We start from the raw sequence: 57,671 nt of genomic DNA on the forward strand, positions 1-57,671 counted from the left end.
CAGCTTCACCACGAATCACAAGATGTCCTTTATAGGGTATTGCCTGTAGGATTCCGTCAATAGCCTTAGATAGATGGGTAATATTTGTTCCAATGTGACCATTACCACGTGTGACAACCTTTGTTAGTTTCCCATTATCGTATGTAACAACTAGTGTCAAACCATCTAACTTCCATGAGAGCCAAATAGGTCTATTCTCTGCCCATCTTGCAAGTTCTGCCACCTTCTTTGTCTTTGCAAGTGAGAGAGCAGGGAACTCATGTTCTTCTTTCTGACCAGTAAGATTATCAGCAGATACATTTTGTGTAGGGGAATCTGGTAAGATAATTCCCGTTTCCTCTTCTAACTTCTTTAATCGGTCAAAGGCTGCATCCCACTCATAGTTGGTCATGATTTCTTCTCTGCCATTATAATAAGCATCAGATGCAGCGTTGAGTTGTTCAACAAGGGATTGTATTTCGTCGTTCATTCGTGTTGAGTGTTTGAATATTGGCAAAGATACTACAATTTGATGAATCTGACATTCATTCGCTGAATTAATTTGAATAGTTTATGTTGCCAACTCACTTCTTTTGCTTACCTTTGCGCCAAAGAATAATCGAATCAATTTTATTTATGTCTACACTAACGATTTCTATTATCGTCGCCTTCGTCTTGGGGTATGCACTCATAGCGATGGAAAGTCTGACGAAAATCAACAAAGCTGCAGTTGCTTTGTTGATGTTTGTTTTCTGTTGGGTTCTTTATATGGTCGACCCTTCACCATTTGTGCAACTGATGCACCCAGAGTTTAAGGGTATGGGCGATCAGTTAGTTACATTTGCCAACAAGTTGATAACGGAGCATCTTGGAGACACGGCAACTACGCTCTTCTTCCTTATGGGAGCTATGACAATCGTTGAGATTGTTGATCAGAACGGCGGTTTCAACTGGGTAAAGAACGTGATGCGCTCTAAGTCAAAGCGTAGTCTATTATGGAAGATAGCCTTCATGACTTTCTTCCTTTCAGCTATCTTGGACAACTTGACAACAAGTATTGTGATGATTATGATTCTCCGCAAGCTCGTTCAAGACCATAAGGACCGTATGATTTATGCGTCATTGGTTATCATTGCCGCCAACTCGGGTGGTGCTTTCTCCCCAATCGGTGATGTGACAACCATCATGTTGTGGAATGCGGGAATGATAACAGCTGGTGGCGTGATAAGCGAGATTTTCATTCCATCTCTTATATCAATGATTATCCCTGCCTTTGTTCTTCAGTTCTTATTAAAGGGCAAGTTAGGTGGTGATATGTTAGAGACTGATCACTCTGGTGATACAGAACTATTAGAGTTCAATGGCTCACAACGCAAGATAATCTTTGCTATTGGTGTGGGTGGACTCTGCTTCGTACCAGTATTCCATTATTTCACAGACCTCCCTCCGTTCGTTGGAATCCTCCTTGTATTAGGTATTCTTTGGACGATTACAGAGATATTTTATCGCAATCTACATCGTGCTAAGGGCGATAGCGAAGACTTCTCAAAGCGTGTCACCAATCTGTTGAGCCGTATTGATATGTCAACAATCCTCTTCTTCCTTGGTATTTTGATGGCTGTTGCCTGTCTTGAAGAAGTGGGTATATTACACGAACTCGGTGGAGGATTAAACAGTTTCTTCCAAGGTAATCATTATGCAGTGACGGGTATCATAGGAGTATTATCGTCTATTGTTGACAACGTCCCACTTGTTGCAGGTAGTATGGGTATGTATCCTGTTCAGGCAACAGGCGACATGGCCGTTGATGGTATCTTCTGGCAGCTCTTGGCTTATTGTGCTGGAGTAGGTGGTTCTATCCTTATCATTGGTTCTGCAGCAGGTGTTGTCGTAATGGGATTGGAGAAGATAACCTTTGGTTGGTACATGAAGAAGATTTCGTGGATAGCTTTCTTGGGCTATATCTGTGGTATTCTCTCTTATTGGGTTATCCGTACGTTTATCTTCACAACTCCGTTGTAAGAGTTGTAAATTAGGAATAGGGAAAGACAACTCTCGCTCTAACCCTTTTTATCAAATAAGAATTGGAGGATGTGTTCAGCCTTAATTGAACACATCCTCCAATTCTTATATGCCATTCACTCGTTTCAAAGCAAGTAAATCAGTTCCTATAATCTTTTGTATTCCGTTCCTCTACTCTGTCTTCAAAACTTATGTCATTAAATAATATGTCTCTCTGTCCTTCTGTCTAAAAACTCTGTTACTAACGTCTTGTATTCATCTGTTACTCTGTCTTCAAAGCCCATGTTCTTCTGTCTCACACAAAAGCCTCACCCCGTTAGGCGCCCCCTCTCTGTAGGAGAGGGGCTGGCGGTGGGGCCGTACCACGGAAGCGAGAGAACCAAATTAATACACTAGTTTTGAAAGACATTAATTTCACAATTAATATAATCGAGTTGTCTTATTACAGAACGATTGATACCCTGAATCAATCTAAAAAATGCTCCCGTGGTAAAAGCCTCCTCAAGCCCCTTCGAAGGAGGGGATGTCCATAACCCTACTTACATACTTTCATCGTTTCAAACTGTATGCAATAAGGACATCCCCTCCTTTGGAGGGGCTTGGGGAGGCCTTCTTTCCTAACCTGCTACTGGTTCATTCTCTTCTTTATTCTCCTTTTCTTTCGGTTCGGGGGTGAGGCTTTTCTTTTTTCCTTTCTCTTCTCCCTTCCATTCTTCCCACTCAATATCCACATCTGACAAACCACGAGTGGAAATACGCCCTTTACCAGCACCACGATAACGGGTTTCAGGAATAAAGCGGACACGCACACCACGAATCAGGGTTGCGTTTACATCTTCTGGTTTGTCTACGCCATTCTTACTTGTTACTGCTGTAAAATAGAACGAGCCTACGCCATCAAGCTTCACCGAGCGACCCTGCGACATGTAATCGCCCATTACACCGCCCAGTGCTGTCAACACAGCGCGCACATCGGCAGGGCTAACCGTTGATTCAGCGGCTATACGTTTTGCAACCTGCTCGGTTGAAACTGGACTCATCACTAGAACGGACTTTGCATACCATTTTCCGTTCACATTCATTTTGGTTTTCTTGTAAAATCCCATAAGTAAAAGATTGTTAAGCAGAGGAGCGTAATTGTTAACATCGACGAAATGTACTTTCGTGGGGCACGGAAGTACAATCTGTGCCCCACGGGTCCGATACCCGTGCCCTACAAGTCCTACTTCCGTAGCCTTCAGAATTACGACTACTTTGGCACGGACTTTGTAATGCTCTGCTTCCTATTCCGCTCCTCAGCATGTTAATAATTATTGTTTATTAGTAGGCGGTCAAAGCTGACCGCCTGTAGTTTTATAGATTATCTGTACTCAAATAGATAAATGCTAATAATAGATAAAAGGACGAACCTTTTTTGAATCCCATTTGTCAGATTTCCAAATACTGACCTTGTTATTATCTAAGAACATAGCAACACCATAATATTGCGGGGCACCACTACTTGTGTCCTCATATTCACGTCCCGTCCAATACATACCTGTAGGTGCTGTTCCGCCGACAGAAGTAAAGAGCGAAGCTATTGAGGAAGATGAATAATCAAATTCGTCAGTCCATGACCGGAAGTAATATCCTAATATTTTTTTACCATAATGCTGCAAAAGTTGCCTCCAACTATAAACTGTAGGCAAAAACCAATGGTTAATATTTGTCCCAGTTACAGGGACACCAGGAGTGAAGTGAGCTGCTGCATAAAAAGCTGGGAAATTTGTCTAATTAGCCTTAACCTCACTTGTAGAAGGGGTCATAAATCCTTGATATGATATGGCATAATCCCCAGGATCACTATTAATAGAGGGTTCCGTTAACAAGGAATATACATCATCAGGATGTTCACTAGAGTTTTTTTCATCATTGTTATTAATAGCACCAATAAGAGAATTCCACTGATAAGTAGTTCCTGCATCAACATCTTTTAATGCCATTGCAAGATGCATGGGTCTATAAACCACTAATCCAATAGGAGTTTTTCCAGGATGCTTAGCAATAAGACCTGCCGTTCCATCGCTGAAAAGATAATAGGGCTTCGTAAATATCTTAAATTTAACAACATACGATCCGTTCATCTTCATAACCTTTGAAGTTGGGACTTTGATAGATTTACCAGTAAACTCTGTCTCCCAAATCTGCCCAGAATTAAAATTAAGAGTAAAATTAGAACTATTTGTTGATGGCAACATATACACTTCACCAGAAGCCCCGATACAACCGTTCACATTATTATAACCTTCTTGAGTTTTATTATATACACCAAGCGGTATCCCCGTTATTGTACCAGAACTATAAGATACATTTGTAGCAAAAGCATTCATCGTTACAGTTGTTGGCACACTACCAATATCAGAGGAAACGGAAGCTTTTACATCTTCTGACTGATATATTTCTAATGCTGGTATGTAATATTGAAATCTAACTTTACATCCTGCATGTTTCATTACGAAAGGAATCTTCTGCTTCTTTCCACTGACAACAACATTCTCGGCTCTACCTATTCTTGCCGTCTCTGCATCTGCAATAGCTACAGTCAAATCATTTCCATTGCGTGTGACCTTATCATTATAGCAAACAAAGGTGTAAGTACCTGGTGTCAACTGGATATTCTCTGGTTTTCCTGAAGCGGGAGTGAAAATACTTCCAGACACAGAACCTTCCAATACTCCTTTCAAATTACCACTCATGTCATAAGCCAACATCGTATAATGACCATTACTAATAGCACGTGTTTTGGGTGATTTCGTTACAGCTGTATCAGGTTCAACTGTTACTTCCGCTGTCAGTCCATCTCCTAAACTTACAGTGTCTTTAACTGTCTCCTTTAGGCTACGTGTACTAGCATTATCAACTTCTGGCTGAAAGTCTGCATCTGTTAATGAGAACTCTATTTGGGACAAATCAACTTTATTTGTCCTCTCTTCAAGAACATCGTTGTTACATGAGATAGCCGTTATTGAGCAGACTGCTACTAACAGGTTAAATATAGTTTTACTTCTTTTTTTTATTGTCTTCTAATTTAAATGATTAAATGTCCAATTCTCCTCCATCAATCTCCTCCTCGGCATCCCACCAATCTTTACTAGAATTGGGCGCATCAAGCGTAACTGATGTACAGATAAATGTTTCTGTCTCCATTTCATGGACGACACACTCGGGGCGTTCATAATCTTTCTTTTCTTGCTTTTTTCTCATTGCTTTAATTGATTAAAATATTTGTTATTTCGTGCTTAACTTTTCTATATTTCGGTTTAGGTACGGACACAAAAAAAGAACAAAGGAAACTCCTAGAAGTCCTTTGTTTACAGGGTTTACGGCACGCTTCGCGCGCGCGTACGCGAGAAGAAAAAATGTGTTATTTACGTCTGCTCTACTAGAGAGAGTATACAAATATTTGGAACTACCAAATAATTTGCTATCTTTTTCTCGTTCTGAGATGTTAAAGAATCCAAAGCAATAGCACGTGCATTTACACCTTTATTACATAAGGCGCAAACGTTAGCTTGATTGAAATTCGTTGTTTGTAACATCATTATTAATAAGTTAATTCTCACTCAACGGGCGCAAAGGTAATAAGATAAAATGGAATGGGCAAGGAAAAGAAGAAAAAAAGCCTCACCCCCGCCCCCCTCTCCGACTGGAGAGGGGGGTAAATAGTACTGTTTGCAGGGGATGAGAAAAGGATTTGCTAAGAAAGTGTAGGGTCGTTTAATTAGCAAATTTAATCTTGTGTGCGTCATATCCTACAAGGATAGGACCTTGAATCAGCTTACCTTCAGGGCTATAATAGAACACTCTGCTGGGTTCTGAATACTTAGGAGTGTCAATAACGTAGATGTAGCCTTTACTGTCTACGCTAACCTGTGACGGTGAGATGAGCCTTTCTAAGTCTAATTCTTTCTGCTCTTTTGTGGCAATGTCATAAGTAAAAGCCTTGTTTACCACAAAACGTTTAAGTGTGTAGTCGTATTGGGTAGAGAAGCAGATCAATCTGTTCTTGGTCTTATCATAACCAAAGATGTTGGCTTTGCATAGCGTTGTGACTTGGTCAGTCTTGGCATCTATGACTTGCACAGCAGCATCCTCCCCATGGAATGAAGAGGCGAAGTAAACCTTATCATCAACAGAATAGCTTTGGTCGTAAGGATTCAAAGCAACTTGAAGTTCCTTTATCTTCTTAAAGGTATTGAGGTCGACTACTGATACTGACTTTCCTGTTCCATCATAGTTATAGTCACTCATATTGACATAAAGCTTGCCATTAGCCACAGAGAGAGCCTCTGGATGTGAGCCAACGATAACTGAATCGATAATGGTTTTCTTATAGTCATTGGGGTTTACTTTATATACCTTACCCGTATAAGCAGAGAAATAGACGTACTTACCATCTGTAGCCAAGAATCTTGGTTGTGTGTTATGGAGTTTCACTCTGTGCTCTAATTTCCCTAAACGGTTAAGAATTTCAAGCTTTGACGAACTTGTACTTGTAACGATAATCTTGTTACCAACGATGATAAGGTCTTGTGCATCGCCAATCCCTGTACCATTCTGTGCCTGATATGCGTCATAATAAAGGAATGGAGCATTGGGACGATTCCCCGTATTATAGTCAAGCAGACCTACGGTGCCGTCATTCTTCATGTAATTACCAGCACAAGGAATGTAGGTGTTAGTACTTGACAGGCTTGGCTGGACACCATCATCATAGCCATTGTCATCACTACAAGCAGTGAATGTGAGCGCAGACATGAGGATAATGCCTAACGCAAGTAGATTCTTTTTCATTGTCTTCATTGTTTTGTTTATAATTGGTTTTACTTAATCGTTCTTTACTCAAAGCTCCCAGCTTACAGACAGTCGCCAGTTGGTGCCTGGCATTGGATAGAAGCGAACAACCTCATAATTCTTGTTGCCAAGATTGCGGACATCAAACTGTACTCGTAATTGCTGCTTATTGATGTTGAACTCCCGAGAGAGTGTTATGCTATGGTCGGTAAAGGCTGACATACGGTTATGTGGAATGTCATATCCTAAGGTATATCGTTCTCCCATAAGGAGGACATTGTATCCGAAATCTAGCCAAGGGGAGTGTATCAATATGTTTGCAGAGCCTGAATGGTGAGGTGTATAAGCTATTTGGTCTCCATAGGACAGCTCCGAAGGATCAGTCCTATCGGTTGCACTTAGGTAACTATAGCTGCCAGTCGCACTTACGGACCAATTATTACCCCATCTCTTCTCAATGTTTGCTGATACATCCAGCCCTAATTGGCGAACCTTCCCAGCGTTCATCATCTGCCAATAGAACATCTTTGGTACCGCAATAATCTTATCGGTGACATTGCCGAAATACCCATCAGCGGTCAAGGAAAGCTGGAGTGTACGATTAAAGATGTGCGAGTAAGTGGCACCAAGGTTCCACTGGCGTGACTTCTCTGGGTTCAGATGGCGGTTGCCGATACCTGTATAATAAAGTTCATTGAGTGTTGGAGTACGGAAGATGTCCTTATATCCAAAGCGGAGGCGGAAGTCTTGCAGACAATGCCACTGCATACTGAAGGCAGGCGATAGTCTGTGGAATCCGTCTGAAGCGTTCCCTTGCTTTACACGTTCGTAGATATTCGTTGCAAGGAGAGATGCATTGACACTGAAAGAGCCTGTCTGATAGTTAGCTGCTAAGGCTGTCCACAGTGAGTTGCGAGTAGGGTTAGCAGCTTTCGGAAGCGTCGTGGACAGATGATTATGCGCATAATCTTGTGCAAAGGAAAGGTTTAATCCCTGCAATGGATTTGTCCACAGCGTCGCTGTTAGGTAAGTCTCGTTCTGTCGGTAGGTATCTTCTTTATATCCACTGGCAGGTATATCAGAGTAGCGCGACCAAGCATAATTCCATTTAGCAGCCGCTTTCATCTTGATGCGATTGCTAAATCGGTTCTCATAGAGCATTTGCGCAAAGACATTCTTATCTTTCAGACGCTCTGCCGAATAAGTATTGTCATAGATGACAGCCCCTGGCAATCCTCTATTTGACGTGAAGCCGTAAGCCTTCCACTGCAATGTCTGCTTGTCCGTGAGTTGATAGTTCATATTCAGTTCACCTCGCCACGTCTGTATGTCACTATTGTTTCTACGCTCATGGATGGTTTTGATACCATTCTTTAGCGTGAACCAATAAACGCCGTCAGCCCTTTCGTAGCTTGTGTATGCGCCAATCCCCAAACGTGAGAACTGTTGATGATAGAGTAGGGAAGGCGCAAAGAGACCATAGCTACCCGTGTGCAGCGTCGTTGTGAGGTGAGGCTTGCGGTCGGATACGCCTTGTAACGTACTGATATTGATGAGTCCTGCCGAGGCATATGCTTTTGCACTCTGATAGATATTGTCCTCTTGCCCGATTTGCAAACTGACAAGTGAGACGTTGTCAAGCGTGAAGCGGGAGAGGTCTACCTGTCCACTCTGGCAGTCGCCCACCTGTACTCCGTCATACGTGACGCCCGTGTGTCCAGCCCCTAAGCCTCGAATATTGACAGTCTTCATACCGCCAACACCGCCATAGTCCTTCACCTGTACACCAGCAAACCGTTTCAGCGCATCGCCCATGTCGTGTATGCCGAGATGCTCCATATCCGTGTGTGACAGAGTCTGTATCGGTGTACTTGCCAATACATTCCCAGGAATGCGGAAGCCTTTGACCACCACCTCATCTATCGTCTGTGTGGAATCATTGGTTACGGTTTGTGCTGTCATACTCAAAGGGCATAACAACAGAAAGAAAGAAGCCAGTTGCCTCATCTTCTTATTATGTATCATAAAGGTTCTATGCAGTGCCCTTCCTCGAGAGATGCAATGACTTGCAATGGCAGGTCTTCTGACTTGTTATCCAAAAGAAGGTAAACGCCTTCCCAATCATTCGTTATCAGTGGCTTATGTTTACCTGTGACAGACAACTTACAGCTGCGGGACAGTAGCGGAATCTCACCGCTTTCCCTTTTTAATCATGTAATGTTAATGAACCTATTGCGCGTGCAAAGATACTATAAAGGGTAGAGATAGGCAAATAAATAATGTGATTTCATGGTGATAGTCTTTCTTCTTCTTCTTTGATAAGTCGTTCTATTTCTGGCTTTAGAGCAGGAATGTCAGTTTCTATCGTGTCCCATACCTGTTGTGGTTTTATGGTGTAATAACCATGTACTAGGACATGACGCATATTCTCAATAACATCCCATTCTATCTCTGGATGTTGTGCTCTAAACTCTTTTGTAAGCATATACACAGCTTCCCCAATGATTTCAACATGCTTAACGAAACCAAAGAATACGATGGGGTCATCCTTAATATCTTCGAAGTGATATCTATCTTTATAGGTTAGAAGCGTGTTGATAGCATTTAGGATATGCTCAAGTCGTCCCTTATCTTTTATCTTTTCTCTCATAAATAAGAATCTTATCTTGATTAGCCGATTTGCTGGCAAAAGGTTGTAGACATCCTTCTTCCACTAAATCTATATCCTTTCCCGTCAGTTCTTTTAGTTGGAGCATAATTCGTGAGATCGTGAATAGTGTGATACGAGCGTGCTGATCGTATCTAACCATCAAATCTAAGTCGCTTTGTGCATGTTCCTCTCCACGCGAAGATGAGCCGAATAACCATGCACGCTCTATGGGCTGACTGGTTAGAAAGCCTTGTATCTTATGGATAAGCGGTTGTATATTGGAGCTAATCATCACCTTCTTATATTATAGTATCTATATTCCTTCTGCTGCAAAGATAGTCTTATTCCTTTAAAATAACAAGCCTTTATGCTGTTTTTAACGTGCCTTGATAGATTAGATAGCCCTTATAATCTGAGTAAATGATAGTTGTTCTGATCTTTATGTATGGGTAGTTAGAAAGAGTGATAACAGGCTCGCCCAGTCTTTCTCACCTGTTTGCGAATCGTTTTCCACCTGTTCCAGCATTCTTTATCACCCGTTCCCCATTCCTTTCTCACGTGTTGCGCATCATTGACACACGCATATAAAGTTAGTCTCACCATGATGAGACACAAGTTTCATCATGAAGAGACACTGGTTTCATCACGATGAGACACTCGTTTCATCATGATGAGACTAATAAAAGATACGGAAGTCAAAGATGCAAGACGCATGAGAAAGGAATGGGGAACGGGTGAGAAAGAATTCGGAAACCTATTAGATAAAGAGCGCAAATAGGGTTCTGAACACATAGTTTCAAGGTTTGAAACAAAAGGAACGCTTATGAGTTATGTTTCTGTAGATGTCGCATTGGGTGTCCGCCCCATGTGTTCTCACCTACAAATGTGAAGCCTATGCGTTTGTAGAGGCGCTCGGCTTGCGGGTTGCCAGTGTCTACTAATAGTCCTGTCGGTAGGCTCATGCGTTCGCCCTTCTCGATAGTAGCACGGAGAAGTTTTGTGGCAATGCCTTGACCTCTGTAGCTGTTGCTGATGCAGAGAGAGTCGATATAAAGTTCACCAGCTGCTGTTTCGTCTTCCATGTTGGAATAGTCTCTACCGAAAGCCTGCTTAGCCCCGTCTATAAATGCTTGGCGTAATTCGTGGAGCTTAGCTCCATCATAGCTTACACATACGCCCGCTATATCGTTGTTCTCCGTCATAGCTACCAGTGTGTTACGATAGGAATATTGCGAATCCTCACGTTCAACTAACTTAGTCATCAACTGGTGGAACTCATCTAACGTATGTTCTGGTCCTGCAAACCACAGGCAGCACTCGTGGTTCATAGCCTCCATAATCATTCGTGCTATCACTGCCGCCTGTTCTTTTCGTGCTTCTGTAATCTTAATCATGGTACAAAGGTACGGAGAGAATATGGTATTTCATGGTTCTACTTGTATTATTCTTCGGCATTTATCATCGTTTCTCATAGTCCTTCCTAACGTGTATAAACGCAATTACCCTCTCTAATCATGTGATTGGAGAGGGTAATATGTTTATCTTTTGCCTTGTTTTATAGTGCTGTGAATGCAGCTGTGAAGCCGAAGATAATACCAGGTGTATTGGCAATAGCCAATGGCCAATCGCGTTTGTCCTTGAATAGTCCGTATGCAACCCACAAGGTGCAGTTGATACCTGCCATGAATGGCTGAATGAAGGTGCCCTTGTGTCCTGCGAGGTTATTCTCTATTTGTGGAAAATAGAAGATGTACATTAAGATAGATGTTACCATACCTACCCATCCCATGGAAGTGAAGAACTTTTCTTTTGTCATAATCGTAAGTCTATAAAAGTGTTGACACTGCGTCTTGTGCGCCTGCGTTGTTAGTAGCAAAGACTGACATTACCATTAGCATTGCCAAGCCCGTTGTGATTAATCTCTTTGACTTCATTATCCTAATAATATAATTGTTATTGGTGGCAAAGGTAATGCTTTTTAATTAAAACATATCTAAAGGCGCGATAGAAAAGACATTTTTTAATATTGATAGATAGTACAATAGCTTATTATAAGGTTGCAAGTTTACAATGATTTTAGTATGTTTGCAACCGATAATGTACTTTGCTTATGCGTACTACCTTTTATATACATAACATCAGGAGATTTATAGCGATCCTCGCCGTGACGATGATCATTCATATAGTGTTGCTGTTCTTTCAAGCCTGTAACGAAGGAAGTAACTTCCATTTGGATGTTGATAAACAAGCTTTCATAGTGGATAATGGTGGTGTATGTGGGTTAGGACTGTATGTAGAAGGTGATAGCGTAGAGGATAATTTCATTGTTATTGATAAACAATCTCATGTGGGCTGGGCTCGTGGAGAGGCTTCTATACTTTATATAAACCATCTTCCATCTAGTTGTAGGATAGTCCGAGATGATGATACTCTCAGAATGCAACGGCTTCCTTTGCGCCCCAATACTACTTATTATATCAGGCGTAGTGGTGGTTGTCGGCAATCGCGTCCAATATGTATAAGTGTTGATAAGAATGGAAAAGTGTATGAGCCTGCGGTTCCAGTCTTTCAATAGCGAGAAGTTATGCACCTACATAATCCATTTCATTACGCTTAATAATGAGAGGATAGCGTTCTGGGTGCTTTAAGCTATCTATCTCAAGATCTACGTTCAAGTCCGGCCACTCAATCGCATTTCGACCAGACATCTTTACATTTAATACGTTATTGATACTGGCATCGCGCATCCATGGAATACGATTATAAGATAAGAAATAATCGTTGCCACAAACAGACAGCATAATACCTTGTGCGTTAATCATTAATACGCTTACCGATGTGTCGATGGAATGATTCCTTGAAGTCGTTTCCATATTGCTCAACTATTTTTCGTATATTACTCAGTTCATGTTGCGAAAAGCCATAATTGTTGGCTAATTCAATCTTGGGTTCAAGCCAATACTTTGCTTCATTGTCTCCATTAATAACGTGTATGTGCATTCGTTCTTCTTCATTGGAGAAGATTTTAAATGTGTATCCTTTCTCACGTTTAAATACTGGACTCATAAAACAAACTTTATTATTCTGCGTCAAAGGTAGTGAAAAATCCTCGTATCGCCAAATCACGTATATTAATTAAACCTCTTCTGTATTGCATCCATGAATGGGGTCAATTCTCGGTTATGCACGCGACCATAGCGATCAATCATTTGTAAGGAATAAGCAATGTAGAGACGGTGTTTGGCACGCGACATAGCTACATAGAACTTGCGAGCATCTTCTTCGTCTTGCTTTTTATTCTTGTTGAAGGCGTTGGGATAACGTCCGTCGGCAGCATCAAAGACAATAACGTTGTCAAACTCCAGTCCTTTTGCCTTATGCACTGTCGTTACATAAACACGCTCACGGATACTCTTACTATTGCAGAAGTCGGCTTCTTTCAGTGTGTTGATATCCATAATATATTGGGAGAGTTGCTGAACAAGCGCATTTTCTATTGTGTTGTCCGTCAGCATATCTATGCGCAGATAACGCAAAACGTAATCTAACCGAGGAATCTCATTGATTAATCCATCTGTATACAAGGCGTTGTAAGCAGACGATAGTTCCTGAACGAGGGCAGGTTCTTCGTTCGTAGCTAATACATAAAGATGTTGGACACCATTCAGATAAAGTTCTCCATAGTTGTTACGAAGGGCATTTATGAATGGTTTTACCTTTGGATGTTGGAGAAAAGACTGTTGTTGTGGTTGCTTCTCACGTGCCTTTTTGGCACAAAGACGGACGAGGCTCACCGTTGCTCCTACATCATCAATAGCCTGATGACTATTCTTTCCTGTCAGTTGAAACGTCTCTAAGAGCGATTCTAACTTATAAGAATGAAGGCTCGGAGCCAATAGTCGTATCAGTTTTAGCGAGTCGAAGCATGGGTTCTTGTGGGCTTTGAGTGTGTCGTTGCAATATCTTTGCAAACAATTGTCAATGATATTGTAATCGTAATTGGCATTATGTCCGAGGATAGGACGTGTTCCAATGTAGGCAAGAAAGCGTTGCAAAGCTTCTTGAGGAGTGATAAGTTCCTCTGCAGAGAGCTTCTCATGATAGATAGCATACATAGGATTATCTTTGTCGCCAAGCTTTGGTAAGATAGGCTTGTCAGTCTTTATATAAAGGTCGAGCGGCTCTCCAACTATTTCCCCACCTTTAATCTTCATGGCTGCAATCTCTATAATATCATCAGCAAATACGTCTAAGCCCGTTGTTTCAGTATCGAATACAACGATTTCTTCTTCATCGTAAGCTTTAAGAAACTCTGCTGTGTAGCAAGTGTCAGGATAAAGAAGGAAGTCGGAAGGCGAAAGTGCGAGTTGCTTCAGTTTCCAATTGAAGCGTCGTGCCAAAGCATGTGAAGGAAAAGCACGCACACCTTTCATTATACGTGTCCATGCAATAGAGTTATGTTCGTTGGCAAGAACACTGAGATGAGATAGTAAGAGCTTAATATCGGGCGTATCAAAGAGGTCGCGCCCAGAAACCTTGAAGTGTGTCAGCCCTACTTTGTCCATTGTCTCGCTAATATGATCTGCATCTGAATTAGAACTGACTATCACTGCCGTTCGTTCTTCTTTGTTTTGGTCATAAAGGTTACGAGCTATATCTGTAACCTCTTGTCGTTCCGAGTCAATCGTACTACTATGGATAATTCGTAAATCTTCAGGCTTAGCTTTCACATCATTGTCAAAGGCAGGAAGCAACTCACGATCTATCTTCAGTTGTTTTTCTGCGTAATCGTTAAAGACATCAAGCAGGTACTTTGGTGAACGATGGTTCCGTTGCAGATGATGAATATTACCCTTACACCGCATCTTGAGTAGTGTAAGGGTCTCCACTTTGGCACCCATAAAAGAGAATATTGCTTGTTGTTCGTCTCCCAGATACATTACCATAGGATTATCTTTGACAGTGAGCAGGTCAATAATTGCGAGCTGCATACCATTGAGGTCCTGCACTTCATCTACCTGAATCCACTTATAACGCTTACATGTATCATCGGTACTGTAAATGTCGTAAGTCTTTAGTAACAAGTCTTCGAAGTCGAGCAGATGGTTCTCTTCTTTGTATTGAGCATAACATCCAGCATAATACATCTTCCAAAGCAACACACGAATCCTATCGGCAGTCTTTGCATCAAGTCCTAGCACATTGGCTTCGTCCATGTATTGCTGTGCATGATGATAGATGTCAATCACAGCTTGTTCGTTATATTCTCTCTTCTGCGACTTGCATATCTGCTTGATAGCCTCTCTGTCATCATCCGTGAAACTCTCTGGGTGGAGGTAATACTTCCACGGATGCTGGTGTTCCATCTGATAGATGAAGTGCTGGAAGAAGATAATCGTCTGATAACCTTTGTATCGATTGAAGTCTCTTGTTACTCCTTCCTCATCTTCGTTACGATAGTCTGCAATGATACTCACGGCTTCCTCATCGTCAATAATAGCTGAGTCTGCTGGAATCTTGTCTTGCTCGAAAAGGAACTTAGAGCAGAACCGATGCACATTACCCACCATCAGCTCTGTGCTATCGCCTCCAACAACCTTCTGAATACGATTCGTCATCTCTCTTGCAGCACGATTTGTGAACGTAAGACAGAGCATATCCTCGTATCTCACACCCTTTTCCCTCGCATATCTTATCCTCTCTGCCAGTATATGTGTCTTACCACAGCCCGGTGATGCCAGCACAAGATGGTATCCATGACTTGCCTCTACTACGGGTATTTGATACTTATCTAATAATGCAAACGAATTGTTGGGTTCCATAGGTTCTTATCTTTATGGGCGTCAGAAGCCTTTGCAAAAGTAAGAAAAAGATTGGAAATAACTTACGATCGGCTTAAGGAATAAAAGTAAAGTGGTATCTTTGCAAGCAGATTTAAGGATTAAACTATGCAAGACTTTGCAGCAATTGATTTCGAAACAGCGAACTTTGAACGGAGTAGTGTCTGTTCCGTGGGCGTTGTGATTGTTAGAGGTGGTGAAATAGTGGATAGTTTCTATTCTCTCATACAGCCCGAACCGAATTACTATCATTGGCGTTGTACACAGGTTCATGGTCTTACGCGTGCAGATACGGATGAAGCACCAGTGTTTAGTGAGGTATGGAAGCAGGTGGAGCCATTGATTGAAGGCTTACCTTTGGTGGCACATAACGCCCCATTCGACAAAGGATGCCTGCGAGCATGCCTTATGACTTATCAAATGGATTACCTCGACTATGAGTTCTTCGATACGTTGAAAGCGGCACGACGTATTCTTCCTCATCTCCCTAATCACCAACTACAGACCGTTGCGGCTGCATGTGGTTACAATTTAACCAATCATCATCATGCCCTTGCCGATGCGGAGGCGTGCGCTTGGATAGCCAAGGAGATATTGTAAGATTCTGCCCGTCACTCGTTGAAACTAATACCTTACAAAAGCGAAAAACACACATAGCCCATCTTATAGGATAAGCAGAGAAAACGAAATGTATACGTATTGCATTTCATTTTCCTTGCTTTTCTTTTGTTTTTCTACGGACTTTGTATTACTTTTGTACGCATCAAATTGTATTATCTAAGCGTGATAATTAATTATCTAAGTGTGATAATACTTTATCTAAGTCTGATAATTAATTATCACGCTTAGATAATACAAAAATATACGCATTGCGCAAAGACGTAATACGTACAGAAATATAACGCGAACAGTATAAATTTAAAACGGAAACCGTATATGAGTGTAAAGTACAAGCTATTAAAGTATCATGGGCACTTCTCTACTCGTTCAGAATATAGGGCAGTTACCATTGAGAATCAAGTTGTAGGAATTGACCGCATAGGTCGGAGTATTCAAGGGGCAACGTCACTTACGCATGCCGATGTCATTGCCGCTATTGCTGCATTGAGGGATGAAATTTCCTCTCAACTGATGTCGGGAAATGTCGTTCATTTGCCGGGATTAGGTTACTTCAGTCTTGCTGTGAAGGGGGAGCTGCATCAAGATCCGCGTTCTGGACATTTTCGTTTGCAGAAGCCAGAGGTTCGGACGGTTAAGTTTCGCCCTGATACGGAAATGATGGAGACGTTCATTCATGCCGAGTTTGAGAATGTTACTTATCGGGATGGCGTTTCCTCTATCCCAACCTATAAGGAGATTGATAAAGCTATCGCAAGGTTGGGGACTGATAGACCTTTCTTCTCTGTCGACGATTTGCGCCTTAGCCTTAATCTTTCGCCGGCAAATGCTTATCGTATTGCGGCACGATTGGAGGAAGAGGGAAAGATTAAGAACATCGGGAAAGGGAGAAATAAGCTATATGTCTTGGGGGAACATGATGGCAAATAGGCTGAAATAAAAAAAGAGGATGTGCTGACACATCCTCTTTATATCCGTTTTATCATATTCTGATAGGTTGCAGCTTATGCGCCTTCGAACTCTCTTAGGAAGCGAGTATCGTTTTCCGAGAAGAGGCGGAGGTCGCTAACACGGTACTTAAGGTTAGCGATACGCTCAACGCCCATACCGAAGGCATAACCTGTATAGACATTAGAATCAATGCCACAAGCCTCGAGGTCGTGTGGATCAACCATGCCACAACCAAGAATCTCTACCCATCCGGTGTGCTTACAGAAGCCACAGCCCTCACCACCACAGATGTTACAGCTGATATCCATCTCTGCGCTTGGCTCAGTGAATGGGAAGTAACTTGGACGAAGACGAATCTTAGTATCTGCACCAAACATCTCACGAGCAAAGGTGAGAAGCACCTGCTTTAGGTCGGTAAAGCTAACGTTCTTATCAACGTAAAGACCCTCTACCTGATGAAAGAAACAGTGTGCACGTGCAGAGATAGCCTCATTACGATATACACGACCCGGGCAAAGCACACGGATTGGAGGTTCATGTGTAGACATGTAATGTGCCTCGTCGTTGGATGTATGGCTACGGAGAAGTACGTTCTTCGTAACATCCATTGTATTGCTACGCTCAACGAAGAAAGTATCTTGCATGTCACGTGCAGGGTGATCAGCAGCAAAGTTAAGCATAGTAAAGACGTGCTGGTCGTCATCTATCTCTGGTCCTTGATAGAGCGTGAAGCCCATTCGAGCAAAGATATCAATGATTTCATTCTTTACAAGTGTCAACGGATGGCGTGTGCCTAGGCTGATAGGGTAGGCGGTACGTGTTAAATCAATGTCGTCGCTCTGTGCCTCACTTGTCTCAAGTTGCTCTTTGAGGTCGTTAATCTTGTTCTGTGTGAGTTGCTTGAGTTCGTTGATTTTCATACCAACCGCTTTCTTCTGGTCAGCTGCTACATTGCGGAACTCGCCCATCAACGCATTGATTTCACCTTTCTTACTAAGGTATTTCAGGCGTAACTGCTCTACGTCGTCTGCACTTTTAGCCGTGAGTGTGCTCACTTCATTAAGAAGTTCTTGTATCTTGTCTAATAACATACTGCTTGATTATTTTCCTGCAAAGGTACGATTTATAATCGGAACGGAGAAATTACCTAATTATAAATTTAGGTTTTTCCTGTCTTATTAGAAATTAATATCGTACTTTTGCAAGAAATTTGAGACGAATAAAAGAGAATATGAGAAAGGTATTTTTACTTGCTGTAGTTGTCTGCGTGGCAATGCTTACTGTAGGCACAGGTTGTTCTAATAAAAAGGTAGAATCGGCTGATAGCACAAACACTGAATCTACGGAGGTAGATAGTGACACGATCGACGATGTTGATTCAGCGACAGAGGTGATAGCTTCAACGCCAATGCCTAAAGCAGCTGACCAACTATTTGATGATTTCTTCTTCAATTTCATTGCCAATAAGAAGTTGCAACGTAGTCGTATTAATTTCCCATTGCCAATTATAACAGGAAGTAAGAAGGTTGAATTACAGAAAGGTCAATGGAAGACTGATCACTTCTTCCGTCCTCAAGGTTATTATACATTGGTATTTGATAACGAAGAGCAGATGAAGTATCCGAAGTCAACTGATTTGGATAGTGTTATCGTTGAGAAGATTCACTTGAAGAAGGGTACTATCGAACAATATTGGTTTGATCATCAAGAAGGTAAATGGAGATTGAATGAGATTCGTAACATATCGTTCAAGGATAGCTATAATGCCTCTTTCTTTAAGTTCCTGTCTAACTTCTTCGCTACACGAGGCGCAGGTGCTATAAAGAATCCATTAGCTTACTCAGGACCAGATCCTGATGGCGAAGAGACTACAACGGTTAATCGTACGATACCAGCAGAAGAGTGGTCTACCTTCTTACCAGAGATTCCTAATGAGATGATTTACAATATCCTCTATGGTCAGAAGTATACGGAAACGAATCGCAAGATTCTTACCTTCCGAGGGCTCTCTAATGGAGTAGAAACACAGCTCATCTTCAAACGTCATGGTCAGAAGTGGCGGCTGGAGAAGATAGTCGCTTACTAACAGGAGAGCTCTCTACCTATCATTGGTAGTGGAAGCATATACCCAACTATTTAAACCCTTTTGCTTATGAAAAGTGAACGTCAGAAAGCCTTGGATGGTGAGTTCTTTAATGCTGTCGACCCAGAACTGCAGCAGATAATATTACGTACAAAACGCTTATTGCGCAAGTTGAACGATTGCGACTACGCTGACCACGAAAGCAAACGCAGAATTTTTGAGCAGTTGTTTGGCTCTGTCGGTGAGCCGATTCATATTGATGTGGATTTTCATTGTGAGTATGGTGTCAATATCCACATGGGTAACTGGGTTGTTATCAATATGAACTGTACGTTTGTGGACAATAACCGTATTGACATAGGCAATCATGTTCTAATCGCTTCAAACGTGAAAATCTATACAGCAGCGCATCCCGTCACTGCCAAAGAACGAATGATTCCTGGTGGAGGATGGAATATCTATGCCCAACCTGTCAAGATAGAAGACGGCGTGTGGATTGGTGGAGGAGCAATTATCCTGCCCGGTGTAACGATAGGTCGTAATGCTGTAATAGGCGCAGGAGCAGTTGTAACAAAAGACATTCCTGCTAATGCTGTTGCTGTCGGCAGTCCGGCAAGGGTCATCAGATATCAAGAAGAATAAATCCTTGTTATAAACAGAAACAAAGGAAAACGCAAAAACGATATAAGTTAAAATGAAAATAGAGTTTAACTATAGTCTACTTAAGCATAACACTTTTGGCATTGATGCTAAATGTCGACGCTTTGTAGAATATGACTCTGTAGAGGAGGCACAAGATGTTGTGCGTTCTTTGGAGGATGATGATTATCCTCTATTAATACTTGGTGGTGGTAGTAATCTTCTATTAACGGGCGATTATGCAGGGACAGTACTTCATTCAGGTATCTCGTTTATAGAAGAATTGGGGAACGGACGTGTGCGTTGTGGCTCTGGATATGTATGGGATAATTTTGTAGACTATTGTGTTCGTCATAATCTTTATGGCGCAGAGAATCTTTCTATTATTCCAGGAGAATGCGGTGCTAGTGCTGTTCAGAATATTGGAGCGTATGGTGCAGAAGCAAAAGATTTGATAGAAGAAGTCGAGGCTGTAGAGATAGCGACGGGAAAGGTGTGTCACTTCTCTAATGCTGATTGTGAATATAGCTATCGTCAGAGTAAGTTTAAGCATGAGTGGCGAGATAAGTTCCTGATTACATCAGTTACTTATAAACTTTCTAAGACTTATGAGCCAAGACTTGATTATGGCAATATACGAGCTGCGTTAGCTGAGCGTGGAATAGATAACCCAACAGCTGCAGAACTCAGACAAGTAATTACTGATATTCGTAATGCAAAGCTCCCTGACCCTAAACAAATAGGTAATGCTGGTAGTTTCTTTATGAACCCGATTGTCTCAAAGGATAAGTATTTAGAATTGGCAGCACAATATGAGGGAATGCCACATTATACTATTGATGATGACCATGAAAAGATTCCTGCAGGATGGATGATTGATCAATGTGGTTGGAGGGGTAAAGCTCTAGGTCATGCTGGCGTTTATGAGAAGCAAGCATTAGTATTGGTAAATCTTGGTGGTGCTACAGGTTCTGATGTTGTACTCCTTTGTGAGACTATCCAGCATGATGTGAGAGAGAAGTTTGGTATTGAGATTCATCCCGAAGTAAATGTGAGATGAATATGTCAGAACCTATAAGATATTTAACTTTCTTAGGTACAGGTACTTCAAATGGAGTACCTGTTCTTGGTTGTAATTGTGAGGTTTGTAGAAGTACTGATTCACGAGATAAACGCTTACGTACTTCTGCTTTGTTAGAGACAGAGAATACTCGCATTATCATTGATAGTGGTCCTGATTTCCGTCAACAAATGCTACCACAACCTTTCCGTAAGATCGATGGCTTACTGATAACGCATATTCATTATGACCATGTTGGTGGTATTGATGATGTCCGTCCTTATTGCCAGTTAGGAGATATTGATGTTTATGCCAATGAGGACACGTGTGCTGGTCTACGGCATAATTTCCCTTATTGCTTTGCGGAACATCTCTATCCAGGTGTGCCAAAGTTGGAGCTTCATGCTATACAGCCTCATTCTCATTTTCGGATAGGGGACTTTGAAGTAGTACCGATTAATGTTATGCATGGAAAGTTGCCTATCTTTGCCTATCGAATAGGTAAGTTGGCATATATCACTGATATGAAAACAATTGAAGAATCAGAATGTCCCTATTTAGAAGGTGTTGAGACCTTAGTTGTCAATGGTTTACGATGGGAACGTGAGCATCATTCCCATCAATTGATATCAGAAGCTATTGAATTTAGTAAGAAGATTGGAGCTAAGAAAACTTATCTAACTCACTTGACTCACCAAATAGGTTTATATACTAATGCACAACAGCGTCTTCCTGATGACTTCTTCTTTGCTTATGATGGATTGAAAATACAATTCTAATTCTGTGTAACTAATCCTAGAAATAAGTAATAACCCCCTAATTTAGTTTTTATTTCGTTTGCTGTCACATTTAATATTTCTAGCAATTGGCTAGTTATTAGATAGTTGTGAATATTTAATGAATGATAGGAATGACAGGAAACTTAAAACAAAAATATAGTATTTTATGGTAATTTGTCTTTAAGTAAGGGTACTAAAAAAACCGTAGAGCTTAGCTCCACGGTCAATTTCTCTCTTTTTCAGTTCGCTTTCTGATTACTTCTTAACAGTTGAATCAGCCTTTGCAGAATCAGCCTGAGCAGAGTCAGTTTTTGCGCTATCTTGGTTCAATGAATCAACAGCTGAATCCTGAGCAGTTGTATCAACGTTAGCTGCTGGCTTAGAGTTGTTGTGACAAGATGCTAAAGAGATAGCTGCAATAGCTACGAACATTAAAACTAATTTCTTCATTTTCTTTGCTTTTTAAATCTGTAAAACAATCATTTGTTTCTTAAAACGATGCAAAGGTAAGTATTTTTTTGATATGGCAATAATTTTTTAAAGACTTTTTTTAATCTTATTTGTAACTATTTTCTAAGTTACTGATAATCAGTTGGGTATAAACATTAAATTAATGTTAAAGGCTTTGGTGTGTGCCTACACAATGTAAGATTAGAGCTTTTTTCTTGTTGTTTTAGAGCTTAGTTCTGAGGTTAAACATCTTCTTAATAGGAACAAAGGGAGGTAACCTTTGGTTTTATGTGCGATTTAGTGTAACTTTGCAAGTTATATGATAGATACAGCAGCATTCCAAGGCAAGACAGCCAAATACTATACATTGGGTTGCAAACTCAACTTCTCTGAGACGAGTACCTTCGCGCGTACCTTATATAATATGGGAGTACGAGAAGCTAAGAAGAGTGAGTCTGCAGACATCTGTTTGATTAATACTTGTTCAGTTACCGAAGTTGCAGACCATAAATGTCGTCAGATTATTCATCGAATGGTACGCCAGAATCCTGGAGCCTTTGTCATTGTTACAGGTTGTTATGCCCAGTTAGAGAGTGAAACTATTGCTAAGATCGAGGGTGTCGATCTAGTTCTAGGTAGTAATGAAAAGGCCGATTTGATTCAATATCTTAGTGATGCATGGAACAAAACAGATATCGACTCTATTGGTGATAAGCCAACTGAAGAGGGTAAGGGGCAATATCATTCAGTTAAAACAAAGGATATAAAGAGTTTCCAAGCCAGTTGTTCTCGTGGAAACCGGACACGTTATTTCTTGAAAGTGCAGGATGGTTGTAACTATTTCTGTACCTATTGTACAATTCCTTATGCACGTGGCTTCTCACGTAACCCTTCTATTGCATCACTCGTTCAGCAGGCTGAGGAAGCAGCAAAAGAGGGAGGAAAAGAAATAGTCTTGACGGGTGTTAACATTGGAGATTTTGGTGAGACGACAGGAGAAAGATTCTTAGATCTCGTAAAGGCACTTGATAAGGTGGAAGGTATAGAACGCTTCCGTATTAGTTCGTTAGAGCCCGACTTGATTGATGATGACCTCATTGAGTATTGCGCACAATCGCATGCTTTCATGCCACACTTCCATATCCCGCTCCAAAGCGGATCAGATGAAGTACTAAAGTTAATGCACCGTCGCTATGACACAAAGCTGTTTGCTCATAAGATAAACCTTATCAAGGAAAAGATGCCAGATGCCTTTATTGGGGTAGATGTGATGGTTGGTTCGCGTGGAGAGCGACCTAAGTATTTCGAGGATTGTTATAACTTCTTAGCCTCTCTCCCAGTAACACAACTACATGTATTCCCTTATTCAGAGCGTCCTGGAACATCAGCCCTTTCCATTCCATACGTGGTAGATAATCGCGAGAAAAAGCATCGTGCGCATAAGTTATTGAAGTTATCAGATGAGAAAACACATGCTTTCTATGCGGCACATATAGGTCAAGAAGCAGACGTACTCTTTGAGAAAGCAGCTCGCGGAAAGGCTATGCATGGCTTTACAGACAATTATATCCGTGTAGAACTGTCCCCAAGTCAAGCTAAGGAGGAATACGATAACCAGATTATCCGAGTACGTTTAGGAGGCTTCAATTACGATCAAAGCTCTTTAAAAGCAGAACTTCTATGAAAGTAGCAATCGTCATATTGAACTGGAACGGACGGAAGATGATGGAGCAATATCTGACTTCCGTAGTCGAATATTCATGTAGAGAAGCAGATGTAATCATTGCAGATAATGCCTCTACTGATGATTCCGTGGCATGGTTATCCGAGTATTATCCCCATCTTCGGGTTATCCAGTTAGATCAAAACTATGGTTTCGCAGAAGGGTATAATCAAGCTCTTAAGCAAGTTGATAGTGAATATTACGTATTACTAAATAGTGATGTTGAAGTTACGCATCATTGGTTAACGCCTTTAATAGAGGAGATGGATGCCCATGAAGATATAGCAGCTTGCCAACCCAAACTACTTTCTATGGCAAATCGTGACGCTTTTGAATATGCCGGTGCATCGGGTGGCTTCATTGATCGCTATGGTTATCCGTTCTGTCGCGGACGTATCTTTGACAGTATAGAAGACGACAATGGACAATATGACAATGCCGAGGAGATTCTTTGGGCAACTGGTGCTTGCATGATGATACGTGCTAAAGACTATTGGGAAGCTGGTGGTTTAGATGGCAGGTTCTTTGCTCATAACGAAGAGATCGACCTTTGCTGGCGGCTACATCGTATGGGTAAACACATCTATTGCTTCCCTGAAAGCATCGTATATCACGTTGGTGGCGGTACATTACCGAAGTCGAATCCACGCAAGACGTTCCTTAATTTCCGTAATAACCTTACCATGTTATGGAAGAATCTACCTGATAATGAGCTGCATCATGTAATGTGCATGCGATTCTTTTTAGACTATCTTGCAGCTTTCCAAACGCTTATCTTGAATCATAATTGGGGCGACTTCAAAGCTATCCTCTCTGCACGAAGAGCTTTCAAAAGGTGGCGTAATGAGTTTAAACGTCCTGATTTTAAACCTAATTGCATTAATGGTTGCTCAAAACCATTACCTAATTGTACCCTTGACGGGCGTAAGCATTACTCTATCTTATGGCAATATTATGTACGTGGTCGTCGGCACTTTGATATGCTATCAGACAATTAGAACTTGCAAAAGAAGTGGCGTTTTACACTTTTTTAGCAAAACGCTTGCATAAAAAAATACTTTTTAGTAAATTTGCAAAGACACCTATAATTATTGTAAAAAAGCTTGTGAAGCAACTATACTACATATTATTTCTGGTTCTGGTAACCTGTGTTGGCTGCCAGTTTAAGCTTTCTTCTGATGACGAGAACGATAAGTCTCAGTTATTAGAGTTGGATCGCTATGACCGGTTAGAGTATCGTTACCTCACAACGGGTGACTTCTCTGCACTCCAGCAGATGAATACAGAATATCCAATTGAGACCCGTACGCTGATAGAGGATGTAGTTAAAATAGGGGAGACAACCGACCCTGACATTAATACTAAGTTCTTGAAGTTCTATCAAGACACAACTCTTCAAACGTTGATAGCGGCAGTTGAATCTGAATACGCTAATACGGATGACATTGATAAACAGCTTAGCACTTCTTTTAGTAGGCTGAAGCAAGTTCTTCCAGACATAGAGATTCCAAAGGTATATGCGCAGATCTCCGCTTTAGATCAGAGTATTGTTGTTGGTAACGGGACGATTGGTGTCTCTTTAGATAAGTATCTTGGAGCTAATTACCCATTGTATGCAAGGTTCTATTCACCCACTCAACGCAAGCAAATGTCGCGTGAATACATCCTTCCAGATTGCTTAACTTTCTATTTGATGAGCGTCTATCCGTTAGAGAACTTCGAGTCACGTCCACAGATAGAGCGCGACTTACAGATAGGAAAGATTCAATGGATTGTGAATCAAATAATGACGAAACGCATCTATCATAGTCGGTATGAAGATGCGGTGGAAGTCTATATGAAGAAGCATCCCAAGCTCTCTTACGAAGACTTATTGCGTAAGACTGACTTCTCAGAGTTTAAAGTTATCGAACGATAAAAGCGGATGGACGATAAGTCTTTCCGCTTTTATCTATTTGAAAAGGGCGTTTCCTTGATGTGAGAAGAGGCTTTCTTCATGGCAAAGAAGGCGTCTCTTTGATCGCAAGAGGGCGTCTCTTGTTTTCTTACTTATTATGTCTTATCAAATGTTATGATACTTAATTCGTATCAATAATAGTGTTTGCTATTCTATTATTTTTCGTATATTTGCATATTGGATAGTAACATTTCGACACTTAAAGACCATCATTATGCAAAAGGGAAAGGATATTTGTAAGACTTTGAGAAGTATTCGTCAGCAGATAGCAGATGCAAATAACATTCGTTATCACCCCTGTGAATGTCACCACAAAGGCGATTGCTCTGGTACTTGTCCTGCTTGTGAACAAGAGATCAGATATATTGAAAGCCAACTAAAAGAGCGTAGTCATAAAGGTATAAACACGAAGGTTATTGGTATTGCTGCAAGTATTTGTGCCACAATGATGCCTTTGACAGTCTCTGCACAAGACTCTAAGTGTAATACAACTCCTGCTAGCGTTGTACACAAGGTAAGTCAAGGTAACCTACAAGTAATCGATTGGTCACAAGGCAGACGTGATGCTGTTGTTATTAAAATACGGCTTATTGCATCTGATAATAAGCAACCAGTGACCTCTGTAGACGTACGATTGCTTGGAACAGATAAGCATACTTCTACAGGTTTAGACGGCTATTTTGCAGTGAAAGTACCAATAAATGGAACCTTGAGAGTCTCTCGTTTTGGAGTAGAAGCTAAGGTTTTAAAGGTGAGATCTTTGTTAAAACTAAAGAAGAAGATTGTCGAATTAGAAATGAATCGTTATATAGTTGGTGAAATTGCAGCCCCTAGTAGTGAGCGAATAAGCGATTCAGATAGTCCTACGTCACATGTAGAAAAGAATAAATAATAGTTGTTCTATCAAAAAGGAGGTAACGGTATGACAAAGGGAAAGGATATTTGTAAAGCATTGAAAGGTATTCGTCAGCAGATAGCAGATGCGAATAACATTCGTTATCAACCTTGTGAATGTCACCACGAGGGCGATTGCTCTGGCACTTGTCCTGCTTGTGAACAAGAGATCAGATACTTGGAGGAGCAGTTGAAAATACGTAAACGAAGGGGATGGAGTATGAAGGTTGCTGGATTAGCAGCAGGTTTTTGTGTTGCAACCATCCCTCTTGTCTCCTGTAGCAATACGCCCAAGAGTACTTTTGCAAAGGCTATTGAAAGTCCGCAGAAGGGAGAGGCTTTACCAAAAGTAGAGAATTTCTCTACTGATAAAGAACATTCTGTTGTTATTAGTGGACTGGTTGTTGATGGCGAAAGTAATAAGCCAATTTCGTCAATAGAGGTGTTTACAAGATCTGGCAAGAAGTCTCTTACATTCACTGATGGGCGTTTCGCTGTGCGCGTGAATCCTACAGATACACTCCTGATAACAGATACTTCTGATAATTATGCAGGCTTTCATCTATCGGTCAAAGAGGTTAAGAGTCCTAATAAAGAATTGCTTATTCGATTATGGAGAACTAATCTTGAGATGGGAAAAATCAAGATTGATGATAATGTTAAGCAGCGTGTTGAATATAATAGACCGCAATCACACAAAGAGAAATGCAATCTGAAGTAACCGCCCCACTAATAGCTATCAATCGGCATAGGCTGACAACAGATGGAGAAGGTGTAACAACACTGGTGGCTTTCCATGGCTGTTCGTTGCGATGTAAGTATTGTTTGAATCCTCAATGCTTACAGTCTGATGGTGTGTGGCAGGTGTTGACACCTGGAGAGTTATATGCAGAAGTAGAGATAGACGACCTTTATTTTATGGCAACAGGAGGTGGCATCTGCTTTGGCGGAGGCGAACCTCTCTTACAATCAAGTTTTATCAAGGCTTTTGCGGATATTATGAATCCAGCTTGGAAACTAACGATTGAGACGGCTCTTAATGTTCCTCTGAAAGATGTTGAGCGTGTTGCTCCTTTGATCCATACGTGGTATGTTGATGTCAAAGACTTAAATTCTGATATTTATAAGACCTATACGGGGAAAGAAAATGCGTCTGTTATTCGCAACCTAACGTGGTTAGCCGAGAATGGATATGCTGATAAAGTCATTATTCGGCTTCCTTTAATACCTGAGTATAATGCTGATTCACATCGACAGGTTAGTGAGCAAGCACTAAAGAATATGGGTTTTCATCACTTTGACCACTTCACTTACACCTTGGCACACCTCACTTCTGATATTAAACAATTATAATATATAAGGTGGATAGGGCGTTTCTCTATCTGAAAATCATTATCTTTGCAATCACTAAAGAGTTATAATTATGAAGAAGTTACTTGTTTTTATTCCACTTATACTTCTGTTATTCCCAATGAAAATAGCCGCACAAAGCTATGACGAATTGTGGAAGCAGGTGGAAGCAGCAGGTCGGAAAGACTTGCCAAAGACTGCAATTGTATCTTTACGAAAGATAGAGAAGAAGGCTCAACATGAGAAGGCTTATGGACAACTATTGGCTGCTAACTTGTTAGCCTCAAGTATTCAGACACATATTTCACCAGACTCTATGGATGTCGAACTCAATAAGTTGAAGGCAAAAGCACGGGAGGCTGAACGCAAAGATGAGGTGTTGTCTGCAATATATAACTGTGTCTTAGGATGGATAGAACAGGGTAAATCTGATGGTAACAGTGCCGAATACTTTAAGAAGGCGTTGTCTAATCCGTCGTTACTTGCACGTCAAAAAGCTGCTAACTATACTCCATTAGTGAAGGTAGGCATGGATGATAACATCTTTGGAGGCGACTTGCTCCATGTCATTGGTATGCAGGCAAGGGACTTTGACAAGCTGAATCGTTACTATGTAGAGCATGGCAATCGTGAGGCGGCATGCTATACAGCTTTGCTTGCGGTTGATGAGAAAGATAATAAAAGCGAATTGCTCGACTCTTTGATGCGTGTTTATGGCGATTTACCAATATGTGGTGAGGTGGCAATAAGCAAGTATAATTGTATGATTGAAGATGAAGAACCAGCAGAAAAGCTTATTGCTTTCATTGATAATGCACTCTCTCGTTGGCCTACATGGGCACCTATTGAACAGCTTCGTAACGAACGTAAGGAATTGACGGCACCCATGTCTACGGCTGAAGTAGAGCGAAATCGGGTAACAAGTAAGGATAAGGATAATACGGTGCAAATGGAAGTTCGTAATGTGCCAAGCCTTACGATAAACATTACTCGTACATCTTTAAAAGGTAATACTCAATATAATGTAGAGGACAAGAATGATTTGAAAGCTATCAAAGCATCATTGATACCATCCTCTAAGCAGGTTATTCAGCGTACATATAAGGGTTATAAGGACTATGAGATACTGAAAGATTCCTTTAATCTACCCGCCCTTCCAGTGGGTGTTTACTTGTTAGAATTTGTTCCTTCAGATAGTCGTTTAGCAAGAGACTACTCTCTTTATTATGTTAGCGACCTATTTGTTATGACGGAGGAACAGCCTGATAAGCGCAATCGTTATGTTGTGGTTGATGCTAATGAGGGGCAACCTGTGCCTGGTGCAACCATCCGCATAGAGTACAGAAAGGATAATTGGAGTAGTAAACCATTGACAAAGATACTCACAACGGATAGTAAAGGAGAGGCGTTTATAACCGATCCTGGTTATAGTTCAGATGTCTATGTCTACACAAGCAAAGACCAGGCTTTCCCTGCAATGGACCTTAAAAGTAATTATGACTACTATAAAGCTAATAAGAATGGTGAAATAGCGAACCTTTATACTGACCGTTCTCTTTATCGTCCCGGACAGACCGTTCATGCCTCTGCTATTGTATATCTAATGACGCAAAAAGGCTTTAAGATGAAGGCTGAAGCTGGCGTTTCATTTGATATGATACTGCGTGATACGAATGGAAAAGAGGTGAGTCGTAAGGCTGTAACTACTGATCGCTTTGGTACAGCAGCAGTCGATTTCGAGTTACCAAGTAGTGGACTTACTGGTGATTTTACGATTATCACAAATAGTAAAGGAGGTGGACAAGTTCGTTTCAAAGTAGAGGAATATAAGCGTCCTACCTTTGAAGTAAGTTTTGATGACTACGAGGAGAAGTACACAATAGGTGATACTATCCAACTGAAAGGACATGCCAAGAGTTTTGCTGGTGTTCCTGTGCAGAATGCGAAAGTAACTTATTGGGTTAAGCGACGCCCCATGCGCTGGTGGTGGGATAGCTATGAGAGTGACGAGGATGTGAAGATTGGTAATGTGGTGACAGATGAGAAGGGTGATTTCATAGTCTCTGTACCTTTCGTTCTATCGAAAGAAGTAGAGAAAGAAATGGTTTCTAATCGTTCTTTCCGCCCTCGTTTCTATCACTTCGAGGTTGAGGCTAAGGTGACAGATGTTGGTGGTGAGAGCCGAGAAGGCTCTGTCTCGCTTCCTCTTGGTACTAATCCGACCACGTTGGCATGTGATATTCCTGATAAGAACTTGCGTGATAGCTTGAAAACAATCAAGTTCGATTACCTCAATATGGCTGGTCAACCCATTGAAGGGCTGGTGAAGTATGTGATAGTTCCACAACAGAAGGATGAGAAACTATATGTTTATAACAATTATGCAACAGCTAAAGCCAATGAAGATCTTACTTTGAAGCCAATGTCTTCAGGTGCTTATCGCTTGCATGCAATCTGTGGAACTGATACTGTTAATACAGACTTTGTTCTCTTCTCAATGGATGATAAGCAACCAGTAATTACTACACATGATTGGTTCTACTTGAGTGATAATTTCTTCCCACGTGATGGTTCGCCTGTCTATCTACAGGTTGGATCGAGTGATAAAAACCAACATGTGGTTTATTCTATCTATGCTGGTAATAAGGTAATAGAGACGGGGTCATTTGATCAAAGTAATAGTATTAAGACAAGAAAGCTCTTTTATAAAGAAGAATATGGCGATGGTATTACCTTGAATTATGCGTGGGTGAAGGATGGTGTATTATATTCTCACATGCAGAGTATCGCTCGCCCATTGCCTGATAAACGATTAATTACGAAGTGGTCTACCTTCCGTGACAAGCTAACACCGGGTCAGAAAGAGGAATGGATAGTAAGTATTAAACGTCCAGATGGCAAAGCGGCAGATGCTCAACTGATGGCTACTCTCTATGACAAGAGCCTCGATGCAATCATTGCACATTCTTGGATGTTAAGTCCTTACTTCTCTCTTAGTCAGCCAAGTGTACTTTGGGAAGGTGCTGATGTTAATATTTTGACTTTGTCTGCCTATGCTGATATCAAGAAGAGAGAGGTGCCTGAACTATCCTTATCAGAGTTCGATAATCGTTACTTAGGCTCTTGGGACTTTCCTTTTAGCTTCCGTTATGGAAAGATGAAATCACGTAATTATGCTCTAATGTCACGTGCGGTAGAGTTGAAGGCAATGCCTATGTCTGATTCAGTAGAGAGTCGTGTGTTTAGTGTTGCAGAGCAGATGCCATCGATGAGAACCGATAGGGCAGCTGTGAAATACACTGCTCCTGTCATTAAGAAAGATGAAGAGATAAAGACAGACGAGAAGAAGGAAGACAAGAAAGTGACACCTTCTATGCGTGAAAATCTTAATGAAACCGCTTTCTTCTATCCACAGTTACAGACGGATGGAAAGGGTAATGTAAGTATTAAGTTCACGCTTCCAGAAGGTTTGACAACGTGGCGTTTTATTGGTATCTCGCATGATGAAGAAATGAATCATGGTTATTTGACAGATGAAGTAATTGCAAAGAAGAGTTTAATGATTCAACCGAATATGCCTCGCTTTGTGCGTATCGGTGATGAAGCAATGGTTTCTGCACGATTATTTAATCAGTCGGATAAGGAGGTCAATGCCAATGCAAAGATTGAAATCATTGATCCTGCAACTGAAAAGGTATTGTTTACAGATTGTAAAGAGGTCGTTTTGAAGGCGCAAAGTAATGGTTTAGCAACTTATAACTTATCTTCTTTATTATCAGAGAAAGCTAATCAGTTATCGGCTGATCAGTCTTTGTTGATTGCTCGCTTCTCGGTAGAGGGCGATGGATTCTCTGATGGTGAGCAACATTATCTACCTGTTCTTCAAAATAAGGAGTATGTTACCAACACCTTACCATTCACTCAGAATGGGGCAGGGGAGAAGGTTGTTGATGTTAATAAGCTATTCCCAAAGAATAGTACATCACAACGGTTGACCATTGAATATACGAATAATCCAAATTGGTTGATGGTTCAGGCACTGCCTTATGTGGCTGAGTCAAACGAGAAGAACGCCATCAGTCTTGTTTCAGCTTACTATGCTAATCGTTTGGCAAAGAAGATTATCTCTACTTCACCAAAGATAGAACAGACGATTAACCAGTGGCGTTTAGAAACTGGAAAAGAAACCTCTATGATGTCAGCATTAGAAAAGAACCAAGACTTGAAGACGTTGGCATTGGAAGAAACTCCATGGTTGAGAGATGCTAATAACGAACGTGAACAGAAGCAAATGTTAGTTCGTTTCTTTGATGGAAACCAATTGCAAAGTCGCTTGTCAACGACATTAACCAGTCTGAAGAAGCTACAGAATCCTGATGGATCATTCTCTTGGTGTCCAGGAATGAAGGGTAGTTTATATATGACTGTTTCGGTTGTCAAGAGCCTTGTTCGCTTACAAACACTGACCGATAAGGTGGAAACTTCAACAATCGTTGATGCTGCTTTCCGTTATTTGGATAAGCGAGTAGAAGAGGAGGTCGCCAATATGAAGAAGACAGAAAAGAAGTATAAGACGTTGCTCTTCCCTATGGATGACCTCTGTGATTATTTATATTCAAATGCTTTGGCAGGGCGTAAGACAACGCCGGATATTAACTATCTTTTGGATAGACTGTCTAAGAAACCTACCGACTTAACAATCTATGGTAAGGCTCGCACAGCTGTTATCCTCCAACAATATAATAAGGTGGAGAAAGCAAAAGAGTACTTGCAGAGTATTAAGGAGTATATGGTTTGTACAGAAGAGAAGGGTTGTTACTTCGATACGAAACGTGCGCAATATAGTTGGTTTGACTATAAGATACCAACAGAAGTAGCAGCGATTGAAGCTGTGAAACGCATTACGCCAAATGACGAACAGACGTTAATGAATATGCAACGCTGGCTCTTACAAGAGAAGAGAACGCAGAGTTGGGATACTCCTTTGAATGCTGTAGATGCGATATGGGCATTTATGAATGATGGTAAATGGATGATGGATAATGGTGAGAATGCTAAACTTATGTTGAATGATCATCCTCTGAATACATTACAGCCTACAGCTGGAATTGGATATATTAAGGTGACAGAGCCAATGGGAACGCAGTCGGCTTCTGACAAACAGGAATTGAAGATTCAAAAGACAAGTACGGGTATTAGTTGGGGAGCTGTTTATGCACAATTCTTCCAGCCTGCTACTGAGATTACTGATGCTACATCTGGTTTGAAAATCAAACGAGAAGTATTGGTTGATAGCACTCTGACAAAGAATCTCAATAATCTGAAAGTGGGCGACAAAGTTCGTATTCGTTTGACGATTATTGCTGATCGTGATTATGATTTCGTGCAGGTTGTTGACAAGCGTGCAGCTTGTTTAGAGCCAGTTAATCAGTTGAGTGGATATAACTGGGGCTATTACATTGCGCCAAAAGACTACACAACTTCCTATTATTTCGACGTGATGGCAAAGGGTAAACACGTGATTGAAACAGAATATTACATTGATCGTGCTGGTGTATATCGCACAGGAACCTGTACTGCTCAGTGTGCTTATGCACCAGAGTATAGCGGTCGTACAGGGGTAATAGTTGTGAAAGTTGAAGAGTAGATAAGTTGGAAAACTCCTTAGAAAGATGCTTCAAATAGAAATAGATAACGGCAGTGGATTTTGCTTCGGTGTGACCACTGCAATTAAGAAAGCCGAAGAAGAATTGGCAAAGGGCACCAAGCTCTATTGCTTAGGTGATATAGTACATAATAGTATGGAGGTGGAACGTCTAACACGGAAAGGGCTTATGACTATCAATCATGAGCAGATGCGTGACCTCCATAATGTGAAAGTCTTACTTCGAGCACATGGAGAACCACCAGAGACATACGAGCTTGCTAAGCGCAATAACATAGAGATTATTGATGCAACATGTCCCGTTGTACTTGCACTTCAACGCCGTATTAAATCGCAATATGAGAAAGGTTATCAATCAATTAATGGATCTTTAGACAAGGAGGACACTGTTACAACTCCTCCTTCAAGTAGTAAGAGTGGGGGAGAGGCTTCCATTGTTATCTTTGGTAAGAACGGGCATGCCGAAGTGCTTGGTCTGGTAGGGCAAACGCATAGTCACGCTATTGTGATTGAAAAGTTTGAGGATGTGAAAGCCTTAGACTTTAATCATGACATCTATCTCTATTCGCAAACAACGAAGAGTTTGGACGAGTTTCATAAGATAATTGATTATATACAGAGTCATATTTCACCAACAGCAAAGTTCCAGAGCTTCGATACTATTTGCCGACAAGTGGCTAACCGCATGCCAAATATATCGTCATTTGCAGCTCGCCACGATTTGATTCTCTTTGTGGCAGGTCGTAAGAGTTCAAATGGTAAGGTTCTCTTCCACGAGTGCTTAAGTGTGAATCCAAATTCCCATCAGGTGGAGAGCGCTGACGAAATAGATATGACGTGGTTTGAAGGTGTACAAACTGTAGGTATTTGTGGAGCGACCAGTACACCGAAGTGGTTGATGGAAGAGTGCCGCGATGAGATTCTTCGGCATACTCGATAATCTTGTCTAAGGTATTCCTCTAATTGTCTTAAAGCCTATATGAAGATAAGATATTATTTCTCATCTCCTCCTTTAAGTATATTCCCCTCCCTTCAAAAAGTTAAAGTATCGGGATTATACAGGTGCGTATAATGAATTATACAAGTTTGTATAATTGATTATACAAGTCTGTATAACGAGTTATACAAACGTGTATAATATCCGATCCAACGTATCTAATGAAATGCACAGATACAAGGATGGCAGAGACAGGCATACTTAGTCTTAACTAACAAGGCTATCTATAAGCTATATTCAACATACTTAAATGCGATAAAAAGAAGTAAGGTGATACCGATGTAGCTATTTTACAGATTCTCAATAAACCAATCGGCAACTTGGCGCAAGAGATGGTTGCGGGTATTGCCACCATATATAGAATGGTTGCGATTCGTATAGAAGAGCTCACGGAAATCCTTATCAGCCTGCACGAGAGCTTCAGAATACTCGAAGGTGTTTTGTGGATGAACATTATCGTCAGCCATACCATGACAGATAAGTAACTTACCTTGCATCTGATTTACACGATTGATTGGATTAATAGCGTAGCCCGCTGCATTCTCTTGTGGTGTACGCATATAACGCTCCGTGTAAATAGTATCATAGAAGCGCCAATCGGTTGGAGGAGCTATCGCCACACCTGCTTTAAACACACCTCTACCCTCACTCATGCTCATTAAGGTATTAAAGCCTCCAAAGCTCCAACCCCAAATTCCTATGCGAGAAGCATCCACGTAACTTTGCTTACCTAACCATAACGCTGTTTCTACCTGATCTTTTGACTCTAAATCGCCTAACCGCATATAAATACTCTTCTCAAAATCAGCACCACGAGCACCTGTTCCTCTACCGTCTACTGTAACAACGATATATCCTTTCTGGGCTAAATAGTAATCGAACATACCACCATTCCCCATAGAACCAACATTCCAATTATCTACAACCTGCTGACTTCCTGGTCCGCTATATTGGTGCATGATAACAGGATACTTCTTATTTGCATCGAAATCAGACGGCTTTATCATCCATCCATTGAGCTTGACTCCCTCGGATGTAGTAAACGAAAAGAACTCAACGCCTGCATTATTATACTTCAGAAGTTTCTCTTCTAGCTCCTTATTATTAAGCACCTCACGCACTTCTTTCCCTCGATTATCATAAATGGTATAAACAAATGGATGATTACTATCGCTCCATGTATTCAAAAAGTATTTATAATCGCCAGAGAACGAAGCTGCATTCCAGCCTTCATGAGCCGACAAACAGGTCATCTTTCCACTCTTATTTACAACATACACCTCACGTTGCATGGGTTTTCGAGCCGCCGCTTGGAAATAAGTATTGCCTGTTTTCTCATCATAACCATAGATTGCAGTCACATCATAATTGCCCTTATCAATCTGACGCAAGAGTTTTCCGTCCTTATTATAAAGGTATAAGTGCATAAAACCATCACGATCAGAAGGGAAAAGGATGTAATCTTTCATGATAGAGATACCTTCCATCGCTGCCTCTTGAACATACTTTGAGATATGTTCCTTTATCAATAATGAGCAAAGTCCCGTATGCGGATTCGCCGAATAGAGATTCAATTCATCTTGATGACGATTCATCGTATAGATAACCACACGATTAGGATCGGTTGTTGTCTTTATGCGTGGAATATATCCATCAGCTGCTAAAGGTAAATTGATTTGACGTACAGATGCACCCTCCAAAGAATATGACCAAACTGACACTTTTGAATTGTCTTCTCCTGCCTTCGGATATTTATAACTGTATTCTCCAGGATAAATACTATAAGCATCAAGTTGAGGATGAGAGCCACGGAATAGCTGCAAAGAATAAGTCTTTACCTTGCTTTCATCATATCGAATCCAACTCAAAGTCTTACTATCAGCACCCCACGCCAACGCATTATTAAATCCAAATTCCTCTTCATTTACCCAATCAGGCAAACCATTAATGACTTTATTAAACTCGCCATCGGTTGTTACCTGCGTCTCTTTATCGCCATCCGTAATATAGATATTGTTCTTATGAACAAAGGCAATCTTTGTTCCATCAGGAGAAAAGGTTGGAATCTGCTCGGCACCTTCCTTTGACAGACGCTTCAACTGCTTTGTCTTCACGTCATAAAGATAGAAATCAGCCGTGAAAGAACGACGATAAATACGATGTGTATTGGTTTGCAATAACAATCTATTTCCATCTGTCGACACTTGATAATCATCAAATGATTTGAGATTCTCACCCTTGGCATTAGCCAAATCAAAGATAACTCCCGTCGGCTTTCCCGTCACAAAGGAGTATTTCACAACCTGTCGACCATCCTCTGAGATGCGAGCATACTCCGATGTTCCCTTTAAAGAGTTAACACCTGATATACGCTTTGCAGCAAAAACACCAGCTGTAATATCACGTATAGATATAGGTTCACCAGCCATCAATTGGAGTGCAGTCAAGATAGTAGCACACATAAGGATTATTCTTTTCATAAAATCAAGTTTAAACATCGCAAAAGTATAAAATATTCTGTACATTTGCAACAAGAATGGAACAATATTATCGTGACTTTGGGAACTGGCTTCGCGAACAATTCCCTTTTAAGGTTCAGAAGATTTCTATCAATGCTGGCTTCACATGTCCTAATCGGGATGGACGTGTAGGGCGAGGTGGCTGTATCTATTGCAATAACCAAACGTTCAATCCTACTTATTGCGATAAGCAAAAGAGCGTAACCGAACAGTTGGAAGATGGTAAAAGATTCTTCGCTCGCAAGTATCCTGATATGAAATATCTCGCATACTTTCAGGCTTACACGAATACTTATGGCACCAATTCGCATTTGAAGACTCTCTATGAGGAGGCATTAGCAGTGGAGGATGTTGTCGGATTAGTCATCGGAACACGTCCGGATTGTATTAATGACGACTTGCTCGATTACTTTGAAGAGTTGAATCAGCGCACCTTCCTTATCGTTGAATATGGTGTTGAGACCTGTAACGATGCTACCTTACGCCTCATCAATCGTGGGCATGACTTCGATTGTGCTAAGCAAGCAATAGAACGCACAGCTAGTCGTGGTATTCGTGTAGGTGCGCATATCATACTCGGATTACCCGGTGAGGATGAAAACGAGAGTCTCCGACAGGCACCCATCATATCTTCTCTCCCTCTCACAACCTTGAAAATCCATCAAATGCAGATTATTCGTGGTACGAAGCTAGCCAAAATGTATGAGGAACATCCGTTCCATCTTTACAGCGTGGACGAATATATTCATCTGATAGCCGAATACATTAGTCGATTAAGAGCCGACCTTATCCTCGAACGATTCGTTAGTCAGAGCCCACCAGAACTACTCATCGCACCTAAATGGGGACTAAAAAATTACGAATTTACCCATCGTCTCAACAATTACATGAAAGAGCATTGCATAAAGAAGTGCTAATTTATAGCGACTTACCATTAAAATTTATTCAAACCAATATTCTGTATATATAACAAGTATAAAAGGATGTACCATAAAACAGGTATATCCTTTAGTTTCTTCAGAATAATTTATTGCATAAAGCATCAAAAAATGACATCTCCCACCATTTCCAATTGTAGTTATTGCCTATTCGAGTTATAATAACGTTCTTCTTCTGATTAATGTAAATGAATTGATGTCCGACACCAAAAGCATAGAAAGACGAATTGTCGGTCTTATCGTCATAGTACTGATAGTACCAACAATAATGGTATCCCTTATTTTCGCTTGTTGTCTCCAAACTCCGGTTTATCCATTCCTCACGAACAATCTGTTTTCCTTCCCACTTGCCGCGGTTCAAATATAGCCTACCAATCTTTGCCAGATCATAAACATTCGTAGCAATTCCCCCAAAGCCTTGCGCATGATGGTGCTTCCTACTGTCTATTGTCACCCATGCATCATGCTCCATACCTAGTGGTTTCCACACCTTCTCGCTCATGTAATGTGCATAATTCTTCCCCGTAGCACGCTCAATAATCCAAGATAACAAAGCTGTCGTCAGGCTGTTATACTCGTATTTCTCCCCCGGTTGATACTTAAACTTCACATGACGGAACAATCGGGTAAAGTCATGACCATATTGCAGTTGTGCCATTTTGGCGATAGATGACATACTTTTAAGTGTAAGCTCATAATGTTCCTTGAAATCGAAACCTGCCTGCATATTTAATAAGTGGATAATTCTCAGACTTCTAAAGGTTGGATTATATTGTGCGAGCTCAGGAATATAGTCGGTCACAGGGTCATCAACGCTCTTAATGTAACCTTCGTCAATAGCTATTCCACAAAGAAGTGCCGTTAAAGACTTGGACACGGAGAAGACAGTTGCATTCTTTCCTGGATAAAATGGCTCTGTCCATTGGTCATAAACAACGCTATCATTATGAATAATGAGTAATTGATTATCCTTTCCAAACCATTGTTCTACAAGGGAATCAAGCCTCATACGCCCAGAATCCTTATATTTTAAACGAAAATCTCCTCGTATTTTACGATGTGATTCTACCAACGGAAAGTGGAAAACATTACTACCTTTACGAATGGTATCCCGCTCCAATTTCTGGTATTCATAGATATCAGGACCAGAAAAACCATCAAGAGAGAACCCGCGGAATACACTGCAACTGGTAAAAAGAAGTATCGTCGCTATGAGAAATAATGTATATGATCTGTGTATCATGATGATATATTGTGAGTTATTATAGCACAAATTTATAAAAATATCTTGTATATTCCTACGTATCTATCTGATAAATTCGCAGTATCTTACATAATTCCCCACATTATTATTAAGACTTCAAACTATATTAGCAAGTAATGAAAGCAATAACCACTACTTGTGATACGATTAATAGACAATCAAAAGACTATATTGTCGGAAGAAAGTTAAGGAAATATTGCTGTCCGGTAAAATGTGTACTTTTGCTCATGTTATTGAAGTTTTATAGCAGAAACAAAGGTAACAAAAAGGCTGAAATCCGAGAGAGGATTTCGACCCTTAACTTTTATATCTGAAAAAGGTTTACCGGACAGCAATAATTAGAAATATGTCTTGCCTGTCCTTACTAAAGCTCAAAGGTCAGCGTTCAAAGGGTGGAAGTCAAAGCCCAAAGGTCAAAGTTCACAGTTCAAAAGTTAATGTTCAAATTTATATACGGTTAGCGGAAAATTTTTATTTGATATAAATTTATTTCTAACCTGTTCCCCATAAATTTCTAACCGTATATAAATTTACGGGGAACAGGTTAGAAATTTTACGCAAACAGCATATAAATTTATCGGGAACCGTATCTAGCTGTTGCGCAATGCGTATCCCGTTGCTGTTAGATACGTATTCCGCTATCGCTAGATACGTATTGCACTGCTGACAGATACGTATCTAACGGCGACGCTCACCGTATCTAACGGCAACGCTCACCGCATCTAACGGAACAGGAATACGTATCTAACAGCAACGGAATACGCATCTGGCAGAGGATAGATTAAAGATATTGCTGTCCGGTAACAAATAGAGGATAAAACCTATATAATGAAAGGAGGATATACCTCAAATGGTATATCCTCCTTGCTTATTTATCCCTCATTATCGGTTGACAATGGGTTTGAATCGTTGCTTTTGATTAATCCAATGTCTTGAGCTGTTCAGCAACTTCATCGTTAATGCGCTTAGCAAACTCTTCCATTGTCATGGTAGCTTGCTCGCCTCCACCCTGCTGGCGCATAGAAACTAAGCCTTGGGCTGCCTCTTTCTCACCAACAATGACCATATAAGGTACACGCTTTAGCTCGTTATCACGAATCTTGCGACCAATTTTCTCATTGCGATCGTCCATGATTGAACGGACATCGTGAGCATCAAGGTAAGCCTTTACCTTGCGAGCGTAGTCATTATACTTCTCAGAGATTGGAAGAATTGCCACCTGATCAGGTGTCAACCAAAGTGGGAAGTGCCCTGCTGTGTGCTCAATGAGTACAGCTGTGAAGCGTTCGAGCGAGCCAAATGGTGCACGGTGAATCATCACAGGAGTCTTCTTCGTATTATCTTCCGCTGTATATTCGAGTTTGAAACGGTTAGGAAGATTATAGTCTACCTGGATAGTACCCAACTGCCAACGACGACCAATGGCATCCTTTACCATGAAATCGAGCTTAGGACCATAGAAAGCGGCCTCTCCAAGTTCTACACGCGCCTTGAGACCTTTCTCTTCGCAAGCGGCCTTAATAGCGGCTTCGCTCTCTTCCCATACCTCATCTGAACCGATGTATTTCTCTTTATCGTTAGGGTCGCGGAGTGAAATCTGTGCCTCGTAATTGTCAAATCCAAAGGTTGCGAATACCTTTAGAATAATATCAATATTGGTTTCGAACTCTGCTTTTACCTGATCTGGGCGAACGAAGATATGCGCATCATCCTGTGTAAACGTGCGAACACGGGTCAATCCATGCAACTCACCGCTCTTTTCATAGCGGAATACCGTACCGAACTCAGCAATACGCAATGGAAGATCTTTATAAGAACGTGGCTTGTAAGCATAAACCTCACAGTGGTGAGGGCAGTTCATTGGCTTAAGCATGTACTCTTCATCCTCCTCTGGTGTATGAATTGGCTGGAAAGCATCCTTGCCATAGTGGGCATAGTGACCAGAAGTTACATAAAGGTTCTTACCACCGATACCTGGAGTAATAACCTCCTGATAGTTGTAAGGACGGAGAAGACGGCGCAATAACTCTTGCAAACGTAGACGAAGTTGCGTACCCTTTGGTAACCAAATAGGTAAACCCTTACCTACACGATCAGAGAACATGAAGAGTTCCATCTCTTTTCCAATCTTGCGGTGGTCACGTTTCTTAGCCTCTTCGAGCATAACGAGATATTCATCAAGCATCTTTTTCTTTGGGAAAGAGATACCATAGATACGCGTCATCTGCTCACGCTTCGCATCACCACGCCAGAAAGCACCCGCAACGCTGGTAATCTTGATGGCCTTGATAGTACCCGTTGATACAAGGTGCGGACCACGACAAAGGTCGGTGAAACTACCTTGTGTATATGTTGAGATGGTTCCATCCTCGAGATCTTGCTCAATGTGCTCCACCTTATATTCCTGTCCATCAGCAGTAAACTCCTTAACGGCATCTGCTTTAGATATATCATGACGCACAACTTGCTCGTTCTTCTTAGCAAGTTCACGCATTTTCTCTTCAATCTTTGGGAAATCGTTCTCAGAGATAGCCTGACCCTTTGGTGGCATTACGTCATAGAAGAAGCCATTTTCAACAGCCGGACCGAATCCAAACTGTATACCTGGATAAAGTTCCTGCAATGCTTCAGCGAGAAGATGGGCAGAAGTGTGCCAGAAGGTGTGCTTACCTTCTTCATCGTCAAACTTATAAAGAGCAATCGTTGCATCCTCATTGATAGGACGATTGAGCTCTACTGTTTCACCATTTACACCGCAAGATACAACGTCACGGGCGAGAGCCGGCGAAATGCTCTCGGCGATTTGATAACCAGTTACGCCCTGTTCGTATTCACGAACGGAACCATCTGGGAAAGTGATTTTAACCATACTACAAATTAGTTTTATAAATCAAAGTTGCGGCAAAGGTAACACTTTATTATGAGAATGAGGAATATAAATGTAGTTTTCAATAAATGAATTGGAGAAGTAGAAGTACCAAGCTATATTATCATTATCAGGAATATGATATATTGCCATTAATATTCTGAATGACTACGGAAGTCTATTCTGTTTATTATCTCCTTCGGTTATTGGTTTCATTAACCAAGGACTCTTATTTAACGGTCGAAGATGATTGATATCAAACTGAATCGGCTTGGAAGGGCGTTGCTTTGGCTGTCGTCCTGCTTTGATATCAGCTCGGAGTTGTTGAGCTGCACCAAAGTCTTTCCATCGCTTTAGCATATAATCTAATTGGGTAAGCGCTGTTTGCTTGTCTCCTACCCTATACAAACAATAAGCTCGATTAAACCAATAATCACGATTGTCTGGGGAGATATCTATCGCATGAGTATAAGCAACGATAGCACTATCGTAACGTTCTTCACGAATATTAGTCATTCCATAAAGTTCATAGATATCAGCTATATAAGGTTGTAGCTCTAAGGCACGTCGACAATCGCTATCGGCACCTTTATAATCTTCTAGATGGTACTTGGATAAAGCCATAAGATACCAAGCCTCATAAAGGTTTGGCTTTAAACCAACAATACGAGAGAATATTTGCATGGAAGTAACGTAATATCCTTGATCTAGCGTTCGCCTCCCCTCTTCCATCATTTTATTGATGTTATACTGGGCTGCTGCTGGCAATGTCAAGAGACAGAGCAAGGATACTACGATTCCACGCAACATATCACTCTACTTACGTGGAGGCTTCACACGATAGTTACAACGCACCTTTCCTTGCAAGAGGGCTTTCAACTTACTATTTATCATCTGCTTGCGGAATGGTGAGAGATGATCAGTAAATACTTTGCCATCAAGATGATCGAACTCGTGCTGAATAACGCGGGCAAGGTAGCCTTCAATCCATTCTTCATGTTCAACAAGGTTCTCATCAACATACTTCACATAGATACGCTTGGCACGTGTCACAGACTCATGAATACCTGGCAATGATAAACATCCTTCTTCTAAAGTTTCAGTCTCTGAATCATCGAACTCTAAGATATGTCCATTGATAAAAGCATGACGAAAGCCTTTATACTCAGGGAATGTCTCTGAAAGAACATCCAAATCAATAACTACCACACGAATAGACTTTCCAATTTGTGGAGCAGCCAACCCTACACCATCACTGGCAGTATTGGTCTCAAACATATTTTGTATCAGCTGTTGCAAATCAGGATAGTCAAGAGGAATATCCTCTGCTACTTTGCGCAACACAGGCTGACCGTATGTGTAAACAGGTAATACCATATTACTTCTTTAATTAATTATTGGGTTTTAGGTCTCATTGCATTAATCGAGTCGATTTAACAAAGCACACTCATCGACTAAAGCCCTTTAGACCTCATGTAATCCTGAAGAATAATTGTTGCAGAAATCTCGTCAACAAGCCCTTTATCCTCACGACGTGTCTTTTTCTTCACACCACCAGCAATCATCGCTTGATGCGCAATCACAGAGGTAAAACGCTCATCATAATAATCGATAGGCATCCCTGGATGTAGTTTACGCCAACGATTAACGAAGTTTTCTACACGAGTTAGATTCTCGCTAGGTTGACCATTCGGCTGAATAGGCTTACCTATTACCAATTGATCTACTGATTCCTTGGTAACATATTGTGTCAAGTAATCAAAAATATCGGATGTGGGGATAGTCGCTAACCCATTTGCAATAATACGCAATGGGTCAGTGACTGCCAATCCTGTACGTTTCTTTCCGTAGTCTATTGATAGAATCCTACCCATTTACTTTGCGAGCAACCAAGCATCAGCATAAGTTGCACGAAGCTGATTACGGCTTTGTACTGCAGAAGCCTTGCTATCAAATGTAGCAGCGACAACACGATACATATTATTACCAGAATTGAAAGCTACCTGTGCAGAGTAACCTGCATTCTGCAAACGTTGCTGTAAACCTTCTGCATTAGCCTTTACACCGAAAGAACCAACAACAACGCTATAAGCCTTCAAGCCAGCGCCATTTACAACTGATACATTCTCACGACGAACAGGCTCGTTGTCATAGTTATCGACAACTGGAGCTTGAGTTACAGGCTGTTGTACAGTCTCAACAGGAGCAACAACAGGAGCATCCTGCCTCATGCTATCATCATTATCTGTAGATGTCTGCTCTTGGGCTTTTGCCTTTTCATAAGCCTTCTTGTATGCACTCTCACTAGACTTACAACCAGTGAATGACAATGCCACACACATAGCAGCACCCAAAACCATTATTTTTTTCATAATCCGTTAGTTATTTATTAGTTATGCGTTTATTCTTTTTATCGTGCGAAGTTACGAAATAAGCAGCAGAAGTTAAAAAATAACGCAACTAAAGTTTGTTAAATAAGGTATTTGCAATATTTTTAACACAAAATACTAGCGATCGTATTGTCAGTACGCGAAACTTTGACTATATTTGCCAATGATTAGATTATATTTAACTAACATTTTAAAGTAAGAGATTATGAAGACATTAGGTTACATTGGAGCATTCCTCTGCGGTAGTATTACAGGTGCAGCACTTGGACTTTTGTTGGCTCCAGAAAAGGGAACAGACACCCGAACAAAGATTGCTGATGCTGTTGACGACTTCTGCAAGAAGCACGATCTTAAACTTAGCCGTAAAGAGGCTGATGAATTTGTAGAGGACATCAAGGACGCAGCAGCAGAGACTATCTAATTTGTTGAAATGTTTTCTAACGATAACAACATTGAAACAATAGCGCAACTCACTGAGGCGTTAAAGCATTACATCGGGCTTCAATCAGAATATCTGAAGCTCGATGTAATTGAGAAGATTGTGCGGTTATTGACGGTAATTACTATAATTACGGTTCTTAGCGTAACTCTTCTCATCTCATTGGTTTATTTTTCTTTTGCAGCAGCTTATGCGTTGCAAACATTGATGGGTTCGCTTATCCTGGCTTTCCTAGTCGTTGGTGCTTTCTATTTAGTACTACTCATTTTCTTTATCTTATTACGTCATCGTTTAATCGAACGACCATTAGTAAGATTCTTAGGAAGCCTTTTAATGTCAAAATAAGCTTATGACTGACCAGAAAACTATCACTGATTCTGAATATAAGTCGTTGAATGACATTCGACTTCGAAAAGCTCAGTTGCTTACCGACTTAACTAAAGATAGCAACAAAATAGCTGACTTATGGAATCAGCTCATGCACAAACCCAAGAATAATAATACACCAACACAACGCTTCTCTGGACTTATCAATACGGGAGCTGGCGTATTAGATGGACTTATCTTGGGCTGGAAACTCTATCGGAAGTTTGGTGGTATGAAGACTTCCCGATCCTCTGAGAAAAAGAAATTTGGCTTATTCCACAAAAGAAACAAGTAATAGCAGTATTTAAAGCTAATGTAAAAACAAATAAATTAAGGTGGTATCAAAAGCTACAATAGCATTGGTACACCTTATTTTATATATAATCGTCTCGCCAATCTGTCAATGCTAAGAAAACCAAGAAAAAGTTCGCGAACTTTTTCCAAATTGTTCGCGAACTTTTTTATACTCGTCTTTAACGTAGATAATACTCTTCTGTTAGGTATGTGGGAGGAGTTGTTGACGATATATACTTTTGTCATTGACAATATGTACTTTTGTGCTCCACGAAATATACTCTTGTCAAAGAGCGTAAGATTAGGGAATTGGGTTGCAGTAAATGCGTGTGCGGTTTGCATAGATTTTCTAACCTGTTCCCCATAAATTTCTATCAAATAAAAATTTCCCGCTAACCATATATAAATTTGCAGGCATCGGATATGGCTTTTTGTAAGCCTATTGTAAAGTTAGATTCTTGGTTTTTATTAGATACGCAGAGCTTATGACTTTGTTAGTCTGGCTCGTCAAAGAAGTAGATAGACTTCAAGCAAAGACAGGCATAAAAAAGTTCGCGAACTTTTCTTAAATTGTTCGCGAACTTTTTCTTGTATATCTTAGCATTGACCTTTCTTGGTTTGGCGAGCTGTCTTCTTAATATATAAACAGAATCTTATCTATCCAAAGATACGCTTAAATAAACTTTTCTTTTTCTCTTCCGGTTTCGTTATTTCCTCCTTTTGAGGCTTGATATCTTCTTTGTGAAATTGCTCTTCTGCTTTAACCTTAGGCATATCCTCACCCTCAATGATTCCAGCTGCAGCCCATTGTGTAGCAAGTGTTGTTACATCGTTTTTAGCTGTTGCCTCATCAATATCATATTGTTCACAAAGAAGTTGGGTGAGTGTATCAATGGTGAAGTTGTCTAGTTTCTGCACTTCTTGCCATAAGTAAGCCGAACTCTCGTTCATAGAAATGATATTGCTGAAGTCGATATTCTCATCTCCTTCTGCGACTATGATATTTTCTCCGCATACTTCACGGAGGTTAAAGCCATTCTTTACTTTCATTATTGTTGATTACTTATTATGAGTTAATGTCTTAGCCTTATTTGTTTTGTTGGACAGAGAAAGGACTTTGTCATTGCTTAGATTGGTCCGAACAATGGAATCCATAATCGCCTATAGGCGGCAAGGAGATAACGACGAAAGGGAAGTAAACCTACCCATAGTTTGCTATATAACTTCCATTTCCACCCGTCAGTACGATCCATGGTCTTATGTCCTTTTCTGTAAAAACCAATGACTGCACCAACAATGTTCTCTCGCTTACAATGTTCAATACCGAGATTTCCATCACCACGAAGCGTGATATTCTCTCCTTCCATTCGATCAATGCGATGCAGAACAAAATGTTTTGGACTTATCTCGGCAAGGACTGGATCGCCAACCTTTATACTTGAAGGTTTTACCAATAATGCCTTGTCTCTGTCATTCTCAAGAAATGGACGCATAGAGAATCCCCGAAGACGCAAAGTTACATTATGTCCTTCGTTTAAGATCTTAACGACTTCTGGGATTAAATCAGCATTTGCAAATTGAATCTCAGTCGTTGTGAGGATTGGCTCTTTAGTCGACATTCTTATTTAATTGCTATTGCGCGTTGACAAACCTCAGCTGCTTCTTTGTTTGGCAAACAGTGGAGAGTATATATACGACCAGTCTCAACTATTTTAGTAATAGTATCACAAACAGCATTGTAGATGGTAGAATCCCATTTCATGCTAGAGCATGAAGGGAGAAGAGATGCGAATGCCTCAATAGGAGAGGGCTTGTCAACCGAATTTTCTTTAGCTCTGTCGATACGTGTGATTGCACCTAAGCGAGCTTTAATATTACGATAGCAAGGAGTTTTCCCACTCCAAGGACTTCCATAAATCCATGCTTCTCCATCAATAAGTCTCACAATGGGATTATCATCATTCATGAGATCACTACCAGGAATATGACGCAACCACATGCTGACTTGTGTTGATTTTCCCGTTCCACTCTTTGCTATAAAAGCATATCCATAACCATTATTGCGTACTAAGGAGGCGTGGATAAGCAAGACTTTTTGTTGAGCACCAGCAAATGCGAAGATGAGCATCAGTGCATTATTAATACCGAATGTACGCATATTGGTGTTGCCATTCAAGGCGCAATAACATTCGCTGAAATCCTTATTACATTTAAGTAAGCAACAATCAGCACCACTAATATCTTTGATGATATACTGATAACTTCCATCTTCAACACGATCAACAATGGTGTCTCCATTACCTGTGTCAAAGGCACGAATACGTTTGCGTTGCTCTTTGGGTACAGGTCTTATTGAATCATCAACAATAAGACGAAAGAAAGGTTTGTCTGATTCTTCCTTGACTCTAAAAGGTTCAAACGAGCGTAACAAGTGCATTCCGTTGATACTTGTATCACGGAATGTAATCTGCACGTCAAGGTCAGCTACTCTAAAGTTGTTTACGTCCATTTTATGATTGTTGGTCGGGTTCAACAGGCGTGTACTTAAACTGACTATCTTTTAAACTCTTGATAGAGTATTTCTTTTTCGATTTCTCGTAACGTTCTTTTAGTTTAAGATACTTCTTTGTAGCATCTTTCTCGTTCTCTGCGAACATGGTTATACAAGTAGGAAAAGCCTCCAAACCATTACTTTGTAGATAGTTGCGTAATTGATAAGAATAGTCTTCACGATTAGCCAAGAACTTTGTTCTGTTGTTTACCAAGTACGCATTTACTGTTTGAATATCCGTTAGATAGACAGTTGAATCATTAAAAGAAGCAGCAAAACCAAACATGTAAATCTTTGCTGGTCTATATCCTTTTGCATTACCGTTAATTACACATCCCACAAGAAGAACTGTGACGATTAATAGTTGGCGAAGTCTCATTTTCTTATTTCTATGTTAATATTATTGCCCAAGATAAGCCTTGAGTATTTTACTATTTGTTTGTTGACGTAATCGTCTTATCGCTTTCTCTTTTATTTGTCTTACGCGTTCGCGTGTCAGTCCATATTTACTTCCAATCTCTTCCAAGGTCATCTCCCGTTGGTTGATACCGAAGTAAGCCTCAATGACTTTCTTCTCTCTATCTTCGAGGATATCCAACACTCTACCAATCTCTGCCCGTAAGCTCTCTTCTACTAAAGATTTATCAGTAGATGGGATTGCATCATTCGGAATAACATCCAATAAGCTACTTTCATCATCATCATGAAAAGGAGCATCTACAGAGATATGATGCGTGTTTATTTTGAAAGCCTCAATTATCTTTTCTTCAGGAATATCTGTATCCCGTGCTATCTCATCTATGCTTGGTCTTCGTTCGTTTTCTTGCTCAAACTTGTTTAGCACTTTGTTTATCTTGTTGACCGAGCTAACTTGATTGAGGGGTAATCGAATGATTCTACTTTGTTCTGCAATAGCTTGTAAGATACTCTGTCGAATCCACCACACTGCATAAGAGATAAACTTAAAGCCGCGTGTCTCATCAAATTTCTCAGCAGCCTTTATCAATCCGAAGTTACCTTCATTGATAAGGTCAGCGAGCGATAATCCTTGATTTTGATATTGCTTTGCCACAGAGACAACGAAGCGTAGGTTGGCTTTAGTTAGCCGCTCAAGAGCCTTACGGTCACCTTTTCGTATTCTCTGAGCAAGTTCAACTTCCTCCTCGATACTAATCATTTCTTCATGACCGATTTCTTGAAGATACTTATCAAGAGAAGCACTCTCTCGATTCGTAATCGATTTTGTGATTTTCAATTGTCTCATGTTGTGTGGCATTAACTAAAGTGATGGCAAAATTACGTAAATTCAATGAGCTGAACAAATAAAACGTAGAAAATATTACCTTATTACAGATAGAAATCCTCCTTTCTCATGGTTATTTTCAGGAGAAAGGAGGATTATCTTTTTTTGTCTCAAAAGACTACAACTAAAGGCTTAGTCACCCAATGGTACTGCAAAGTATGCTTTCTTTCCAGTTGGATAAATACCCTGTATGTAGAGTACAGGATCTTTGCTGGTTGAAGCCTTCTTTACGAGACCTTGTAAATCGTCAATGCTCTTAACCATATTGTCATTGACATTCTGGATGATGAAGCCACGATTGATACCAGCAGACTTCAACGCACCGTTATTAACCTTCAGTACTTCAAGGCCATAGTTGATATTCAATTGCTTCTTCATTGCCTCTGTTACTGGGCGGAACTGACCACCAAGAACATCGATATCTGCTTGCTCGATAATCTTTGTAGTACCCTGTGCATTCTTCAATGTAATTGTCTTTGTAATTTCTTTCTTATTACGTAGATAGGTTATTGTAACCTTATCGCCAGGACGTTTACCATTGAGTGCCTGTTGAAGTTCAGACATGCGTGTGATCTTTTGGTTATCAAACTTTGTGATAACATCACCCTTCATCAAGCCTAGAGCTGCACCATTGCCATCCTCTGACATTACTTCAGCAACATATACACCTTCATTCGTTCCAAGATCTACATTCTTGCCATCTTCCTTCTGTGCGTTGATATAGTTGAGAACGTCACCACCTTGAATTCCTAAGGTTACACGCTGAACACTACCATACTTCTTAATATCATCAACCACCTTATTCATTATAGTTGTTGGGATGGCGAAACCATAACCACTATAAGAACCAGTCTGTGAGTAAAGCATTGCGTTGATTCCAACCAGTTCGCCTTGCGTATTTACCAGCGCACCACCAGAGTTACCAGGGTTGATAGCTGCATCAGTTTGAATGAAGCTCTCGATACCATTTTGAGAAGCTCCTAAGCCACGAGATTTTGCACTAACGATACCAGCTGTAACAGTAGAACTTAAGTTATAAGGGTTACCAACAGCAATTACCCATTCTCCAACTTTTAGTTTATCAGAGTCACCAATCGGTAGAGTAGGGAGATTCTTTGCATTTACCTTCAATAAGGCAAGGTCTGTCTGTTTGTCAGTACCAACGATGCGTGCAGAGAACTCTCTATTGTCGTTTAATGTAACTGTCAATTCGTCAGCACCTTCAACCACGTGGTTGTTCGTTACGATATATCCATCTGATGAAATAATAACACCGCTACCAGTAGCCTCTTTCTTTGGTGTTTGGATCTTCTGTCTGCGTGATCCTCCGTTACCTTGATTAGGGTTGCCGAAGAAACCGAATGGATCGAAAAAGCCTCCAAATGGGTCATCTTGAACGTCTACTGTCTGTGTCTTAGAGTTTTGTACATACTTTATATGCACTACAGCAGGCAGTGCTTTCTCTGCTGCATAAGTGAGGTCTACTGGCTGACCTGGAGCTACAACTGGTGCTTCAGCTGCATATACTTTGATGAAAGCACCTGTGGAAAAGGCAAGAGCAGTAACACATGCTGCACCAGCCAGATACTTTGATAAATTCTTCATATACTTATTCTTTTATTTATTAGTAACTTTGTTATCTGTCAAATTGGCATTGTATGGAATGTCTATCAGACTTCTTTTGTGGTTGCAAATATAGGTGCAAAATGTGTAAATCGGTTATCTTGTCAGTTATCTTTATCCGATTTTAACACTTTAATTTCACTACTTAACGGCTCTTAATTAGAAGAGTTGATAAATTTACATTCGTTCAGTTTCAACGCTTTTTCCTGTTATCTCTTATTCAATTCATTGTTTATTCTTTCAAGTTAGTTAATTATAACCATAGATTCTAACTCTTTGTAAGTATCATCAAAGGACTTGATACCTTTCTTCTATATGATTTTCTAAGGAGAAAAAGGAGGGATGTTTAAACTAAGGTTATAACATCCTGATAGTCAGTAGATAATTTGATGTATATTACAAGAGGCTTTTTAAGATTATAAAAGGTGCTTTCTTTCATGTGAAAAGAGTACCTTCAAAGATAAAGAATATGCTCTTTTCTTATGCTATTGAATAGTGATATGTAATGCAGTTACAGTTTGTATGCCCTTCTACTTATATGAAAAAAATCAAAATATTTTGCCCGTTCCATGTTTTAATAGTATCTTTGTAACCCTGATAAGGCAGTGTTCCGGCTCTGTCGCTGGTATCTTTTAAAGATACGAGAGGAAAGTCCGGGCAGCATAGGGCATCCTGCTTCCGAAAGTAGAAGCTATTGGTGACAATAGATGAAGGTAGAAGAGAATGACCGCCACTTCTAATAGTGGTAAGGGTGAGAAGGTAGTGTAAGAGACTACCAGCAGGCGGGTGATCGTCTGGCTGTATCGTTCAGGAGCTGCAAGTTCATGTAAACCGTTGTTTGAGGGCTGCCCACCCAAGCGTTAGCACAATGGAGGGTAGAATGCTTGAGTTACAAGGTGACTTGTAAACTAGATAAATGACAGGCATCTTCCTATTTATCGAAAGATGAGGAAGAGACGGAACCCGGCTTATAGGAACACTGCTTTATCTTTTTTATCAATTATGCTCCTTTAATCTTCCTTTATAGAAGATTAGCGTGGGTGAGAGTGTGACATTAGCTAAAAAACGAGTTTGATCATGAAAGATTTAGAAGAACAATATGTAACTGTAGTGGATGATTTCCAACACGTTGTAGAGAATAAGATAAGGAATCATAAGGATGAAGCTGGTTTTCCTCAACGACCAGTAGAGGTTAGCGAAGAGGTACTTTCAGATTATTTGTTTGATTATCAAGCAGCTTTAGATAGCGAGGGAACCGAACGTTCACGTTATACTGTAGCTGGCATCTTATTATGTTTGCCAATCCTCGTAATGTCTGGTTTCCCTGACGACTCACTACCTTTCAAAGGTGTGTGGAATGTTTTGGCGGCAATAGCTGTCGGTTTGGTGCTCTTCTTAATCTATAGAGTAATCATGAAGGCAGTTGTTCGTAGTCGTGTTCGTCGTGCTAATCAAGATTATCCAGAAGCTAAAGCATACGTTGACAAAGTGATAGCCTTTAAGTAATAATTTTAATGTAATTGTAATATGGAAATACCTGATTTACAGAAATACAAGGACAAGTTCTCACAGCAGAACTTTATTGAGAAGATACAACGCATAGCCAAGCGAGCAGGAGCTAAGTTGGTTTATATAGCTTTGATTCTTTATTATCTCATGCAGAGTGACAAGGTATCATTGAAAGACAAAGCCATCATCATAGGGGCTTTGGGTTATCTGATCTCTCCTATAGATGTTGTCCCCGATGCAATACCAATAGCTGGTTTGGCTGACGACCTCGCCGTTCTTCTCTATGCTTTAGGGAAGGTTTGGAGTCAAGTTGATGATAACTTAAAGGATAAAGCAAAGCAGAAACTCTCTAAATGGTTTGATGAGGATGAGCTAAACTTCTCTGAAGATCCATTTGCTGAGGATGATACGAATGTTCCTGTTTAAGAGATAGAAGGAGGAGTATATGTGGCAGTATATTGTTTTAGCAATAGTCTTTCTTGCGGCTCTAGCCTATGTGGGCTATAGAATTTGGCAAACATTTCAAACAGCCAAAGACCCTTGTCATGGTTGCGCTGGATGTGCTATCCACGACCAACTCAAAGCTAAGCGGAAGTTGAAAGGGCGCAAGAAGCCTGTATGCTTTAAGTAATTAGAAAATGAGGACTTCGCAAGTTAGCCATTAACAGAAGTCCTCTTTTTAATACCCTTTAAGTAGTATTGAGCAATGGAACGTAGGAGTGATTTTCTTATACGGCATTGAAAAAAAACTTGAAAAGTTTGGTTAAATCGAATAAAGTACTTATCTTTGCACACGCAAAGCAAGATACTCCTTTGCTAACAACAATGGTGCTTGGGCCGGGAGGTTAGGCAATGGTCTGCAAAACCATGTAGAGCGGTTCGATTCCGCTAGGCACCTCAAAGAAGACTCTCAATGATGAGAGTCTTTTTTTGTGCCGATTGATGATAAGGTGCAGCGCATATCCGAATGTGAATTAATCATTCTTCTTCGTCTCAAGGCAGGATGACTTCTTCGTTAAGTGCAACTCCTTAACGAGTATTATATTCTTTACTTGCACTTTGTTTCTTCTTATGACGGGCACAGTCCAAGTTCCGCGATAAGTCTCTCCGCCTGCTAGTGCCTCGTAAATGCTATAAGGTGGATTGTCAAACATTAAGGTTATTGTGTCTTTCTTTAGTTCCCACACTCCCTTACCGCTTGAATACATGAGATCGAAATGTTCTGAGTAACTGAAACTGCTGTCCTTACGTAGTGTCAGACGGCAACTCCCACTCATCCCCTTTCCCACCTTATATATATAGTGGTATTCTCCTGCCATGTTCCCGATAGTCAACTTTGAATTGCAAGAACAGAAGGATATTACCGCAATGCAAGAACCAATGAAAGTTTTAATCAACATAGGTATTGTATTTAAAGGCACTAATTATAACTTACTTTCCACTCTACGTTCTTAACCTATCCCCATGAGTTCAATCTCAAAGATTAGTGTAGAGAAGGCAGGAATATCCCCGTCTCTTTTCGTACCATATCCGTCTTGATAAGGGATATAAACACGCCAATGATCCCCCTTGTACATGGCGCATAGAACGATTTGAAAGCCTGTAATCAATTCGTTAACACGGAATGCTTCTGGCACTCCCCTTTGCCAACTATCATCGAATACCTTACCAGAGATGAGACTCCCACGATAATTACAAGTTACGATAGAACGCGACTGCACCTTTCCTTCGCCTGTTCCTTCTTTTATTACCTCATAAAGAATACCATGGGGGAGAACCTTTATTCCCTCTCGCTGACTAACTTCTTTCAGATATTCCTCATTCTTTTGCTTGTATTCCTGTTTCTTTCCCATGATGGTTTAATAATATATTAATGTACGCAAAATTACCTAATATCTTTTGAATTCACAATTAATTCAATTACTTTTGTCGCCTCATTATGCGTGTATATAGCAATGTAAATTAGTATGTCATGTTGTCCCTTTTAGTAGGAAGATCAACGATATAATATAGAAAAGAAATCTTATGAACTTTGATAGAGTAGAGAATGAAACTCGACGGATGGAGCTTATCCGCGTGTTAGAGCATTCCATAGAACATTTATCCTTGGCTGAGTTGGAGGCTTTATATTACGACCTTGTAGCGAAAGACTATATTCGGGAGTGAAACAATGATGCGATTGGACGATAAGAATAAAGAGATACTCCGCTTAGCCTTACCTTCCATTGTGAGTAATATCACGGTGCCGCTGTTAGGACTAATTGACCTTATGGTGGTGGGGCATATTGGCAATGAAGCCTATATCAGTGCGATTGCCGTTGGAACAATGATTTTCAATGTGATGTACTGGTTACTTGGCTTCCTAAGAATGGGAACCAGTGGGATGACTTCTCAAGCCTTTGGACGTGCGGACAAGGCGGAATGTATTGGAATATTGGTGCGTAGTTTAACCATTGGACTTGCTTTCGGTTTATCGTTCATCCTTGCTCAAAGAGGATTGGAATGGGGCTTATTACGTTTGATGAATACACCTGAAGCCTCGTGGGATTATGTCGCAACTTACTTCCGTATTGTTATCTGGGGTGCACCAGCAATGTTGGGGTTATACGGGTTGACAGGTTGGTTCATTGGAATGCAGGACACACGTACACCTATGGTCGTAGCCATCTTACAGAATATAGTGAATATTCTTACTTCTTTATCCTTGGTGTTTGCCTTGGAGTGGGGGATAACGGGTATAGCTACAGGAACGTTGCTCGCTCAATGGATTGGTTTTCTGGTGGCATTATTAAGTGCATGGAAGCGTGTAAGTAAGATCAACAAGGCGAGAAAAGTAACGAACTTAGGGCATTCTACTTGGGTTAATTTTACCCACATTCTTTCAGTGAAAGGAGCGTGGATTGACTTCTTCCTTGTCAATAAAGATATCTTTCTTCGCACCTTATGTTTGATAGCCGTTAACTTCTATTTCACTTCGGCGGGAGGAAAACAAGGTACAATGCTGTTGGCTGTAAACACGCTGTTGATGACCTTGTTCACTATCTTCTCTTACGTCATGGACGGTTTCGCTTATGCTGGGGAAGCCTTGAGTGGCAAGTATTATGGTGCAGGAGATAAGCAAGGATTGCGAATTACGATACGACGCTTGTTTGCGTTTGGTGGCTTAATGACCCTAATGTTCACGTGTTTATATGTGATAGGTGGAACAGGATTCTTACATCTTCTTACGGATGATGCAACTGTCGTTGAGGCGGCACGACCTTACTTGCCTTGGGCTTGCTTTATTCCTGTTGCAGGTGTGACAGCTTTCATCCTTGATGGAGTATTCATCGGACTTACTGATACGAAGGGTATGCTCTTTTCAACGGTCATTGCCATGCTATCGTTCTTCGCAGTTTACTTAGGGTTTAGGGGGAGTCTTGCTAATGAGGCATTGTGGTTAGCCTTCCTTACTTTCCTACTGATGAGAGGATTAGCCTCGATGGTTTGGATGCGTTTTTTCACTAGGATTGATGTCTAAGGATAAGTGTGATAGACAGTTAAGTTAGGTGTCAACCATGCTTTAAGTTAGTGTTCAATCGTACTTCAATAAGACTTACCGAGTTCTACACGTCTGTATAACGAATTATACAGGCGTGTATAACTGATTATACAAACGTGTATAACTGATTATACAGACGTGTATAACTGATTATACAGGCGTGTATAATTCATTATACAAACGTGTATAATATGGAGATGCTTATATGAATACGATGGTACTGCTTATATAAGTACTATCGTATAGCTTATAGGAGCAGTGTGATAAGGGTTATATGAAAGGAAAAGGACTTATTATTCTAATAATCTATGCTTATAATAAAGTGGGGTGTCCTGAACCTTATTCGTGTGCAATAGAAAGCCCTCGTTAGTCCGCATATAAATAAAGTTATTGGACGAACGAGGGTATATTAGATTCTTTAAGGAAGTTATAGTTAATATGAAATGCTAAACAAATTTACTAATTGATTTATGTTTTACTTCCTTTGAAATATAGTTCTGATGAGGCTCTTCCTTATCTTGAAAGTCTTGGGAGATACCTCGCATCACTTCTTCATCTGTTGCTTTAGTAGTGTTGGAATCTCACTTGTCTCACGTGCAACAGGAACGCCGACAGCTTCAAACGCAGCTATCTTTTCACTTGCAGAGCCAGAGCCACTTGAAATTATAGCACCAGCGTGCCCCATCTGTTTGCCCGGAGGAGCTTGTTGTCCAGAGATGAAGACAGCTACGGGTTTAGTTACATGTTCCTTTATAAACTGTGCAGCACGTTCTTCTGCGTCACCACCAATCTCACCAATGAGTGCAATGCTATCCGTCTCTGGGTCATCTTGGAACATCTGTAATAGTTCTTCAAAGTAAAGACCTACAACTGGGTCACCACCAACGCCAACGGCTGTTGACTGTCCGAGACCTGCTTGAGTGAGGTTATGCACCACCTCATAAGTTAAAGTACCGCTACGACTGATGACGCCAGTGTGTCCTTTCTTAAAGATGTTCGTTGGCATAATACCAGCCATACTCTCTTCTGGAGATATCAAGCCAGGGCAGTTAGGTCCGATAACCTTTACACCGCGAACTTTAGCATAATGCTGTGCAGCTATAGCGTCGAGCGTTGGTACACCTTCGGTAATACAGATGACAAGTTGAATACCGCCATCAATAGCTTCTAGCATAGCATCCTTAGCGAAAGGTGCAGGAACAAAGATAATAGAAGTGTTTGCTTGTGTTGCAGCCACCGCATCTTTCACCGTGTTGAAAACAGGGATACCACAGACTTCTTGTCCAGCCTTGCCGGGAGAGGTGCCACCCACAACATTGGTTCCATACTCTTTCATCTTTGATGCGTGAAAACTACCATCACGACCAGTTATACCTTGTACAATTAGTCTTGTATTTTTGTTGATCAGAATACTCATAATATCTTATTTAAAGTTGTTTACTTAGTTCAACTGCCTTATGTCCAGCATCTGCCATAGAGGTGGCAACATTGAAGTGGGTTCCTTCTAATATTGCCCTTCCTTCCGCCTCGTTGGTACCAGTGAGACGGATGACAATAGGAATGTCGGTTTGAATCACC

The 57,671-nt window shown here is 40.7% G+C and carries 58 protein-coding genes, 1 tRNA gene, 1 other RNA gene and 1 riboswitch (2 of these 61 cut by a window edge); of the genes, 27 read left to right on the forward strand and 33 right to left on the reverse strand.

Going from position 1 to position 57,671, the window contains the following annotated elements:
* A protein-coding gene (ligA, locus tag D464_RS0100265) for an NAD-dependent DNA ligase LigA (RefSeq protein WP_018909623.1) crosses the window boundary here: on the reverse strand, window positions 1–469 show its beginning. Its footprint begins 1,562 nt before the window's first position; only the first 469 of its 2,031 coding nucleotides appear in the window; its start codon is at window positions 467–469; the stop codon falls past the left edge of the window.
* Between the two features lie 146 nt (window positions 470–615).
* On the opposite strand from ligA, the gene nhaD reads away from it, so the two are divergent.
* Entirely contained in the window at window positions 616–2,001 is a 1,386-nt protein-coding gene (gene nhaD / locus D464_RS0100270; protein ID WP_018909624.1) for a sodium:proton antiporter NhaD, read from the forward strand.
* Window positions 2,002–2,618: 617 nt separating this feature from the next.
* Here nhaD and D464_RS0100275 read toward each other — a convergent pair.
* From D464_RS0100275 to D464_RS0100325, 10 genes are all read right to left on the reverse strand, one after another.
* Window positions 2,619–3,107 (reverse strand): HU family DNA-binding protein, encoded by a 489-nt coding sequence (locus D464_RS0100275; RefSeq protein ID WP_018909625.1) that lies wholly within the window; start codon window positions 3,105–3,107, stop codon window positions 2,619–2,621.
* 279 nt (window positions 3,108–3,386) lie between these two features.
* Window positions 3,387–3,689, reverse strand: coding sequence for a hypothetical protein (locus D464_RS13565; RefSeq protein ID WP_154649570.1), 303 nt, complete (start codon window positions 3,687–3,689; stop codon window positions 3,387–3,389).
* A gap of 81 nt (window positions 3,690–3,770) precedes the next feature.
* Window positions 3,771–4,949, reverse strand: coding sequence for a hypothetical protein (locus D464_RS0100285; RefSeq protein WP_018909627.1), 1,179 nt, complete (start codon window positions 4,947–4,949; stop codon window positions 3,771–3,773).
* 127 nt (window positions 4,950–5,076) lie between these two features.
* Window positions 5,077–5,244 (reverse strand): hypothetical protein, encoded by a 168-nt coding sequence (locus D464_RS0100290; RefSeq protein WP_018909628.1) that lies wholly within the window; start codon window positions 5,242–5,244, stop codon window positions 5,077–5,079.
* Window positions 5,245–5,757: 513 nt separating this feature from the next.
* Window positions 5,758–6,834, reverse strand: coding sequence for a YncE family protein (locus D464_RS0100300; protein WP_026284591.1), 1,077 nt, complete (start codon window positions 6,832–6,834; stop codon window positions 5,758–5,760).
* 48 nt (window positions 6,835–6,882) lie between these two features.
* Window positions 6,883–8,859, reverse strand: coding sequence for a TonB-dependent receptor plug domain-containing protein (locus D464_RS0100305; protein ID WP_018909631.1), 1,977 nt, complete (start codon window positions 8,857–8,859; stop codon window positions 6,883–6,885).
* Between the two features lie 31 nt (window positions 8,860–8,890).
* Window positions 8,891–9,083, reverse strand: a riboswitch (cobalamin riboswitch).
* Window positions 9,084–9,121: 38 nt separating this feature from the next.
* Complete coding sequence (locus tag D464_RS0100310; protein ID WP_018909632.1) at window positions 9,122–9,484, reverse strand: HepT-like ribonuclease domain-containing protein; 363 nt, start codon at window positions 9,482–9,484, stop codon at window positions 9,122–9,124.
* The gene (locus tag D464_RS0100315) at window positions 9,462–9,776 is read right to left on the reverse strand and encodes a nucleotidyltransferase family protein (RefSeq protein WP_024985737.1); all 315 of its coding nucleotides are present in this window, start codon (window positions 9,774–9,776) and stop codon (window positions 9,462–9,464) included. Before D464_RS0100315 ends, D464_RS0100310 begins: the two co-directional genes overlap by 23 nt.
* Before the next feature lie 529 nt (window positions 9,777–10,305).
* Window positions 10,306–10,878, reverse strand: a complete 573-nt coding sequence (locus tag D464_RS0100320) for a GNAT family N-acetyltransferase (protein WP_018909635.1) — start codon at window positions 10,876–10,878, stop codon at window positions 10,306–10,308.
* Window positions 10,879–11,039: 161 nt separating this feature from the next.
* Window positions 11,040–11,300: a membrane protein gene (locus D464_RS0100325; RefSeq protein WP_018909636.1), complete on the reverse strand. Its 261-nt coding sequence runs from the start codon at window positions 11,298–11,300 to the stop codon at window positions 11,040–11,042.
* 294 nt (window positions 11,301–11,594) lie between these two features.
* Here D464_RS0100325 and D464_RS0100330 point away from each other — a divergent pair, with 294 nt between their 5' ends.
* Window positions 11,595–12,059, forward strand: a complete 465-nt coding sequence (locus D464_RS0100330) for a hypothetical protein (protein WP_018909638.1) — start codon at window positions 11,595–11,597, stop codon at window positions 12,057–12,059.
* A gap of 7 nt (window positions 12,060–12,066) precedes the next feature.
* Here the strand turns inward: D464_RS0100330 and D464_RS0100335 are convergent, their stop codons facing one another.
* The 3 genes from D464_RS0100335 to D464_RS0100345 form a co-directional block, all read right to left on the reverse strand.
* Complete coding sequence (locus D464_RS0100335; protein WP_004382653.1) at window positions 12,067–12,306, reverse strand: DUF2442 domain-containing protein; 240 nt, start codon at window positions 12,304–12,306, stop codon at window positions 12,067–12,069.
* Window positions 12,299–12,550 (reverse strand): DUF4160 domain-containing protein, encoded by a 252-nt coding sequence (locus D464_RS0100340; protein WP_018909639.1) that lies wholly within the window; start codon window positions 12,548–12,550, stop codon window positions 12,299–12,301. Before D464_RS0100340 ends, D464_RS0100335 begins: the two co-directional genes overlap by 8 nt.
* Window positions 12,551–12,615: 65 nt before the next feature.
* Window positions 12,616–15,306 (reverse strand): 3'-5' exonuclease, encoded by a 2,691-nt coding sequence (locus D464_RS0100345; RefSeq protein ID WP_018909640.1) that lies wholly within the window; start codon window positions 15,304–15,306, stop codon window positions 12,616–12,618.
* A 126-nt stretch (window positions 15,307–15,432) separates the two neighbouring features.
* Between D464_RS0100345 and D464_RS0100350 the strand changes: the two genes are divergently transcribed.
* Entirely contained in the window at window positions 15,433–15,924 is a 492-nt protein-coding gene (locus D464_RS0100350; protein ID WP_018909641.1) for a 3'-5' exonuclease, read from the forward strand.
* A gap of 336 nt (window positions 15,925–16,260) precedes the next feature.
* Window positions 16,261–16,872, forward strand: coding sequence for an HU family DNA-binding protein (locus tag D464_RS0100355; RefSeq protein ID WP_018909642.1), 612 nt, complete (start codon window positions 16,261–16,263; stop codon window positions 16,870–16,872).
* 74 nt (window positions 16,873–16,946) lie between these two features.
* On the opposite strand, the gene pheS is transcribed toward D464_RS0100355, so the two are convergent.
* Entirely contained in the window at window positions 16,947–17,984 is a 1,038-nt protein-coding gene (pheS, locus tag D464_RS0100360) for a phenylalanine--tRNA ligase subunit alpha (RefSeq protein WP_018909643.1), read from the reverse strand.
* 140 nt (window positions 17,985–18,124) lie between these two features.
* Between pheS and D464_RS0100365 the strand changes: the two genes are divergently transcribed.
* The 4 genes from D464_RS0100365 (at window position 18,125) to D464_RS0100380 (ending at window position 21,454) form a co-directional block, all read left to right on the forward strand.
* Window positions 18,125–18,979 carry a DUF4348 domain-containing protein gene (locus D464_RS0100365; RefSeq protein ID WP_018909644.1) on the forward strand — a complete coding sequence of 285 codons (855 nt, stop codon included), beginning with the start codon at window positions 18,125–18,127 and terminating at the stop codon, window positions 18,977–18,979.
* Window positions 18,980–19,045: 66 nt separating this feature from the next.
* Window positions 19,046–19,618 carry a sugar O-acetyltransferase gene (locus D464_RS0100370; protein ID WP_018909645.1) on the forward strand — a complete coding sequence of 191 codons (573 nt, stop codon included), beginning with the start codon at window positions 19,046–19,048 and terminating at the stop codon, window positions 19,616–19,618.
* A gap of 52 nt (window positions 19,619–19,670) precedes the next feature.
* Window positions 19,671–20,675 (forward strand): UDP-N-acetylmuramate dehydrogenase, encoded by a 1,005-nt coding sequence (gene murB / locus D464_RS0100375; protein ID WP_018909646.1) that lies wholly within the window; start codon window positions 19,671–19,673, stop codon window positions 20,673–20,675.
* Complete coding sequence (locus D464_RS0100380) at window positions 20,672–21,454, forward strand: MBL fold metallo-hydrolase (RefSeq protein WP_018909647.1); 783 nt, start codon at window positions 20,672–20,674, stop codon at window positions 21,452–21,454. Before murB ends, D464_RS0100380 begins: the two co-directional genes overlap by 4 nt.
* Before the next feature lie 255 nt (window positions 21,455–21,709).
* Here the strand turns inward: D464_RS0100380 and D464_RS0100385 are convergent, their stop codons facing one another.
* Window positions 21,710–21,904, reverse strand: a complete 195-nt coding sequence (locus D464_RS0100385; RefSeq protein ID WP_018909648.1) for a hypothetical protein — start codon at window positions 21,902–21,904, stop codon at window positions 21,710–21,712.
* Between the two features lie 319 nt (window positions 21,905–22,223).
* On the opposite strand from D464_RS0100385, the gene mtaB reads away from it, so the two are divergent.
* From mtaB to D464_RS0100425, 8 genes are all read left to right on the forward strand, one after another.
* The gene (gene mtaB, locus D464_RS0100390) at window positions 22,224–23,588 is read left to right on the forward strand and encodes a tRNA (N(6)-L-threonylcarbamoyladenosine(37)-C(2))-methylthiotransferase MtaB (protein ID WP_018909649.1); all 1,365 of its coding nucleotides are present in this window, start codon (window positions 22,224–22,226) and stop codon (window positions 23,586–23,588) included.
* Window positions 23,585–24,625: a glycosyltransferase family 2 protein gene (locus tag D464_RS0100395; RefSeq protein ID WP_018909650.1), complete on the forward strand. Its 1,041-nt coding sequence runs from the start codon at window positions 23,585–23,587 to the stop codon at window positions 24,623–24,625. Before mtaB ends, D464_RS0100395 begins: the two co-directional genes overlap by 4 nt.
* Before the next feature lie 107 nt (window positions 24,626–24,732).
* Window positions 24,733–25,545, forward strand: a complete 813-nt coding sequence (locus tag D464_RS0100400; RefSeq protein ID WP_018909651.1) for a gliding motility protein GldB-related protein — start codon at window positions 24,733–24,735, stop codon at window positions 25,543–25,545.
* Window positions 25,546–25,798: 253 nt separating this feature from the next.
* Window positions 25,799–26,476 (forward strand): peptidase associated/transthyretin-like domain-containing protein, encoded by a 678-nt coding sequence (locus tag D464_RS0100405; RefSeq protein ID WP_018909652.1) that lies wholly within the window; start codon window positions 25,799–25,801, stop codon window positions 26,474–26,476.
* Between the two features lie 30 nt (window positions 26,477–26,506).
* On the forward strand, window positions 26,507–27,199 hold the full coding sequence (locus D464_RS12360; protein WP_036908371.1) for a membrane receptor RagA: 693 nt from the start codon (window positions 26,507–26,509) through the stop codon (window positions 27,197–27,199).
* The gene (locus D464_RS0100415) at window positions 27,184–27,831 is read left to right on the forward strand and encodes a radical SAM protein (RefSeq protein WP_018909653.1); all 648 of its coding nucleotides are present in this window, start codon (window positions 27,184–27,186) and stop codon (window positions 27,829–27,831) included. Before D464_RS12360 ends, D464_RS0100415 begins: the two co-directional genes overlap by 16 nt.
* Window positions 27,832–27,901: 70 nt before the next feature.
* Window positions 27,902–33,475, forward strand: a complete 5,574-nt coding sequence (locus D464_RS0100420) for an alpha-2-macroglobulin family protein (RefSeq protein WP_018909654.1) — start codon at window positions 27,902–27,904, stop codon at window positions 33,473–33,475.
* A 25-nt stretch (window positions 33,476–33,500) separates the two neighbouring features.
* Window positions 33,501–34,433 carry a 4-hydroxy-3-methylbut-2-enyl diphosphate reductase gene (locus D464_RS0100425; RefSeq protein WP_018909655.1) on the forward strand — a complete coding sequence of 311 codons (933 nt, stop codon included), beginning with the start codon at window positions 33,501–33,503 and terminating at the stop codon, window positions 34,431–34,433.
* A gap of 347 nt (window positions 34,434–34,780) precedes the next feature.
* Here the strand turns inward: D464_RS0100425 and D464_RS0100430 are convergent, their stop codons facing one another.
* Window positions 34,781–36,970, reverse strand: coding sequence for a S9 family peptidase (locus tag D464_RS0100430; RefSeq protein WP_026284592.1), 2,190 nt, complete (start codon window positions 36,968–36,970; stop codon window positions 34,781–34,783).
* 56 nt (window positions 36,971–37,026) lie between these two features.
* On the opposite strand from D464_RS0100430, the gene D464_RS0100435 reads away from it, so the two are divergent.
* Window positions 37,027–37,926: a TIGR01212 family radical SAM protein gene (locus tag D464_RS0100435; RefSeq protein ID WP_018909657.1), complete on the forward strand. Its 900-nt coding sequence runs from the start codon at window positions 37,027–37,029 to the stop codon at window positions 37,924–37,926.
* Between the two features lie 100 nt (window positions 37,927–38,026).
* On the opposite strand, the gene D464_RS0100440 is transcribed toward D464_RS0100435, so the two are convergent.
* From D464_RS0100440 to D464_RS0100465, 6 genes are all read right to left on the reverse strand, one after another.
* Window positions 38,027–39,190, reverse strand: coding sequence for a serine hydrolase domain-containing protein (locus D464_RS0100440; RefSeq protein WP_018909658.1), 1,164 nt, complete (start codon window positions 39,188–39,190; stop codon window positions 38,027–38,029).
* 940 nt (window positions 39,191–40,130) lie between these two features.
* A complete protein-coding gene (gene thrS / locus D464_RS0100445; RefSeq protein WP_018909659.1) occupies window positions 40,131–42,080 on the reverse strand; it encodes a threonine--tRNA ligase in 1,950 nt (649 codons plus the stop codon).
* 165 nt (window positions 42,081–42,245) lie between these two features.
* Window positions 42,246–42,887, reverse strand: a complete 642-nt coding sequence (locus tag D464_RS0100450; protein WP_018909660.1) for a tetratricopeptide repeat protein — start codon at window positions 42,885–42,887, stop codon at window positions 42,246–42,248.
* Window positions 42,888–42,893: 6 nt separating this feature from the next.
* The gene (def, locus tag D464_RS0100455) at window positions 42,894–43,454 is read right to left on the reverse strand and encodes a peptide deformylase (protein ID WP_018909661.1); all 561 of its coding nucleotides are present in this window, start codon (window positions 43,452–43,454) and stop codon (window positions 42,894–42,896) included.
* 77 nt (window positions 43,455–43,531) lie between these two features.
* A complete protein-coding gene (gene ruvX / locus D464_RS0100460; protein ID WP_018909662.1) occupies window positions 43,532–43,951 on the reverse strand; it encodes a Holliday junction resolvase RuvX in 420 nt (139 codons plus the stop codon).
* Window positions 43,952–44,449, reverse strand: coding sequence for an SPOR domain-containing protein (locus D464_RS0100465; protein ID WP_018909663.1), 498 nt, complete (start codon window positions 44,447–44,449; stop codon window positions 43,952–43,954).
* 223 nt (window positions 44,450–44,672) lie between these two features.
* On the opposite strand from D464_RS0100465, the gene D464_RS0100470 reads away from it, so the two are divergent.
* From D464_RS0100470 to D464_RS0100480, 3 genes are read left to right on the forward strand one after another with little or no spacing between them, the layout of a single operon-like run.
* Entirely contained in the window at window positions 44,673–44,888 is a 216-nt protein-coding gene (locus tag D464_RS0100470) for a YtxH domain-containing protein (protein WP_004382708.1), read from the forward strand.
* 9 nt (window positions 44,889–44,897) lie between these two features.
* The gene (locus D464_RS0100475; protein ID WP_018909664.1) at window positions 44,898–45,251 is read left to right on the forward strand and encodes a phage holin family protein; all 354 of its coding nucleotides are present in this window, start codon (window positions 44,898–44,900) and stop codon (window positions 45,249–45,251) included.
* A gap of 4 nt (window positions 45,252–45,255) precedes the next feature.
* Window positions 45,256–45,567, forward strand: coding sequence for a hypothetical protein (locus D464_RS0100480; RefSeq protein WP_018909665.1), 312 nt, complete (start codon window positions 45,256–45,258; stop codon window positions 45,565–45,567).
* A gap of 656 nt (window positions 45,568–46,223) precedes the next feature.
* Here D464_RS0100480 and D464_RS0100485 read toward each other — a convergent pair.
* The 6 genes from D464_RS0100485 to D464_RS0100510 all read right to left on the reverse strand — a co-directional run bounded on the left by D464_RS0100485 (window position 46,224) and on the right by D464_RS0100510 (window position 51,025).
* Window positions 46,224–46,616, reverse strand: a complete 393-nt coding sequence (locus D464_RS0100485; RefSeq protein ID WP_018909667.1) for a PqqD family protein — start codon at window positions 46,614–46,616, stop codon at window positions 46,224–46,226.
* Window positions 46,617–46,693: 77 nt separating this feature from the next.
* Window positions 46,694–47,185, reverse strand: coding sequence for a S24/S26 family peptidase (locus tag D464_RS0100490; RefSeq protein WP_018909668.1), 492 nt, complete (start codon window positions 47,183–47,185; stop codon window positions 46,694–46,696).
* Window positions 47,186–47,187: 2 nt separating this feature from the next.
* Window positions 47,188–48,075 carry a hypothetical protein gene (locus D464_RS0100495; RefSeq protein WP_018909669.1) on the reverse strand — a complete coding sequence of 296 codons (888 nt, stop codon included), beginning with the start codon at window positions 48,073–48,075 and terminating at the stop codon, window positions 47,188–47,190.
* A 1-nt stretch (window position 48,076) separates the two neighbouring features.
* Window positions 48,077–48,496 (reverse strand): hypothetical protein, encoded by a 420-nt coding sequence (locus tag D464_RS0100500; RefSeq protein ID WP_018909670.1) that lies wholly within the window; start codon window positions 48,494–48,496, stop codon window positions 48,077–48,079.
* 21 nt (window positions 48,497–48,517) lie between these two features.
* Window positions 48,518–49,381, reverse strand: coding sequence for a sigma-70 family RNA polymerase sigma factor (locus tag D464_RS0100505; protein ID WP_024985740.1), 864 nt, complete (start codon window positions 49,379–49,381; stop codon window positions 48,518–48,520).
* Window positions 49,382–49,552: 171 nt separating this feature from the next.
* Window positions 49,553–51,025 (reverse strand): S1C family serine protease, encoded by a 1,473-nt coding sequence (locus D464_RS0100510; protein WP_018909672.1) that lies wholly within the window; start codon window positions 51,023–51,025, stop codon window positions 49,553–49,555.
* 620 nt (window positions 51,026–51,645) lie between these two features.
* Here D464_RS0100510 and rnpB point away from each other — a divergent pair.
* From rnpB to D464_RS13570, 5 genes are all read left to right on the forward strand, one after another.
* Window positions 51,646–52,030, forward strand: an RNA gene (gene rnpB, locus D464_RS12845) — RNase P RNA component class A.
* 90 nt (window positions 52,031–52,120) lie between these two features.
* Window positions 52,121–52,549: a hypothetical protein gene (locus D464_RS0100515; RefSeq protein WP_009434198.1), complete on the forward strand. Its 429-nt coding sequence runs from the start codon at window positions 52,121–52,123 to the stop codon at window positions 52,547–52,549.
* Window positions 52,550–52,570: 21 nt separating this feature from the next.
* Window positions 52,571–52,978: a YkvA family protein gene (locus D464_RS0100520; RefSeq protein WP_004382720.1), complete on the forward strand. Its 408-nt coding sequence runs from the start codon at window positions 52,571–52,573 to the stop codon at window positions 52,976–52,978.
* 19 nt (window positions 52,979–52,997) lie between these two features.
* Complete coding sequence (locus D464_RS0100525) at window positions 52,998–53,183, forward strand: FeoB-associated Cys-rich membrane protein (RefSeq protein ID WP_018909673.1); 186 nt, start codon at window positions 52,998–53,000, stop codon at window positions 53,181–53,183.
* 196 nt (window positions 53,184–53,379) lie between these two features.
* Window positions 53,380–53,450 (forward strand) — tRNA-Cys (locus D464_RS13570).
* Between the two features lie 76 nt (window positions 53,451–53,526).
* Here the strand turns inward: D464_RS13570 and D464_RS0100530 are convergent.
* Together D464_RS0100530 and D464_RS0100535 are read right to left on the reverse strand one after the other, a co-directional pair.
* Window positions 53,527–53,952 (reverse strand): hypothetical protein, encoded by a 426-nt coding sequence (locus tag D464_RS0100530; protein WP_238309059.1) that lies wholly within the window; start codon window positions 53,950–53,952, stop codon window positions 53,527–53,529.
* Between the two features lie 51 nt (window positions 53,953–54,003).
* Entirely contained in the window at window positions 54,004–54,405 is a 402-nt protein-coding gene (locus D464_RS0100535; RefSeq protein ID WP_018909676.1) for an FKBP-type peptidyl-prolyl cis-trans isomerase, read from the reverse strand.
* 172 nt (window positions 54,406–54,577) lie between these two features.
* On the opposite strand from D464_RS0100535, the gene D464_RS13700 reads away from it, so the two are divergent.
* Window positions 54,578–54,718, forward strand: a complete 141-nt coding sequence (locus D464_RS13700; RefSeq protein ID WP_004382726.1) for a hypothetical protein — start codon at window positions 54,578–54,580, stop codon at window positions 54,716–54,718.
* A gap of 4 nt (window positions 54,719–54,722) precedes the next feature.
* Window positions 54,723–56,072 (forward strand): MATE family efflux transporter, encoded by a 1,350-nt coding sequence (locus tag D464_RS0100545; RefSeq protein WP_018909677.1) that lies wholly within the window; start codon window positions 54,723–54,725, stop codon window positions 56,070–56,072.
* A 565-nt stretch (window positions 56,073–56,637) separates the two neighbouring features.
* On the opposite strand, the gene sucD is transcribed toward D464_RS0100545, so the two are convergent.
* A complete protein-coding gene (sucD, locus tag D464_RS0100555; RefSeq protein ID WP_018909678.1) occupies window positions 56,638–57,510 on the reverse strand; it encodes a succinate--CoA ligase subunit alpha in 873 nt (290 codons plus the stop codon).
* Window positions 57,511–57,520: 10 nt separating this feature from the next.
* Window positions 57,521–57,671 carry the end of an ADP-forming succinate--CoA ligase subunit beta gene (sucC, locus tag D464_RS0100560; RefSeq protein ID WP_018909679.1) on the reverse strand. Its footprint extends 989 nt past the window's final position, so the window shows 151 of its 1,140 coding nt (coding positions 990–1,140); its start codon lies off the right edge, out of view — the gene reads right to left on this strand; it ends in the stop codon at window positions 57,521–57,523.

The sequence above is a fragment of the Prevotella veroralis DSM 19559 = JCM 6290 genome (assembly GCF_000377625.1).
Taxonomy (GTDB): domain Bacteria; phylum Bacteroidota; class Bacteroidia; order Bacteroidales; family Bacteroidaceae; genus Prevotella; species Prevotella veroralis.

Bases quoted from the DNA above. Each gene is read 5' to 3' on its own strand.
- nhaD (WP_018909624.1), top strand. From the start codon at position 616: ATGTCTACACTAACGATTTCTATTATCGTCGCCTTCGTCTTGGGGTAT.
- D464_RS0100275 (WP_018909625.1), bottom strand. From the start codon at position 3,107: ATGGGATTTTACAAGAAAACCAAAATGAATGTGAACGGAAAATGGTAT.
- D464_RS0100290 (WP_018909628.1), bottom strand. From the start codon at position 5,244: ATGAGAAAAAAGCAAGAAAAGAAAGATTATGAACGCCCCGAGTGTGTC.
- D464_RS0100300 (WP_026284591.1), bottom strand. From the start codon at position 6,834: ATGAAAAAGAATCTACTTGCGTTAGGCATTATCCTCATGTCTGCGCTC.
- D464_RS0100305 (WP_018909631.1), bottom strand. From the start codon at position 8,859: ATGATACATAATAAGAAGATGAGGCAACTGGCTTCTTTCTTTCTGTTG.
- D464_RS0100310 (WP_018909632.1), bottom strand. From the start codon at position 9,484: ATGAGAGAAAAGATAAAAGATAAGGGACGACTTGAGCATATCCTAAAT.
- D464_RS0100315 (WP_024985737.1), bottom strand. From the start codon at position 9,776: ATGATTAGCTCCAATATACAACCGCTTATCCATAAGATACAAGGCTTT.
- D464_RS0100320 (WP_018909635.1), bottom strand. From the start codon at position 10,878: ATGATTAAGATTACAGAAGCACGAAAAGAACAGGCGGCAGTGATAGCA.
- D464_RS0100325 (WP_018909636.1), bottom strand. From the start codon at position 11,300: ATGACAAAAGAAAAGTTCTTCACTTCCATGGGATGGGTAGGTATGGTA.
- D464_RS0100330 (WP_018909638.1), top strand. From the start codon at position 11,595: ATGCGTACTACCTTTTATATACATAACATCAGGAGATTTATAGCGATC.
- D464_RS0100335 (WP_004382653.1), bottom strand. From the start codon at position 12,306: ATGATTAACGCACAAGGTATTATGCTGTCTGTTTGTGGCAACGATTAT.
- D464_RS0100340 (WP_018909639.1), bottom strand. From the start codon at position 12,550: ATGAGTCCAGTATTTAAACGTGAGAAAGGATACACATTTAAAATCTTC.
- D464_RS0100345 (WP_018909640.1), bottom strand. From the start codon at position 15,306: ATGGAACCCAACAATTCGTTTGCATTATTAGATAAGTATCAAATACCC.
- D464_RS0100350 (WP_018909641.1), top strand. From the start codon at position 15,433: ATGCAAGACTTTGCAGCAATTGATTTCGAAACAGCGAACTTTGAACGG.
- D464_RS0100355 (WP_018909642.1), top strand. From the start codon at position 16,261: ATGAGTGTAAAGTACAAGCTATTAAAGTATCATGGGCACTTCTCTACT.
- pheS (WP_018909643.1), bottom strand. From the start codon at position 17,984: ATGTTATTAGACAAGATACAAGAACTTCTTAATGAAGTGAGCACACTC.
- D464_RS0100365 (WP_018909644.1), top strand. From the start codon at position 18,125: ATGAGAAAGGTATTTTTACTTGCTGTAGTTGTCTGCGTGGCAATGCTT.
- D464_RS0100370 (WP_018909645.1), top strand. From the start codon at position 19,046: ATGAAAAGTGAACGTCAGAAAGCCTTGGATGGTGAGTTCTTTAATGCT.
- murB (WP_018909646.1), top strand. From the start codon at position 19,671: ATGAAAATAGAGTTTAACTATAGTCTACTTAAGCATAACACTTTTGGC.
- D464_RS0100380 (WP_018909647.1), top strand. From the start codon at position 20,672: ATGAATATGTCAGAACCTATAAGATATTTAACTTTCTTAGGTACAGGT.
- D464_RS0100385 (WP_018909648.1), bottom strand. From the start codon at position 21,904: ATGAAGAAATTAGTTTTAATGTTCGTAGCTATTGCAGCTATCTCTTTA.
- mtaB (WP_018909649.1), top strand. From the start codon at position 22,224: ATGATAGATACAGCAGCATTCCAAGGCAAGACAGCCAAATACTATACA.
- D464_RS0100395 (WP_018909650.1), top strand. From the start codon at position 23,585: ATGAAAGTAGCAATCGTCATATTGAACTGGAACGGACGGAAGATGATG.
- D464_RS0100405 (WP_018909652.1), top strand. From the start codon at position 25,799: ATGCAAAAGGGAAAGGATATTTGTAAGACTTTGAGAAGTATTCGTCAG.
- D464_RS12360 (WP_036908371.1), top strand. From the start codon at position 26,507: ATGACAAAGGGAAAGGATATTTGTAAAGCATTGAAAGGTATTCGTCAG.
- D464_RS0100415 (WP_018909653.1), top strand. From the start codon at position 27,184: ATGCAATCTGAAGTAACCGCCCCACTAATAGCTATCAATCGGCATAGG.
- D464_RS0100420 (WP_018909654.1), top strand. From the start codon at position 27,902: ATGAAGAAGTTACTTGTTTTTATTCCACTTATACTTCTGTTATTCCCA.
- D464_RS0100425 (WP_018909655.1), top strand. From the start codon at position 33,501: ATGCTTCAAATAGAAATAGATAACGGCAGTGGATTTTGCTTCGGTGTG.
- D464_RS0100430 (WP_026284592.1), bottom strand. From the start codon at position 36,970: ATGAAAAGAATAATCCTTATGTGTGCTACTATCTTGACTGCACTCCAA.
- D464_RS0100435 (WP_018909657.1), top strand. From the start codon at position 37,027: ATGGAACAATATTATCGTGACTTTGGGAACTGGCTTCGCGAACAATTC.
- D464_RS0100440 (WP_018909658.1), bottom strand. From the start codon at position 39,190: ATGATACACAGATCATATACATTATTTCTCATAGCGACGATACTTCTT.
- thrS (WP_018909659.1), bottom strand. From the start codon at position 42,080: ATGGTTAAAATCACTTTCCCAGATGGTTCCGTTCGTGAATACGAACAG.
- D464_RS0100450 (WP_018909660.1), bottom strand. From the start codon at position 42,887: ATGTTGCGTGGAATCGTAGTATCCTTGCTCTGTCTCTTGACATTGCCA.
- def (WP_018909661.1), bottom strand. From the start codon at position 43,454: ATGGTATTACCTGTTTACACATACGGTCAGCCTGTGTTGCGCAAAGTA.
- ruvX (WP_018909662.1), bottom strand. From the start codon at position 43,951: ATGGGTAGGATTCTATCAATAGACTACGGAAAGAAACGTACAGGATTG.
- D464_RS0100465 (WP_018909663.1), bottom strand. From the start codon at position 44,449: ATGAAAAAAATAATGGTTTTGGGTGCTGCTATGTGTGTGGCATTGTCA.
- D464_RS0100470 (WP_004382708.1), top strand. From the start codon at position 44,673: ATGAAGACATTAGGTTACATTGGAGCATTCCTCTGCGGTAGTATTACA.
- D464_RS0100475 (WP_018909664.1), top strand. From the start codon at position 44,898: ATGTTTTCTAACGATAACAACATTGAAACAATAGCGCAACTCACTGAG.
- D464_RS0100480 (WP_018909665.1), top strand. From the start codon at position 45,256: ATGACTGACCAGAAAACTATCACTGATTCTGAATATAAGTCGTTGAAT.
- D464_RS0100485 (WP_018909667.1), bottom strand. From the start codon at position 46,616: ATGAAAGTAAAGAATGGCTTTAACCTCCGTGAAGTATGCGGAGAAAAT.
- D464_RS0100490 (WP_018909668.1), bottom strand. From the start codon at position 47,185: ATGTCGACTAAAGAGCCAATCCTCACAACGACTGAGATTCAATTTGCA.
- D464_RS0100495 (WP_018909669.1), bottom strand. From the start codon at position 48,075: ATGGACGTAAACAACTTTAGAGTAGCTGACCTTGACGTGCAGATTACA.
- D464_RS0100500 (WP_018909670.1), bottom strand. From the start codon at position 48,496: ATGAGACTTCGCCAACTATTAATCGTCACAGTTCTTCTTGTGGGATGT.
- D464_RS0100505 (WP_024985740.1), bottom strand. From the start codon at position 49,381: ATGAGACAATTGAAAATCACAAAATCGATTACGAATCGAGAGAGTGCT.
- D464_RS0100510 (WP_018909672.1), bottom strand. From the start codon at position 51,025: ATGAAGAATTTATCAAAGTATCTGGCTGGTGCAGCATGTGTTACTGCT.
- D464_RS0100515 (WP_009434198.1), top strand. From the start codon at position 52,121: ATGAAAGATTTAGAAGAACAATATGTAACTGTAGTGGATGATTTCCAA.
- D464_RS0100520 (WP_004382720.1), top strand. From the start codon at position 52,571: ATGGAAATACCTGATTTACAGAAATACAAGGACAAGTTCTCACAGCAG.
- D464_RS0100525 (WP_018909673.1), top strand. From the start codon at position 52,998: ATGTGGCAGTATATTGTTTTAGCAATAGTCTTTCTTGCGGCTCTAGCC.
- D464_RS0100530 (WP_238309059.1), bottom strand. From the start codon at position 53,952: ATGTTGATTAAAACTTTCATTGGTTCTTGCATTGCGGTAATATCCTTC.
- D464_RS0100535 (WP_018909676.1), bottom strand. From the start codon at position 54,405: ATGGGAAAGAAACAGGAATACAAGCAAAAGAATGAGGAATATCTGAAA.
- D464_RS13700 (WP_004382726.1), top strand. From the start codon at position 54,578: ATGAACTTTGATAGAGTAGAGAATGAAACTCGACGGATGGAGCTTATC.
- D464_RS0100545 (WP_018909677.1), top strand. From the start codon at position 54,723: ATGATGCGATTGGACGATAAGAATAAAGAGATACTCCGCTTAGCCTTA.
- sucD (WP_018909678.1), bottom strand. From the start codon at position 57,510: ATGAGTATTCTGATCAACAAAAATACAAGACTAATTGTACAAGGTATA.